The sequence below is a fragment of the Vitiosangium sp. GDMCC 1.1324 genome (genome assembly GCF_003044305.1).
In the GTDB taxonomy this organism is placed as follows: domain Bacteria; phylum Myxococcota; class Myxococcia; order Myxococcales; family Myxococcaceae; genus Archangium.
The window spans coordinates 173,015-230,367 of record NZ_PZOX01000018.1 but is presented as its reverse complement, the minus strand read 5'-3'; the positions used below and the strand labels follow the sequence as shown (position 1 = coordinate 230,367).

The 57,353-nt window shown below is 68.8% G+C and carries 45 protein-coding genes and 1 other RNA gene (2 of these 46 running past the window's edge); 21 read left to right on the top strand and 25 right to left on the bottom strand.

Annotated features, from left to right (window positions below; all coding sequences use genetic code 11):
- A protein-coding gene (locus DAT35_RS40325) for a multiheme c-type cytochrome (RefSeq protein ID WP_108074615.1) crosses the window boundary here: on the bottom strand, positions 1-317 show its 5' portion. It extends 184 nt beyond the left edge of the window; 317 of the gene's 501 nt are visible here — the first part of the coding sequence; it begins with the start codon at positions 315-317; its stop codon lies beyond the left edge, outside the window.
- 131 nt (positions 318-448) lie between these two features.
- Here DAT35_RS40325 and DAT35_RS40320 point away from each other — a divergent pair, with 131 nt between their 5' ends.
- The 4 genes from DAT35_RS40320 to DAT35_RS40305 are packed head-to-tail and all read left to right on the top strand — an operon-like array spanning position 449 to position 3,678.
- Positions 449-919, top strand: a complete 471-nt coding sequence (locus DAT35_RS40320) for a hypothetical protein (protein ID WP_108074614.1) — start codon at positions 449-451, stop codon at positions 917-919.
- Positions 920-926: 7 nt separating this feature from the next.
- Positions 927-1,526 (top strand): dephospho-CoA kinase, encoded by a 600-nt coding sequence (gene coaE / locus DAT35_RS40315; RefSeq protein WP_108074613.1) that lies wholly within the window; start codon positions 927-929, stop codon positions 1,524-1,526.
- Positions 1,527-1,549: 23 nt separating this feature from the next.
- Positions 1,550-2,731: an SDR family oxidoreductase gene (locus DAT35_RS40310; protein WP_199243136.1), complete on the top strand. Its 1,182-nt coding sequence runs from the start codon at positions 1,550-1,552 to the stop codon at positions 2,729-2,731.
- Positions 2,732-2,733: 2 nt separating this feature from the next.
- The gene (locus DAT35_RS40305; protein WP_108074611.1) at positions 2,734-3,678 is read left to right on the top strand and encodes a hypothetical protein; all 945 of its coding nucleotides are present in this window, start codon (positions 2,734-2,736) and stop codon (positions 3,676-3,678) included.
- On the opposite strand, the gene DAT35_RS40300 is transcribed toward DAT35_RS40305, so the two are convergent.
- The 4 genes from DAT35_RS40300 to hslV form a co-directional block, all read right to left on the bottom strand.
- Positions 3,679-4,911, bottom strand: coding sequence for a hypothetical protein (locus tag DAT35_RS40300; RefSeq protein ID WP_108074610.1), 1,233 nt, complete (start codon positions 4,909-4,911; stop codon positions 3,679-3,681).
- Positions 4,912-5,118: 207 nt separating this feature from the next.
- Positions 5,119-6,354 carry an acetylornithine transaminase gene (locus DAT35_RS40295; RefSeq protein WP_108074609.1) on the bottom strand — a complete coding sequence of 412 codons (1,236 nt, stop codon included), beginning with the start codon at positions 6,352-6,354 and terminating at the stop codon, positions 5,119-5,121.
- Positions 6,355-6,391: 37 nt separating this feature from the next.
- A complete protein-coding gene (gene hslU / locus DAT35_RS40290) occupies positions 6,392-7,792 on the bottom strand; it encodes an ATP-dependent protease ATPase subunit HslU (protein ID WP_108074608.1) in 1,401 nt (466 codons plus the stop codon).
- A gap of 12 nt (positions 7,793-7,804) precedes the next feature.
- The gene (gene hslV, locus DAT35_RS40285; protein WP_108074607.1) at positions 7,805-8,332 is read right to left on the bottom strand and encodes an ATP-dependent protease subunit HslV; all 528 of its coding nucleotides are present in this window, start codon (positions 8,330-8,332) and stop codon (positions 7,805-7,807) included.
- 398 nt (positions 8,333-8,730) lie between these two features.
- Between hslV and DAT35_RS58460 the strand changes: the two genes are divergently transcribed.
- Positions 8,731-8,982, top strand: coding sequence for a hypothetical protein (locus tag DAT35_RS58460; RefSeq protein ID WP_146210088.1), 252 nt, complete (start codon positions 8,731-8,733; stop codon positions 8,980-8,982).
- An 844-nt stretch (positions 8,983-9,826) separates the two neighbouring features.
- On the opposite strand, the gene DAT35_RS58455 is transcribed toward DAT35_RS58460, so the two are convergent.
- From DAT35_RS58455 to trmFO, 4 genes are all read right to left on the bottom strand, one after another.
- The gene (locus tag DAT35_RS58455; RefSeq protein WP_146210087.1) at positions 9,827-10,072 is read right to left on the bottom strand and encodes a hypothetical protein; all 246 of its coding nucleotides are present in this window, start codon (positions 10,070-10,072) and stop codon (positions 9,827-9,829) included.
- 501 nt (positions 10,073-10,573) lie between these two features.
- Positions 10,574-11,482 carry a tyrosine recombinase XerC gene (locus tag DAT35_RS40270; RefSeq protein WP_108074604.1) on the bottom strand — a complete coding sequence of 303 codons (909 nt, stop codon included), beginning with the start codon at positions 11,480-11,482 and terminating at the stop codon, positions 10,574-10,576.
- A gap of 43 nt (positions 11,483-11,525) precedes the next feature.
- Positions 11,526-13,127, bottom strand: a complete 1,602-nt coding sequence (locus tag DAT35_RS40265; protein WP_108074603.1) for a gliding motility protein — start codon at positions 13,125-13,127, stop codon at positions 11,526-11,528.
- Positions 13,124-14,479: a methylenetetrahydrofolate--tRNA-(uracil(54)-C(5))-methyltransferase (FADH(2)-oxidizing) TrmFO gene (gene trmFO / locus DAT35_RS40260; protein WP_108074602.1), complete on the bottom strand. Its 1,356-nt coding sequence runs from the start codon at positions 14,477-14,479 to the stop codon at positions 13,124-13,126. Before trmFO ends, DAT35_RS40265 begins: the two co-directional genes overlap by 4 nt.
- A 256-nt stretch (positions 14,480-14,735) precedes the next feature.
- Between trmFO and DAT35_RS40255 the strand changes: the two genes are divergently transcribed.
- Complete coding sequence (locus tag DAT35_RS40255; protein WP_108074601.1) at positions 14,736-15,122, top strand: TraR/DksA C4-type zinc finger protein; 387 nt, start codon at positions 14,736-14,738, stop codon at positions 15,120-15,122.
- 39 nt (positions 15,123-15,161) lie between these two features.
- Here DAT35_RS40255 and DAT35_RS40250 read toward each other — a convergent pair whose 3' ends face one another.
- From DAT35_RS40250 to pgeF, 8 genes are all read right to left on the bottom strand, one after another.
- Positions 15,162-15,752 carry a biopolymer transporter ExbD gene (locus DAT35_RS40250; RefSeq protein ID WP_108074600.1) on the bottom strand — a complete coding sequence of 197 codons (591 nt, stop codon included), beginning with the start codon at positions 15,750-15,752 and terminating at the stop codon, positions 15,162-15,164.
- Positions 15,753-16,274, bottom strand: a complete 522-nt coding sequence (locus DAT35_RS40245; RefSeq protein ID WP_108074599.1) for a biopolymer transporter ExbD — start codon at positions 16,272-16,274, stop codon at positions 15,753-15,755.
- Between the two features lie 19 nt (positions 16,275-16,293).
- Positions 16,294-17,049, bottom strand: a complete 756-nt coding sequence (locus DAT35_RS40240; protein WP_108074598.1) for a MotA/TolQ/ExbB proton channel family protein — start codon at positions 17,047-17,049, stop codon at positions 16,294-16,296.
- A 127-nt stretch (positions 17,050-17,176) separates the two neighbouring features.
- Positions 17,177-19,768, bottom strand: a complete 2,592-nt coding sequence (gene topA / locus DAT35_RS40235) for a type I DNA topoisomerase (protein ID WP_108074597.1) — start codon at positions 19,766-19,768, stop codon at positions 17,177-17,179.
- Between the two features lie 8 nt (positions 19,769-19,776).
- Positions 19,777-20,901, bottom strand: coding sequence for a DNA-processing protein DprA (locus tag DAT35_RS40230; RefSeq protein WP_108074596.1), 1,125 nt, complete (start codon positions 20,899-20,901; stop codon positions 19,777-19,779).
- Between the two features lie 184 nt (positions 20,902-21,085).
- A complete protein-coding gene (locus tag DAT35_RS40225) occupies positions 21,086-22,336 on the bottom strand; it encodes a LysM peptidoglycan-binding domain-containing protein (RefSeq protein ID WP_108074595.1) in 1,251 nt (416 codons plus the stop codon).
- 22 nt (positions 22,337-22,358) lie between these two features.
- Positions 22,359-23,183, bottom strand: coding sequence for a tol-pal system YbgF family protein (locus DAT35_RS40220; RefSeq protein WP_108074594.1), 825 nt, complete (start codon positions 23,181-23,183; stop codon positions 22,359-22,361).
- Between the two features lie 71 nt (positions 23,184-23,254).
- Positions 23,255-24,025: a peptidoglycan editing factor PgeF gene (gene pgeF / locus DAT35_RS40215; RefSeq protein WP_108074593.1), complete on the bottom strand. Its 771-nt coding sequence runs from the start codon at positions 24,023-24,025 to the stop codon at positions 23,255-23,257.
- 181 nt (positions 24,026-24,206) lie between these two features.
- Between pgeF and DAT35_RS40210 the strand changes: the two genes are divergently transcribed.
- Positions 24,207-26,114: a diguanylate cyclase gene (locus DAT35_RS40210; RefSeq protein ID WP_108074592.1), complete on the top strand. Its 1,908-nt coding sequence runs from the start codon at positions 24,207-24,209 to the stop codon at positions 26,112-26,114.
- Positions 26,115-26,205: 91 nt separating this feature from the next.
- Here the strand turns inward: DAT35_RS40210 and DAT35_RS40205 are convergent, their stop codons facing one another.
- From DAT35_RS40205 to DAT35_RS40195, 3 genes are all read right to left on the bottom strand, one after another.
- On the bottom strand, positions 26,206-27,660 hold the full coding sequence (locus DAT35_RS40205) for a trypsin-like peptidase domain-containing protein (RefSeq protein WP_108074591.1): 1,455 nt from the start codon (positions 27,658-27,660) through the stop codon (positions 26,206-26,208).
- A gap of 138 nt (positions 27,661-27,798) precedes the next feature.
- Positions 27,799-29,388, bottom strand: a complete 1,590-nt coding sequence (locus DAT35_RS40200; RefSeq protein WP_108074590.1) for a glycoside hydrolase family 57 protein — start codon at positions 29,386-29,388, stop codon at positions 27,799-27,801.
- A gap of 9 nt (positions 29,389-29,397) precedes the next feature.
- Positions 29,398-30,885, bottom strand: a complete 1,488-nt coding sequence (locus DAT35_RS40195; RefSeq protein ID WP_108074589.1) for a DUF4912 domain-containing protein — start codon at positions 30,883-30,885, stop codon at positions 29,398-29,400.
- 132 nt (positions 30,886-31,017) lie between these two features.
- Between DAT35_RS40195 and DAT35_RS40190 the strand changes: the two genes are divergently transcribed.
- Together DAT35_RS40190 and DAT35_RS40185 are read left to right on the top strand one after the other, a co-directional pair.
- Entirely contained in the window at positions 31,018-33,276 is a 2,259-nt protein-coding gene (locus tag DAT35_RS40190; protein WP_108074588.1) for a glycosyltransferase family 4 protein, read from the top strand.
- 123 nt (positions 33,277-33,399) lie between these two features.
- Positions 33,400-37,536, top strand: coding sequence for a response regulator (locus DAT35_RS40185; protein ID WP_108074587.1), 4,137 nt, complete (start codon positions 33,400-33,402; stop codon positions 37,534-37,536).
- 96 nt (positions 37,537-37,632) lie between these two features.
- On the opposite strand, the gene DAT35_RS40180 is transcribed toward DAT35_RS40185, so the two are convergent.
- Positions 37,633-37,851 (bottom strand): hypothetical protein, encoded by a 219-nt coding sequence (locus DAT35_RS40180; protein WP_108074586.1) that lies wholly within the window; start codon positions 37,849-37,851, stop codon positions 37,633-37,635.
- 186 nt (positions 37,852-38,037) lie between these two features.
- On the opposite strand from DAT35_RS40180, the gene DAT35_RS40175 reads away from it, so the two are divergent.
- The 8 genes from DAT35_RS40175 to DAT35_RS40135 all read left to right on the top strand — a co-directional run bounded on the left by DAT35_RS40175 (position 38,038) and on the right by DAT35_RS40135 (position 49,661).
- Positions 38,038-38,979: a MoxR family ATPase gene (locus tag DAT35_RS40175; protein ID WP_108074585.1), complete on the top strand. Its 942-nt coding sequence runs from the start codon at positions 38,038-38,040 to the stop codon at positions 38,977-38,979.
- Between the two features lie 21 nt (positions 38,980-39,000).
- A complete protein-coding gene (glnE, locus tag DAT35_RS40170; RefSeq protein WP_108074584.1) occupies positions 39,001-42,033 on the top strand; it encodes a bifunctional [glutamate--ammonia ligase]-adenylyl-L-tyrosine phosphorylase/[glutamate--ammonia-ligase] adenylyltransferase in 3,033 nt (1,010 codons plus the stop codon).
- Positions 42,034-42,045: 12 nt separating this feature from the next.
- On the top strand, positions 42,046-43,470 hold the full coding sequence (locus tag DAT35_RS40165; protein ID WP_233262002.1) for a patatin-like phospholipase family protein: 1,425 nt from the start codon (positions 42,046-42,048) through the stop codon (positions 43,468-43,470).
- An 81-nt stretch (positions 43,471-43,551) separates the two neighbouring features.
- Positions 43,552-44,499, top strand: coding sequence for a branched-chain amino acid transaminase (locus tag DAT35_RS40160; RefSeq protein ID WP_108074583.1), 948 nt, complete (start codon positions 43,552-43,554; stop codon positions 44,497-44,499).
- A gap of 68 nt (positions 44,500-44,567) precedes the next feature.
- Entirely contained in the window at positions 44,568-45,905 is a 1,338-nt protein-coding gene (locus DAT35_RS40155; protein ID WP_108074582.1) for an AAA family ATPase, read from the top strand.
- Positions 45,906-46,037: 132 nt separating this feature from the next.
- Positions 46,038-46,874, top strand: coding sequence for a Fic family protein (locus tag DAT35_RS40150; protein ID WP_108074581.1), 837 nt, complete (start codon positions 46,038-46,040; stop codon positions 46,872-46,874).
- A 517-nt stretch (positions 46,875-47,391) separates the two neighbouring features.
- Entirely contained in the window at positions 47,392-48,516 is a 1,125-nt protein-coding gene (locus tag DAT35_RS40140; RefSeq protein ID WP_108074580.1) for a bifunctional oligoribonuclease/PAP phosphatase NrnA, read from the top strand.
- Positions 48,513-49,661, top strand: a complete 1,149-nt coding sequence (locus DAT35_RS40135; protein ID WP_108074579.1) for a cysteine desulfurase family protein — start codon at positions 48,513-48,515, stop codon at positions 49,659-49,661. The genes DAT35_RS40140 and DAT35_RS40135 overlap by 4 nt, the downstream gene beginning before the upstream one ends.
- Before the next feature lie 60 nt (positions 49,662-49,721).
- On the opposite strand, the gene DAT35_RS60180 is transcribed toward DAT35_RS40135, so the two are convergent.
- The 3 genes from DAT35_RS60180 to DAT35_RS40125 form a co-directional block, all read right to left on the bottom strand.
- Positions 49,722-49,889 carry a hypothetical protein gene (locus DAT35_RS60180; RefSeq protein WP_199243135.1) on the bottom strand — a complete coding sequence of 56 codons (168 nt, stop codon included), beginning with the start codon at positions 49,887-49,889 and terminating at the stop codon, positions 49,722-49,724.
- A gap of 134 nt (positions 49,890-50,023) precedes the next feature.
- The gene (locus DAT35_RS40130; protein ID WP_108074578.1) at positions 50,024-50,965 is read right to left on the bottom strand and encodes a serine/threonine-protein kinase; all 942 of its coding nucleotides are present in this window, start codon (positions 50,963-50,965) and stop codon (positions 50,024-50,026) included.
- A gap of 4 nt (positions 50,966-50,969) precedes the next feature.
- Positions 50,970-51,905, bottom strand: a complete 936-nt coding sequence (locus DAT35_RS40125; RefSeq protein ID WP_146210086.1) for a tetratricopeptide repeat protein — start codon at positions 51,903-51,905, stop codon at positions 50,970-50,972.
- A gap of 160 nt (positions 51,906-52,065) precedes the next feature.
- Between DAT35_RS40125 and ssrS the strand changes: the two genes are divergently transcribed.
- The 4 genes from ssrS to tyrS all read left to right on the top strand — a co-directional run bounded on the left by ssrS (position 52,066) and on the right by tyrS (position 55,013).
- Positions 52,066-52,257, top strand: a non-coding RNA gene (gene ssrS, locus DAT35_RS40120) — 6S RNA.
- Between the two features lie 28 nt (positions 52,258-52,285).
- Positions 52,286-52,912, top strand: coding sequence for a 5-formyltetrahydrofolate cyclo-ligase (locus DAT35_RS40115; protein ID WP_108074576.1), 627 nt, complete (start codon positions 52,286-52,288; stop codon positions 52,910-52,912).
- A complete protein-coding gene (locus tag DAT35_RS40110) occupies positions 52,909-53,700 on the top strand; it encodes a TIGR00282 family metallophosphoesterase (RefSeq protein ID WP_199243134.1) in 792 nt (263 codons plus the stop codon). The genes DAT35_RS40115 and DAT35_RS40110 overlap by 4 nt, the downstream gene beginning before the upstream one ends.
- Before the next feature lie 50 nt (positions 53,701-53,750).
- Entirely contained in the window at positions 53,751-55,013 is a 1,263-nt protein-coding gene (gene tyrS / locus DAT35_RS40105; RefSeq protein WP_108074574.1) for a tyrosine--tRNA ligase, read from the top strand.
- Here tyrS and DAT35_RS40100 read toward each other — a convergent pair.
- Positions 55,000-57,353: the final stretch of an AAA family ATPase gene (locus DAT35_RS40100; protein WP_158502099.1), read on the bottom strand. 3,343 nt of this gene lie beyond the right edge of the window; 2,354 of the gene's 5,697 nt are visible here — the last part of the coding sequence; its start codon lies beyond the right edge, outside the window; it ends in the stop codon at positions 55,000-55,002. The genes tyrS and DAT35_RS40100 overlap by 14 nt on opposite strands.

The window sequence follows — 57,353 nt, the reverse complement described above, 5'->3', positions numbered from 1 at the left end:
CGGGCCAGCTCGGCGTCCTTCATCACATAGGCGGGCGAGTAGTACTGGCCGCCGCCATGGCAGGTCTCGCACGTGACGTGGGAGACGCCCTGCGAGCCCTGGTCGGGCGAGTGGCAGGAGAGACACCGCGCGTCCTTCTGCTGCGCCTCGGAGAGCGAGTCCCCCGCCCGGGCATGCTTGGACTGCATCCAGGCCTCGTAGGCCGCCGGGTGGCAGCCCTTGCAGCTCTCCGGGCCGAGGAAGTCGGCGGCACCGGCTGCGCCGGAGAGGGCGAGGACGAGCACGAAGGAGGGGAGCCAGGAGCCGCGAGCGCGCATCGGGTGGGGTGACTAGCAGACGACCCCGGGGTGGGCAAGGCGGAGGTGCGCAACCTGGCGCGGTTGTGGCCTCCCGGACGAAGAGAGGGGGAGCTTGAGAGGGCGCGGGGGGATCCGTTACATCAGAGGGGATGAAGATCATCGCCATCGTCGCCGTGCTCCTCGCCGCCGCGCCCGCGGTGGCCAAACCGTGGCAGGGAATCGAGCCCGGGCAGTCCAAGCGTGAGCAGATCATCCAGAAGTTCGGAGAGCCCTCGCGCGTGGTCACCTCCGAGGGCAAGGAAGTCATCGCCTACTTCGGCCCGAAGGCCATCCAGGGGACCAAGCAGGTGCAGTTCACCGTGGACCCGGGCTCGCAGCATGTCGAGCGGATCGCCGTCTTCCCCGGGCCGGTCATCGACAAGGAGTCGGTGGAGAGCACCTACGGCCCCGCCTGCCCGTCCTCCGGCAAGGTGCCCGCCGCCCCCTGCTACCAGAAGAAGATCACCGACGACTTCCGCACCTACCTGCACTACTCCAAGCTGGGCCTGGCCATCTTCCTGAACGAGGACGGCAAGACGGTGCACTCGTTCATCTTCACCCCGCAGCCGGCCGGAAAGTAGGCCCCGGGTGAAGATCTACGGGCTGACCGGAGGAATCGCGTCCGGCAAGAGTACCGTGAGCCGGATGCTGCGCGAGCTGGGCGCCCAGGTGCTGGACGCGGACGTCATCGCTCGCGAGGTGGTGGAGCCGGGCACCCCGGGACTGCAGGCCGTGGCCGAGCGCTTCCCGGGTGTGGTGGGCCCGGACGGACGGCTGGATCGGGCCAAGCTGGGGGCGCGCGTCTTCGCGGACCCGGCGGAGCGGGCCGCCCTCAACGCACTGCTCCACCCACTCATCGGCCAGCAGTTCCTGCTGCGCACCCAGGCGCTCGCCGAGCAGGGGGTGGAGCGAATCATCTACGACGCCCCCCTCCTCATCGAGAACCGGCTGCACGAGGCGATGAACGACGGGGTGGTGCTGGTGTGGGTGCCCCGGGAGGTCCAGAAGGCCCGGCTGATGACGCGGGACGGCCTGGACGAGGCGGCGGCGGAGGCCCGGCTGGCCGCCCAGCTCCCGCTCGACGAGAAGCGCCCACATGCGACCTGGCTGGTGGACAACTCGGGGGATGTGGGGGCAACCCGGGCGCGGGTGGAAGAGGTGTGGCGCGCCATGCTCGCGCGCGGCTGAGGGCCGGGTATGCTCCGCCGCCCATGAGCGAGAAGCGCAAGGAAGCCCGAGGCAAGGCCGGGACATACTTCGTCACCGGCTTCCCGGGCTTCATCGGCAAACGGCTGGTCGAGCACATCCTCCGCGAGGAGCCCAAGGCCCACGTCTACGTCCTGGTGCAGCCCAAGCACCTGAAGGAGGCCCAGCAGGTGGCCTCCCGGATGCAGGGCCACGGTGCCCGGCTGGAGCTGCTCACCGGCGACATCGTGGACATGCACCTGGGCCTGTCCGGCGAGGAGTACCAGCGGCTGTGCGAGCGGGTGACGCACATCTACCACCTGGCGGCGGTCTTCTACCTGAGCGTGCCCAAGGAGACGGCCTGGCGCATCAACGTGGACGGCACGCGCAACGTGCTGGAGCTGGCGCGCGACTGCGAGCACCTGCAGCGCTTCAACCACTTCTCCTCCTGCCACGTCTCCGGGGACCGGGTGGGCGTCATCGCCGAGGACGAGCTGGACTGCGGCCAGGGCTTCCGCAACGTCTACGAGGAGACCAAGTTCCAGGCGGAGAAGCTCGTCCAGCGCGCCGGCGGCAGCCTCCCCGTCACCATCTTCCGCCCGTGCAGCGTGGTGGGCGACTCGCGCACGGGGGAGATCGACCGTTTCGAGGGCCCCTACTACCTGGGCATCCTCCTGGTGACGAGCCCGCTGGTGGTGCCGCTGCCGCTGCCCGGCAACGGGGTGGCCCCGCTCAACGTGGTGCCGGTGGACTACGTGGTGCAGGCGGTGTGGGCGCTGTCGCACGATCCGCGCGCCATAGGCCAGACCTTCCACCTGGTGGACCCCAACCCGATGAGCGCCCGCCGCGTCTACGAGCTCATCGCGGAGAAGGCCAACAAGAAGCTACCCCGCTTCAACCTCTCGGCCCGGGCCGCGGACGTGATGCTGCGCCTGCCCGTGCTGGAGAAGCTGGCCCGGCCCCAGCGCGCCGCGCTCAACTACGTGAACCACCTGGCCATCTACAACTGCCACAACACCCTGGAGCTCCTGGACGGCACCGGCATCCGCTGCCCTCCCCTCTCCTCCTATCTGGACCAGCTGGTGGCCTACGTGCGCGATCAGTACCGCCAGCGCCGCGAGCAGGCCTCCGAGGTGGAGGATCCCCTGGACCGCACCCCCTCCGTCCCGAATGAAGAAGCGGACGCGGACCTTCGTCGGAGCCGCTGACCATGAGACCCCTTCTCTCCCGCCTCTCCCTCCTGCCCCTCGCGGCGGTGCTCGGCACCGGCTGCCTGGTGAGCACGGGTCCCGACACCCCGAAGGATCCGTGCAGCCCCAATCCCTGCACCCAGGGCGACAAGACCCTGTGCGTCAACGAGGACGGCAACGCGCGCTGTCTCTGCAAGCAGGGCACCGTGCTGCGGCCCAGCGGTGTGTGCGAGCCCATCACCACCGCGAACTGTCCCGAGCACTCCGGCGACAGCTCCGAGCCGGATGACTGCCTGTCGCGCGCCAAAGTGTTGGCCACGGAAAACGCGTCGCGGCAGCAGAGCATCGAGCCCGTCGGTGACTACGACTTCTTCCGCATCGACGGCACCCTGAACACCGTCTACAGCGTCACCGTGGAGCCCGGGCAGGGCTCGCTCATGCCGCGCGTGGACATCTTCGACAAGGAGGGCCTCTGGATCACCTCCCAGGACGGCCGCCCCAAGGCCCAGGTGGGATTCAAGGCCCGCGCCACCGGCGCCTACTACGTGCGCGTGAGCCACTCGCCGATGGACGCCTCCGCCGCCACCGGCCTCTACTCGCTCGCCTACAGCTCGCTGGGCCAGGATGACCACGGAGACGCCTCCGACAAGGCCACCACCGTCGTCCCGGACGTGGGCGGCGCCACCTCGCCCGTCGACCACTATGGGCGCCTCGAGTACGGCCAGGACGTGGACTGGTTCTCCATCGCCGTCACCCAGGGCAGCACGTACCGCATCGAGTTCAGGACCGACCGCGCCGTGCCCTCGCTCGCGGCCTACACCGCGCAGGACGTGAAGACCCCGTTCCTCACCACGCGCAACTCGTACGTGGAGATCACGGCGGCCTCGACCACCACGCTCTATCTCGCGCTCTACTCGGCGCAGAGCGAGCCGGGCAGCTACGTCTTCCAGGCGTTCCGCTACTAGTCAGCGGACGGAGATGATGTCCTGGTCCAGCAACTGGACCAGGACGCGCATCGTGTCCAGCCGGGACATGCCGGACACGGCGAAGAGGGCCTCGAAGCTGAGCCGCCCGTCGATACGCGACAGCAGGAAACCCGCGCGAGAATCCAGGCTGAGCTTCATCAGGTCCGCCATGCGCAGCTTCAGCGCGGGCACCCGCTTCAGGTCCCCCAACCTCGCCTCCAGAGAGGCCTGCTGCTGACGCATGCAGCGCTCACGGGCCGCCGCCAGCCGCGCATCGCCCGGGGCGAGCTGCTCGGCCTTCTTCAGCAACTCGATCGCGCTCGACGCGTCTCCCAGCGAGAGCAGATCCGCCACGCCCTGCAGCAGCGTGGCCACCTCCTGGAGCGGCTCCACCCGGGGAACGAGCACGGGCAGCGGCGTGGCCGGCCGGGGCGCCTCGGGCACGGGCGCGACGGGCCTCCGGGCCTCGGGTACAGGCGTAACAGGCCGGGGAGCCTCTGGTGCGGGAGTGACCGGCCTCCGGGCCTCGGGCACAGGCGTGACCGGCCGGGGAGTCTCCGGTGCGGGCGAGACCGGCCTTCGAGCCTCGGGCGCAGGCGTGACTGGCCGAGGAGTCTCCATTGCGGGTGCGATGGGCCGCCGAGCCTCGGGGACAGGCGTGACTGGCCGCCGGGCCTCGGCGGGGGGCACTGGCCGAGACGCCTCGGGCGCAGGCGTGACCGGCCGCCGAGCCTCCGGCGCGGGGGGCACTGGCCGAGGCGCCTCGAACACGGGAGCGACTGGCCTCCGGGCCTCCGGCGCGGACTCGGCCGACTGGAGGGCCCCGGGGGCGAACTGGGGCTCGGAGAGGAAGCTCAACACGTCGGCGGTGATGAGCCGGCGCTCCTCGTCGGGAACCACCGCCTCCTCATCCAACAGGACGACGCTCACCTCCAGCGCGGGCTGGGGAGCCACGGACGCCAGGGGAGGCACGGTCATGGGCCGCACGGCGGGGGGTGGAACACCCTGGAGGGGAGCGGGCGCCACGGAGACAGAGGCCTCGCTCTTGGCGAGCCACTCCCGGGCCCGGCGGTTGGAGGGATCATGCACCAGGGCCTTCATGAAGAGGCTCCGCGCCCCCGCCCTGTCCCCCCCGAGGTGCAACCAGAGCCCCGCCTCGATGAGCTGATTGGCCCGGATGGCGTCGCGCTCCGAACCCGGATCGATATCAATGGCAGCTTGAGGCGCGATCATCGGGAACCTCCGGAACGGAGCCCTTTCGAGGGAACTCGGGAAACCGTCACAACCAACGGAAATCCTAAGCCCGGCCCTCTGTCGCGTCAAACACCATCGGCGGATTATTTCAGGCGGAGAAGACTGCTCCGTCGACCAAGAGACTTCCTGGTTTTCCGGAAATGCACTCCAGGTAACAGGGAGTGCACTCCCGGGAGCGGCGAGCGCTCAGGACTTCAGGGCGCGCTCGAGGATGCGGACGCCCTGATCCAGGTCGTCATTGGTGACGGTATAGGCCGGGGCGAAGCGGATGGTCTTGTCGCCGGCGGCGTTGACGAGCATGCCGAGCTCGCGGCACTTGGCGATGAAGGGCGCGGCGTCCTGGACGAGCTCCACGCCGATCAGCAGGCCCAGGCCGCGAGCCTCCTTGATGACGGTGGGCATGCGGCTCTGGAGCTCGCGCAGGCGGGTGAGGAAGTACTCGCCCTTCTGGGCCACGTCGCGCAGGAGCTGCGGCTCGGTCACCTTGCGGATGACGACATTGGCGGCGACCGCGGCGATGAGGTTGCCGCCGAAGGTGGAGCCGTGGGTGCCCGGAGCCAGGCTCTTGCCGGCCTCCTCGGTGCACAACATGGCGCCGATGGGCAGACCATTGCCGAGCGCCTTGGCCAGGCTGATGGCGTCCGGGAGGATGCCCTCGTGCTGGTAGGCGAAGACCTTGCCGGTGCGGCCCATGCCGGTCTGGATCTCATCCACGAGCAGCAGCAGGCCCTTCTCGTCGCACAGGGAGCGCAGGGCCTTGAGGAAGCCCGGGGGCGCCACCTTCACACCGCCCTCGCCCTGGATGGGCTCCACGAGGATGGCGGCGGTGTGAGGACCCACGGCCTTGCGCACGGCCTCCAGGTCCCCGTAGGGCACGTGGGTGAAGCCCGCCGGCAGGGGCTCGAAGCCCTTCTGGTACTTCGTCTGCCCGGTGGCGGTGACGGTGGCCAGCGTGCGCCCGTGGAACGAGTTGTCGAAGGTGATGACCTCGTAGCGCTCGGAGTTGCCGCGGTCCTTCTGGACCTTGCGGGCCAGCTTGAGCAGGGCCTCGTTGGCCTCCGCGCCCGAGTTGCAGAAGAAGGCGCGCTGCAGGCCCGAGGCGGCGGTGAGCCGGGCGGCCAGGTCGATCTGCGGCTCCGAGTAGAAGACGTTGGAGGTGTGCCAGAGCTTGTCCAGCTGGGCCCGCACCGCGGCCACGACCTCGGGGTGGCAGTGGCCGAGCCCACACGTGGCGATGCCTCCGAGCAGATCCAGATACTCCCGACCATCCGCGTCCCAGACGCGCGAGCCCAACCCGCGCTCGAGCACGATGGGCTGCTGCTTGTAGTTCTGCAGCAGGTGGGCCTTGGCCTTGTCGATCCACTGCTGGTTGTTGCCGGTGGTGGGAGTGGCCTGCGCGGCGTCGTTCTTGGCGGTTCTCATAGGGGTGGGTTGGGACACGATGGGCTCCCTCATTGGACTAGAGGATGTAGCGCGAGAGATCCTCGTCCTGGACCACGGAGGCGAGGCGCTCACGCACGTAGGTGGCGTCGATCTGCAGGTCCTTGGGGCCCTGCTCGCTGGCGGTGAAGGATACCTCGTCGAGCAGACGTTCCAGTACCGTGTGCAACCTCCGCGCCCCGATGTTCTCTGTCCGTTCGTTGACGGACTGCGCAATGCGGGCGATCTCCGCAATGGCATCATCGGAAAAGTTCAGGCGCACCCCTTCCGTGGCGAGCAGCGCGGTGTACTGGCGGATGAGCGAGTTGCGAGGCTCGCGGAGGATGCGGACCAGGTCCTCGCCGCTGAGGGGATCCAGCTCCACGCGGATGGGGAAGCGGCCCTGGAGCTCGGGGATGAGGTCGCTGGGCTTGGAGACGTGGAAGGCGCCGGCGGCGATGAAGAGCATGTGGTCCGTCTTCACCTGACCGTACTTGGTGTTGACAGTAGAGCCCTCAACGATGGGGAGGATGTCGCGCTGGACGCCCTCGCGGGACACGTCCGGGCCCGAGCCCTTCCCTGCCCCCTCGCGGCTGGCGATCTTGTCGATCTCATCGATGAAGACGATGCCGCTGGTCTCCGCGCGCACGAGCGCCTCGCGGGTGACGCGCTCATTGTCCACCAGCTTGGCGGCCTCCTCCTGCTCGAGCAGCCGCAGGGCCTCGGGGGCGCGCACCTTGCGCCGCCGCGAGCGGCTCATTCCGGGCATGTTCTTGAAGAGGTCCTGCAGGTTGACGCCGATCTCCTCCATGCCCTGGCCGGAGAAGTTGCGCAGGAAGGTGGGGCCACCGGTCTCGGCGGTTTCGATCTCCACCTCGTGGTCATCGAGCGTGCCAGCGCGCAGCTGCGCCCGGAGCTTCTCGCGCTCGGAGTCCCCGAGCCGGGGTGCGGAGGGAGGAGGCGGAGGAGGCATGAAGCCGATGCCGCCGGACGGACGCGAGGAGGGCCCATTGCCGGCGAGCAGCTGCGACAGCCGGTCCTCGGCGAGCTCGATGGCGCGCTCGCGCACCTTCTCCATCTCCTCGTCGCGCACGAGCGAGATGGCGGCCTCGACCAGGTCGCGCACCATGGACTCGACGTCGCGACCCACGTAGCCGACCTCGGTGAACTTGGAGGCCTCGACCTTGACGAAGGGGGCCTGAGCGAGCTTCGCCAAGCGGCGGGCGATCTCCGTCTTCCCCACGCCGGTGGGGCCGATCATGATGATGTTCTTGGGGTGGATCTCATCGCGCAGATCCTCGGGGACCTGCTGACGGCGCCAGCGGTTGCGCAGGGCGATGGCCACGGCGCGCTTGGCGGCGTTCTGCCCGACGATGTAGCGGTCGAGCTCGCCGACCACCTCGCGGGGAGTGAAAGCGGGGTTCTTGCGTCCGTTGCTCACGGTGGTGTCCCCTCAGAGCTCTTCGATGGTGACGTTGGAGTTGGTGTAGATGCAGATGTCCGCGGCGATCTGCATGGCGTGGGTGGCCACTTCGCGGGCAGACAGTTGGGTGTGCGTCATGAGGGCGCGGGCGGCGGAGAGGGCGTAGGGACCGCCGCTGCCGACGGAGGCGATGCCGAAGTCGGGCTCGATGACGTCGCCGGCGCCGGAGAGGATGAAGGTCTTCTCGCGGTCGGCGACGATGAGGAGGGCCTCCAGGCGGCGGAGGAAGCGGTCGGTGCGCCAGTCCTTGCCGAGCTCGACACAGGCGCGGGCGAGGTTCTTCTGGTGCTCCTTGAGACGGGCCTCGAAGCGCTCGAAGAGGGTGAAGGCGTCGGCGGTGCTGCCCGCGAAGCCGGCGAGGACGGAGCCGTCACCGATGCGGCGGACCTTCTTCGCGGTGTTCTTCATGATGGTCTTGTCGAGACTGACCTGACCGTCGCCCGCGATGACGACCTTGCCCTCTCGGCGGACGCACAGGATGGTGGTGCCATGGAACATGGAGGGGGGTTTAACAAGGGGAAGCGGGGGTTTCCATGATTCACCGACCGGCTGTTCGCCCCCTCACCCTCCTCGGCGGGAGCGCTGCGCGGTGCGTCGTCGAGAGCGTCTTGGACGGGGCGATGCGCGCCCCCCCAGAGGGAGAACGGCGGCTGCTTGACAGAGACCATGGCCCGAGGCATTCGCGGCCGACTGATGTCAGTACCTGAGGTGGACGATCTTCTCGGTGACTTCCTGCTCCAGCTGGTCGAGGCCACGGGCGAGACCACGCTGGCTCAGCTGCCCTCCCCTGCTCCAGCTCAGCGCTGCGGGTATCCGCGCCTCGGATCCGCCACCGCCTCCGGCGGGTGTTGGCCCAGACCTCTGCCGGGTCCCAGCTTCGGAAGCAACTCCGTGCCATGGCCAAGGCCGTGCTGAACCTGGGCCTGCCGCCACCGCCCCCATCCTTGCCGACGAGCCTGTACCGGGGCGACCGCCTCAGCGCCACGTTGGTGCGCGATGCCGTCACCTGGATCCTCGCCCACGAGGATGGACTGCCGCGTACCGTCCCGGCCATCTCGTCCAGACTCCAGTATCTGTACTTCGGCGATGATCAACATCGCGTGAGCACGCCCAGGCGTCATTCAAGGATGACCTCCTGCACGGTCTGAACGGCCCTCGGCCCGCTCTCGACCTCCACCGTAACCTGGCCGCCCTGCGGGCCCACGGCGCCGACCTGAAGGCCATCGCCGAGGACCAGCAGGTGGCGATCTCCACGGCTCACCAGCGAGTCGGCACGACCGTGCGGTGCATCCGTCATCAGGCCCGGAGGCACTGCATCGAGCTGGACTCACTCCGACCCATGCTCACTCGCCCTTGGCGAGTAGCCCTCGCCTACGACCGGGTCCGCATCGACCTGGCCCGCGTGAAAGCAACGGGCCACACCCGCTCGGACCAAGCTGCAGGCTGACCCAAGCGAGCTGTGGACGTTCAGGCTTTGCTCCGGCTGCGGACAGACTCAATCCGGCAAAATGGGAGGACCTTCGTACGCTCCCGAGCTTTCGAATTCCGCCACCAACTTCCGGAATTCCTCAAAGCGAGACCAATCGCAGAAGTGCCGCCGGTGGAAATGAAGATAGTTGAATTCGTAAAGCGGAGACTGCCTGTCATCCGTCAAGAATTCAGTGTTGTACCTATCCTCTTTGATCTCATCCCCGCAAACGACGCAGAGTGGGGAGGCGACCTTCACCCGATTAATCCGCTCTTCACTTCTACGCAGCGCAAGCTCACGTAACGGGTGCGCCGAGAAACACTCGCCATGGAACGAACGACCAGACAAGGGGTAGAGCGGGTCTCGACGATTCCGCACAAAATGCGGCAGCGCGGCACCAGGCGCCCCATCGATTGGCTTGCCACAAATACCACATGGTGTCCCACGAACAAAAACCATCGTTTCCACCTACTGAGCGAAGAACTTCGTTACATTTCCAGGTTCAGATCTCGGCGGCACACCAGCTATCGGGTATCGTCCGAAGAATCTCCATTTCCCCTGGCATGATCGAAAGCCAGAACTGCCGCACTAACCTCACGAGGCGGAACTGCGCCTGACATGAAGATGTCGGGAACCGGCTGAACTGCCCTAATACCAGCGCGCTCAACAACCGTGAATTGCACGGTTGTTTCCTCACCATCACGCATGAAGATGACTTCGTACACGTGCGGCTGAACGTAGGTGATCGAGTAGATCTTGAAGTCGCTCATTTCCAGACGCCTCCGGCTACGTACTTGTCGAGCCAGCTTCCAGTCACGTTGTAGGTGCTACCTGGGAGTGGATCTCTGACGAGGAATCCTTGTCCCGCTGGCTCAATGACAACCATGTGCCCAGAACGAGCCCCGGGGGACCAGAGAACTGCGCCCATGGGCCCTCGCTGCGCAGCTGCAATCGCGTCAGCCCCGCTTCCGAAGTAGCCGCCCTGCCAAGAAGCACCAAGGCTCTGCGATAGAGCCTCCGGGCTCGACCATTCCCCAAGCTCAGCGAGAAACTGCGCCTCGGTCTGCGCAGAGGGGCGGGGTGGAGACGCGGATTGAGCAGTTGCTGGGAGTAAGAGACCTGAAGGGGCGTGGCAGCCACATCGAGACCTGCGATGTGGAGAGGGAGATGAAGGCCGCCCCGGCGCAAAGCCCGCGCTGTGGCGTCCGTAGCCGCCCGCCGCCCCTGCCCGCTCTCCTGGGAAGGTCCCAAGTCGCCCCGGAAAAGGGGAATCACGCCCTCGGGTGCGCGGCGTCGTAGACGGCCTGAAGCTGCTCCCAGCTCACGTGCGTATACCGCTGCGTGGTGGAGAGGCTCGCGTGACCCAGCAGTTCCTGGATGCTGCGGATGTCCGCACCTCCCCCGAGCAGGTGCGTCGCGAACGAGTGGCGCATCGCGTGCGGGCTCACCTTGCGCTGCAGCGCGCACTGCACCACGTAGGTGTCCAGGTGCCTCGCGATGCTTCGCGGCGTCAGCCGGCCCCCCCGGTAGTTGAGGAACACCGCCTCCGCGTCCTGCCCCTCGCGCGGCACCGCGAGCAGCTCGCCCCGCCGCGCCAGGTACGCCTCCAGCGCTCGGATGGCCTGCGCGTTCACCGGGCACAGGCGCTCCTTGCTGCCCTTGCCCATCACCCGGATGATCCGCCCGCTCCGGTCCACGTCCAGCAGGTTCAGCCCGCACAGCTCGCTGATACGCAGGCCTCCGCCGTAGAGAATCTCGAGAATCGCCTTGTCCCGCAGGCCCAGCACCGTCTTCTGCGACGGCATGTCGAGGATGGCGAACACCTCGTCCACGGGCAGCACCTTGGGCAGGCTCTTGGGCAGCTTGGGGCTCTTCACCAGCTTCGCCGGGCTGCCCGGCAGCAGCTTCTGCCGCACCAGGTACTTGTAGAAGCTCTTGATGCTCGCGAGCCGCCTCGAGCGGCTGGACGCAGCATGGTCCACCGCCAGCGTCCCCATGTAGCCACGGATCGCCGCGTGCGAGGCCGACAACAGCGTCAACTTCATCCGCTCGACCAGGTAGCGCTCGAAGTCCACCAGGTCGATCAGGTAGTTGCGCACGGTGTGCGGGCTGGCGCCCTTCTCGTCCTCGAGGTGGGCGCGGAACTTCTCCAGCAGCGGCGACAGCTCGGCGGTGCTCATGGGCGGCTCCAGCGTAGACGCAACCGGGCCGCCCGCAAGCTTCTCACGGCTGAGCGGGTGCCACGTACACGCCGGGGTTCGTTCCCTTCAGCACGTACACCGCCAGCGAGTCGTTCGGGCCCGCGAAGTACGCCGGCAGTTGCGCGCCCTGGTCGAGCGTCTTCCGCGCCTGCGTCTTCACGTCATAGACGGCCACGTCATACGTGTCCGAGTCCATCCGCGCCGAGGTGGCGAGAATCCGGTTGCCGTCCTCGGACAGCTTGTAGCTGTAGATGCCCTGCAGCCACGTCGCGGGCTGGGCGTCGGCGGTGGGAGGCAGCGGCAGCGCCTTGAAGTCACAGGCTCGGCCCTCGCGGATGCACCCGGCGCGGAAGACGAGCGCCGAGTTCTCCTTGGTGAAGCCATAGCCGAAGACGCCCGGCTGGGCCTTCTGCGCCTTCTCCGCGCCCACCTGGTACAGCATCAGGTCCACCGAGTAGATGGGCTTGAGGAAGCGCGAGAGGAAGGCCACGTACTTGCCGTCCGAGCCCCACGTGAAATTGGGCACGCGGCTGCCCACCAGCTTCGGCTCGCCGTCCGGCAGCGCCACCACGCCCATCAGCCCCGCGCCCGCTGGCTGGTCGTACTTCGCCAGGAAGGCCAGCGCCTGTGAGTCCGGTGAGAAGGCCAGGTCCTTCACGCGCTCGCCCACCTTGCGCCCCGGCTCGCCCGAGGCCGGGCCCACGTACAGGTCGCCCATCACCTCCGGCTTGCCCCCGTCGTTGCGCGCCAGCCACTTCGAGTCCGGCGAGAAGCCGAACACCGTCGTGCCCGAGGCCACCTTGCGCCCCTTCAGCTCGGGCAGTTCCGCCAGGTACAGGTCATACGTGCCCGGCACCGAGGGGTTGCGCACCTGGTACGCCACGCGCTTGGAGTCCGGAGACAGCACGTAGTCGCCCACCTGGTCCGCCAGCTTGAGCGGCTCGCCCGCCTTGCCCTGGGGCGCCTCCACCGGCACCGCCAGCAGCCCGCCGGCCGCCGCCAGCTTCCGTTTGAAGAAGAGCGTCACGCCGTCCGGGGAGAAGCCCGCCGTGGACACCTCGCCCGCCACCTGGCGGAAGGGCCCCGCCGGCAGCGGCCCGAGCTTCAGCACCCCACCGTCCACGAAGGCCAGCTTCGAGCCGTCCGGGCTCGGCAGGAAGTATGTCACCGACTCCCCGAGCTTCTGGGGCTCGGCGGTGGGCTCGTGCAGCGCCAGCACGTGCAGCGCGCCGGACTGGTTCGCCACGTTGTAGCCCGTGAGGAACAGCACGTGCTTGGAGTCCGGGGTGGTGAGCAGCCCCCCGGGATAGTTGGTCACCCCGTCGCCCAGCTTGCGCGGCACGCCGCCCGTCACCGGCACCACGTACAGCTCACCCAGCCGCATCTGGGGCGGAATCCCCTCGACGATCGGCTTGTGCGTCTTGCGCAGGAACGTGGCGAACTGCCCATCCTCGGTGACGCGCAGGTCTTCCGCCGGGCCCTCGGCCAGCATCGTCCCCACTCCGCCCACGACCGCACCGGCCCGGGCGCTCCCCTTCCCGCCACTCCCCTTCTCGTCACCGCGCTTGCACCCCACCAGCGCGAGCGCCATCAGCGCGCCGGCCACCACGGTTCTTCGGCTCATGCAGTCCCCTGGAGCTCCTGTGCGGGAGGAACGCTCGGCAGCCACGCGGCCAGGTCCGCCCGCGCCCGCTCCGCGTACTTCGTCCGCTTGTCCGCCTTCTTCACCCGCCCCGGCAGCGGCGGGAACAACCCGAAGATGACGTTCGAGGGCTGGTAGTCATGGTCCGGCGGATGCGCCTCGCCCGTCACGTGACGGTAGAGCGAGCCCAGCGCCGTGGTCGCCGGAGGCGGGACGAACTCGCGCCCCGTCAGCCGCGCGTGCACCGCCAGCGCCGTCAGGTAGCCGCACGCCGCCGACTCCACGTACCCCTCCACGCCCGTAATCTGTCCCGCGAAGAACAGGCGCGGCTCCGCCTTCAGCGACAAGTCCCTGCCCAGCAGCCGCGGCGAGTCGATGAAGGTGTTGCGGTGGATCTGCCCCATCCGCAGGAACTCGGCGTTGGCCAGGCCCGGGACGCACGTGGAGAAGATGCGCTTCTGCTCGCCCCAGGTGAGGCGCGTCTGGAAGCCCACCATGTTCCACGCCGTGCCCGCCCGGTCCTCCATGCGCAGTTGCACCACCGCATAGGGCTCCTCGCCCGTGCGCGGATCCTTCAACCCCACCGGCTTCATCGGCCCGAAGGCCAGCGTCTCCACGCCTCGATCGACCATCACTTCGATGGGCAGACACCCTTCGAAGTATCTGGGTTCCTCGAAGCTGTGCGGCTGCAGCTTCTGGCCCGCCTTCACCTCGGCGATGAACCGGTAGTACTCCTCCTGGTTCATCGGCAGGTTGATGTAGTCGTCTCCCCCGCCCTTGCCGTAGCGGCTCGCGCGGAAGGCAATCCCCATGTCGATGGAGTCCCCCGCCACGATGGGGGCAATCGAGTCATAGAAATAGAGCTTCTCTCCCACGTAGCGCTCGAGCTCCTTCGTCAGCGCGTCCGAGGTGAGCGGCCCGGTGGCCACCACCACCGTACCCTGGGGGAGCGTCTCCACCTCGCCCGCCACCACCTCCACGCCCGGCGCCCCGTGCACCGAGCGCGTCACCGCCGCCGAGAACGCCTCCCGGTCCACCGCCAGGGCATCCCCCGCCGGCACCCGGTGCGTGTCCGCGCACCCCAGAATCACCGACGACAGCGCCCGCAGCTCCGCGTGCAGCAGTCCGATGGCGCTCTCCGGGTTGTCCGAGCGCAACGAGTTGGAGCACACCAGCTCCGCGAATTGGTCCGTCTTGTGCGCGGGCGAGCGCCGGTGCGGCTTCATCTCCCGCAGCGTCACGGGCACCCCGCGCCGCGCCAGTTGCCAGGCGCACTCGCTGCCCGCCAGTCCACCGCCAATCACCGTCACCCGCTGAAGCTTCACGTCCTGCATCACTCTCTCCACGGCCCGTCCCTGGCCCGTCTGGCAACTGTTAGCAGGACCCCTTCGCCCTGTCCCACCCTTCCGCTCCTGGATGTCCACCCCTCGGACGCCGAGCCCCTGCTCGCTCGTCCCCTCCTCGGCCCTGCGACAAGTAGGGCCGGCAGAAACAGTTTCCCTACCTGACCGAGGCTCCTAGCTTTTGCCCGTTCCTCGCGCGGTAAGTGGGTCCGGGCGACGCAGTGCACCATAGATGGAGCGACAGGCCATGAGCCGAGCCGATGACCTTCTGAAGATTCGCAATCTCCTGCAGCGGCGCCGCCGGGACATCCTCAGCGCCAGTCAGGGGGCCCAACGGGAGCTGTCCTCGCTGAAGGATCAGGATCGGGATCCCGAGTACGAGGAGAACGCCCAGGCGGAACTGGCGGACTACACCCTCTCCAGTCTGATGGAGGCACAGCGGCGCGAGGTGATGCTCATCGATGCCGCGCTGCGTCGGATGGACACGGGCGTGTTCGGCACGTGCGTGGACTGCGGCTATGACATCCCCATCGAGCGGCTGGAGGCGCTGCCCTTCGCCATCCGGTGCGAGGAAGACGCGACCCGTCACGAGCTGGACGTGCGCGGCGGCCCGCAGGCCACGCCGACCATCTAGCGCGAGGGACCCGAGGGGCGCCCGGCAAGCCGGTGGCCCTTACTGCGCCTTCTCCTCGCCGGCCTGGAGGACCACGAACCGGTAGTTCTCCAGCTCGTTCTGGCCCGCGGTGTAGAGCACCGTGAGGAGCATGTCGTACGGGATACTCTTGTCCGCGATGACGGAGAGCTCCCCGTTGAAGGGGGCCGCCGGGTTGCGCTCGGCGATGTACTTCAACTTCTCCACTTCCTTCTTGAGCTGCGCGTCCAGGGGGAGCACCAGCCGGCCCTGGAGCGCCTCGGGAGGCAGCTGCCCGTTCTTCAGCCGCAGCACTTCCTTCTCCCCCACGAGGATGTTCTTGGGGGTGACGGTGACGGCCACGGTGTCCTTGGGCGTGGCGCGCGTGGAGGACACGGGCGGCCGCACGTCCTCGCTGGCCGTCAGCGCCGCCGAGGACGAGGCGAAGGACTTGAGCAGGAACACCAGGAGGATGGTCATCATGTCCATCATCGCGGTGATGTTCAGCTCCTTGATCTCCCCGGCCGCCTCGCGCTCCTTGCGCTTCTTGCGCGCCATCGCCTTGCGATAGCGCATGCGCTGCAGCCGCTCGTTGTCCGCTGGCAGTGGCGGAGTGCTCTCGCCCGTCGACATCTAGATGGCTCCGAGGGTGACGTCGGGGAAGAGCAGGCGGTGGGAGCGGTCCTGCGTCTCGCGGATGGAATCCATGGTCTGGATGAGGGCGTCGTAGGGGATCTCCGGATCCGCGGCGACGATGACCTTGGTCTCGGTGGGGAAGGCGGCCTTGATCTTCACCATCTGCGCGTTGAGGGCGGCGTAGTCATACGAGCCGTCCGCCTTGAGCGGGATGGTGGGAGCGCCGTCCTTGCCGAGGATGGCGTTCTCGCTGTTGACGAAGTGCCCCTTCTTGCTGATGAGCACGCTGAGCGTCAGCTGCGGCTTGTCCGGGTTCTCCTGGGGGGCCACCGTGGTGCTGGGGCCGCCGTAGCTGGGCGCGCTGACGTTGAGGATGCCGAAGGCCGCCAGCCCGTTGATGGACAGCAGCATGAAGAGGATGAGGTTCATGAGGATGTCGAGGTACGGGACGATGTTGAGCTCGCCCGTCTCCTCCTCCTCACGAGGCTTCAGCTTGCGCCGGGAGTAATAGAACGCCATGGCCCCTCCGGGCGCGGCCTCAGGCGGCCCGGGCCTCGTCGATCGTGGTCTCGCCCGCGGCCTTGCGCGCCAGCAGGTTCTCCAGCTTGAGCGCGTTGAGCTCCATGGTCTCCACCATGTTCTTGGCGTACGAGGTGAGGATCAGGTGGAAGACGATGCACAACACCGCGATGGAGAGCGCGAACGCGGTGTTGTTCATGGCCTTGGAGATACCATCCGACAGCAGGGCCTGCTTCTGCTCGGCGGGCACGTTGCCGAGCGCCTGGAACGTGCCGATCAGACCGAAGATGGTGCCGACGAGTCCCACCAGGGTGGCGATGTTGGCCAGCGACCACAGCCACGGGATGCGCGCACCCACGTGAGGGCTGTTCTCGACGAGCGCCTCTTCCACCGCCTTGGCCACTTCGATCTCCCCGCGGTTGGCGCGGGTGAGGCCGGCGCGGATGATCTTCGCGAGCGGCGAGTTGGGAGCGGCGGCGCACAGCTTCACGGCGCGGTCCACGTTGCCGGTCATCACCAGCTTCGTCACCTGCTCCATGAAGGGCGGGGCGTTGAGGTTGTAGCGGAACATGAGCGTGACGATCCGCTCCAGGGCCACCGCGAGCGCGGAGGCCAGCCAGAACAGATTGACGAACATGAACGGGCCGCCGTCCTTGAAGAACTTGATGACGGAGTCCACGACGCCGAGCTTGGCTGGCGCCGCCTTCACGGCCTCCGCTGCCGCCGGAGCCTGGGTCAGCACCACATCCAGCAGCTCGCTCACCATGGGAATCATCGCGAAGAGGGTCCTTTCGACGCCCGGGCCCGCCGCACAGGCAGGCACGGAACTTCTAGAGGACCCTCCTCGGAGGTGTCAAGCCAGGGGCAGGCCATGCCCCTGAAATCCTTGAACTTTCAGTCTCTCAAGCAGCCGAGGAGGCATTGGTGCCGTTGGCGGCGGCGGCGGCCTCCGGCTCGACGATCTGCCGGCGGTAGTCGCACTCCTTGTTGGGGCAGGCCACGAAGGGGCCGTCCCGCTTGGAGTACTTCTGCAGCAGGTAGGGCGACTGGCACTGCGGGCACGCCTCGGGCAGGGGCCGGTCCCACGCGGCGAACTTGCAGTCCGGGTAGCGGTTGCAGCCGAAGAAGATCTTCCCGCGTCCGCTGCGACGCTCGGTGAGGTAGCCCTGTTTGCAGTCCGGGCAGGACACGCCGATGGAGATGGGCTTGGACGTCTTGCACTCGGGGTAGCCGGAACACGCCAGGAAGCGGCCGAAGCGGCCCCGCTTCACCACCATGGGCTTGCCGCAGTTCTCACACTTCTCGTCGGTCGTCTCCTCCTCGATGATGACGATCTTCCCCTCGGCGTCGCGCTTGAAGTCCTTGGTGTTCTTGCACTCGGGGTAGTTCGAGCACGCGAGGAAGTGGCCCATCTTCCCCCACTTGATCACCATGACGTTGCCGCACTTCTCGCACGCCACGTCGGTCTTGATCTCCTCGCGCTTGACGTCGCGCATCTCCGCTTCGGCCTTCTCGAGCGTCTCCTTGAAGGGCCCGTAGAAGTCCTTGAGGACGGCCTTCCAGTTGGCCTCGCCCTCGGAGATCTGATCCAGCTTCTCCTCCATGGTGGCGGTGAAGGCGGCGTCCAGCTCGTGGGGGAAGTGTTTGACGAGCAGCTCGTTGCAGATGACGCCGAGGTCCGTGGGCCGGAAGCGGCCCTCCAGCTTCTCCACGTACTTCTTCTCCTGGATGGTGGAGAGGATGGCGGCGTAGGTGGAGGGACGGCCGATGCCCCGCTCCTCGAGCTCCTTGACGAGGGTGGCTTCCGAGAAGCGCGGCGGGGGCTGGGTGAAGTGCTGCTCGTCGAGCAGCTTCTGCAGCTTCAACACGTCCCCGTCGTTGAGCACGGGCAGCTCGCCCACGCCGTCCTCGTCGGTCTCCTCGCCGGCGGCGCGCGCCTTCTCCTGAGCGGCCTCCTCCTCGGGGGTGAGGCCGGCGCCGTAGACGGCCAGGTAGCCGGGGAACTTCAGCGTGGAGCCCGAGGCCCGGAAGGTGGCCCGGCCCGCGGTGATGTCCGCGCTCGTCTGGTCATACACGGCCGGCTTCGTCTGGCACGCCACGAAGCGGTTCCAGATGAGCTCGTAGAGGCGGAACATGTCCGCGGCCATGTCGTCGTTCATCGCGTCGAAGTGGTGCTTCACCTTCGAGGGCGGGTACTCGAGCGAGGTGGGACGGATGGCCTCGTGCGCGTCCTGGGCGCCCTTCTTGGTGCGGTACACCACCGGGGCCTCCGGCAGGTAGTCCGCGCCGTACGTCTGGCCGATGAAGTCGCGCACCGCCGCCACCGCCTGGTCCGACAGACGGGTGGAGTCCGTACGCATGTACGTGATGAGCGCCGTCTGGCCCTCCTCACCGAGCGGCACGCCCTCGTAGAGCCGCTGGGCGAGCGCCATGGTCTTCTTGGCGGTGAAGTGGAGCCGGTTGGCGGCCTCCTGCTGCAGCTTGGAGGTGATGAACGGAGCGGGGGCGTTGCGGCGCCGCTCGCGCTTGTCCACCTTGGACACCGCGAAGGACGCGCTCTTCAGCTCCTCCACCAGCGCCTGGGTGGTGTCCTTGTCCTTCAGGTCCACCTTCTTGCCGTCCACCCGGGCCAGCTTGGCCTTGAAGGGTGGAGGCCCGGAGGGGCCCTCGAGGATCGAGTCCAGCGTCCAGTACTCCTGGGGGACGAAGGCCTTGATCTCATCCTCGCGCTCGCAGACGAGGCGCACGGCCACGGACTGCACGCGGCCCGCGGACAGGCCCCGGCGTACCTTCTTCCAGAGCAGCGGAGAGATCTGATAGCCCACCAACCGGTCCAGGATGCGCCGCGTCTGCTGGGAGTCGTAGTTCTCCTGGCTGAGCTGGCGCGGGTGCGCGATGGCCTCCTGGATGGCCGGCTTGGTGATCTCGTTGAACATCACCCGGAAGGCGTTCTGGTGGCCCAGCTGCTGGTTGATGTGCCAGGCAATGGCCTCTCCCTCGCGGTCGGGGTCCGTCGCCAGGAAGACCTTGTCCACGCCCTGGGCGGCCTTCTTCAGCTCGCTGAGCACCTTCTCCTTGCCCTTGATGACCTCGTACTGGGGCTCGAAGTCGTGCTCGAGGTCCACGCCCATCTTGCTCTTGGGCAGGTCCAGGATGTGGCCCACCGAGGCCTTCACCGTGTAGCCGGTGCCCAGGTACTTCTTGATGGTCTTCGCCTTGGCGGGCGACTCGACCACCACGAGGTAGTGCGGCCCCTTGCCCCGCCTGGGGGACTCGGTGACCTCGCCGTCCTCGGCGGAGGCCTCCACGGTGGCCAGGGCCCCGTCCCCACCCTTGCGGCGCGAGGAGGCCTTCTTGGCGGCCGTCTTCTTGGCGGTCTTCTTCGCGGCGGTCTTCTTGCGCGCCGCCGGCTTCTTGGCTGCCTTCTTGGGGGTCGCCGTCTCCTCGACCTCCATCTCGCCCGCCGTTGCCGTCTTCTTCGTGCGCGTCGCCATGATTCTCCTCAAACCCTCTCGTACAACCTTCCAGGATGCTGGATGACGAGCCCCGACAGTTCGAGCTCCACCAGGGCGCTCGAGAGCGCCGCGGGCGAGAGCCGGCTTCCGGCCAGCACCTCGTCGAATGACCTGGGAACCCTATCCAACACCTGGTAGGCCCCCCTCGCTTCCGCCGAGAGCTCATCCCACGACGAGCCCTCTCCTGGCGGAACCATCCGTTCGGGGTGGTGCCCCACGGCCCGCCAGACTTCATGAACGGAGAGGCAGGCCCGGGCGAGTCCGTCCCGGATGAGCGCGTTGCACCCGGCCGCCCCCTCGTTCATCACATCACCGGGCAGGGCCAGCACTGGCCGCCCCTGCGCACGTCCTGCTTCCGCCGTGTAGAGGCTGCCCGAAGCGGCCCCTGCCCGGAGGATCAACACCGCATCCGACGCGCCGGAGATGAGCCGGTTGCGCCGGGGAAAAGTCGTCGTGCTCGCCCGGACCCCGGGCGGCAGCTCACTGAAGAACACGCCTCCCCGGGTGAGGAAGTGCGGCAGCAGCTTCGCCTGGGCCGGGTCCAGTTCGTCCAGCGCCGAGCCGAGGAAGGCCCACGTCTCCCCCTCCGCGTCCAACGCCCCCCAGTGGCAGGCCCTGTCCACCCCGGCGGCGGCTCCGGACACCACGCCCACCCCACCCTCCGCCACCTGCCGGGCGAAGGCCCGCGCGAAGGGAAGGAAACCCTGGTCCGGGTGCCGGCTGCCCACCATGGCCACCCGGCGGCGCGGAGGTCCCACGTGCCCCCGGTAGAAGAGGAGCGGGGGCGCGTCATCCGCCTCGGCCAGGCGCGCGGGATAGGCCGGCTCGCCCTGGAAGGCGATCCCCATGGCCACCGCCGCACAGCGCTCCAGGACATGGTCGGCCAGAGGACCCAGCTCGGACACCTCCGCGAGCCGCCGGCGCACGGGCGTGGGCAGGGGGGCTTCCATCAGCCACTCCCGCACCGGGCAGGCAACCAGGCGAGCGAGGTCTCCCCTGGCGAAGGCGCGCAGGCTCCCCAGGGTCCTCGGGCCCAACCCGGGGACTGCCCAGAGCGCCAGCAGCGCCCGCTGCTCCGCCGTGTACCTGTTGTCCGTCGTGACGTCCACCATACCCGACCCCCTCCTGGGCCCACCTATATAGAAGATGGGTCCGACGGGATGGGGGGCGGGACACATAAACACCCGACCGGCAGTGGTCAAGCGGCACGTCCCCTGCAGTAGGGAGCAGGCGAGCCGATCCAGGGGGTTACGTACCCTCTCCAGGGGGGCAGCCGGCGGTGTGTGCCCGGGCTGCTCAGCGCTGCGCGGTGGGCGACTGGCTGACTCGCATCACCGCGGCGTCCCCGGGCGACACCTCCTCGATGGAGGTCGTGAGGACGCAGTTGGAGGTACGCTCCTTCACCTCGGTGACGAGGCACAGGGCGATGTTCTCCGCGGGCAGCGGCTCCTCCTTCTTCTTCTTGCCGAACGATGGCGGCTCCAGCTTGAGCACCTGCGCGCGGGCGGGGTCGCCCTGGCGGGTGATGGTGAAGGTGTTGCCCACCTGGACGCCATCGGCGCTGCCCTTGTCGACCACCAGGAAGTGGTGCTCGGCGGTCAGGGTCAGGTAGGGCACGAGCGCGGTGATGACGTAGCCCTTGAGCTCCTTCTCGTTGCGCCGGGGCACCACCTGCTCCACGAGCCGCTCGCCGTACGGGCCCACCAGGTCTCCGCGCTGCACGGCATCCCACGTCTCGGTGACCTGCGCCTTGACGAAGTTGTCACCCAGCGCGACCACGCGCAGGGTGCCAACGAACTCGGTGAGGTGGCCCACGGGCTTGTGCGAGACGGGATGCTTCACCTCCTGCGCGGTGTGGAACACCACGTACTTGTCCCCGACCTTCGCGTCCGCCTTGCGCTTGAAGCGCACGTAGGCCACATCCGGGAAGGACAGCATCTCCGCCCCGGTGGCGGCGCCCTCGATGCGGCCCGCCTCGTCCAGTTCGCGCGAGGTGACGAAGCCCTGCGTCATCACCGTGCGCGACGCCTTGGGCTCGTAGGTGAGCTTGCCACTCACCGTCACCAGATCCCCACCGTTGATGGGGATCTCGGTGGACTCAGCGATCTCCCCGGGCTCGGCCACCATCTCCGCGGGCGCCGGACCGATGCCCGCCTCCACTCGCGAGGGAACCTCCTCACCCGCGGGGAAGAAGCGCACGTTGTTGCCGGGGTAGATCCAGTGCGGGTTGGCGATCTCCGGGTTGTAGGACCAGACCTTGGGCCAGTACCAGGGGCTGCCCAGGTAGCGCTGCGACAAGTCCCACAGCGTGTCGCCCTTCTCCACGGTGTGGACCTCGCCGGGAGCGGACTCACGGCCGCTCTGGCCCGGAGGGAGGGTGAACTTGCCGGTCTGACCGGGCGGCTGCTGCTGCTCGTCGACGACCTCGGAGCCCTCGGTCTCGTTGCCCGACTCGGGCTCCTGCTGGTCGTCCGCGTTCTGCGCCCACACCGCGGGCGGCGCGAGCACGGTGGCGAGAAGGAGCGAGGAGAGGATCCGCGAGCGCATCGGAGGACTTCCTTTCGGACTGCTAGTGCGAGAGGGACGCGAGCCGCTGTTCCGCCTGGCTGGCGGCGGCCGTCCCCGGGAACTGGGTGAGGATGCGGGTGTAGAGCGCCCGCGCGTCGTCTTTCTGGTCGAGCCGCAGCCGGCACTCGGCCAGCCGCAGCATTCCATCCAGCACGGCGTCACCGGCCGGATAGTTGTCGATGAGGCGCTCGAAGGTCTTCGCCGCGGAGGTGAAGTCCTTGAGCCCCATCTGCCCGAGCCCGCTGAAGTAGAGCGCGTTGTCGGCCCGGGGGTGGCGGGGATTGTCCTCGGCGAAGCGCAGCAGGCGCGTCACCCCGCCCTCCACGTTGCCGGTGCGCAGCGCGGCCACCGCCTGCTCGAACATCGCGTCCAGCACCGTGGTGTCCATCTGCTCCTTCGGCTCACTGTCGGCCGAGGCGGGGGCGCTGTCGCTCTCCGAGGCAGAGCTGATGAACATCTCCATGTCGTCGGGCGAGGGCTCGACGACGGCCACCCGGGTGGGCAGCGAAGGGGCGGGCTCGTTGCGCGGCTTGAGCTTCACCACCGTCAGGTCGGGCGTGGTGAATGCGGGCGCGGGCGCGGCGGCGGGCGCGGCGGAGGCGTCCCGGGCCGGTGCGGAAGCGCCACGGGCCTGGCTCACGCTGGCGTGCAGCTCCAAGCGCTCGAGGCGCTTCTCCAGGCGGGACTGGGTCTCGCGCATGGCGCGCACCTCGGCCTTCAGCTCCGCCAGCTCCGACGTGTTGGCGGAGCCGGTGGTGGCACAGGCGGACAGCGCGCACGAGGACGCGATGGCAAGCAGTCGGCGAATGATGCGGCGCTCCGGCACGAGCTTCGGGGATTCTTCAAGAGGATAGGAAGCACTGTCGGAGACCGTCAAGAAATCGGCCCGGAGGGCGATCAGAACCGGTTCACCACGAAATTGAGGTGACGGCCCGTGCGACCCGCGTCACGCCGGTGCGAGAAGAATCGGCTCGCATCACACGCGGTGCAGTGGGGAAGTACCTCCACGTGGGCCGCCTTCAGCCCCGCGCCCCGCAGCGTGTCACGCACCGCCCGTGAGAGATCCAACCGCACGTCCCCTCGCTCGCGGACCACCACCTCCGGCCCGAAGCGCGTGGTGAAGCGCTCGCCCAGGTCCTCGGAGACGACGTAGCAGCAGCGCTGGATGCAGGGGCCCACCGCCGCCAGCAACCGCTCGGGCTGCGAGCCCTTCGCCACCAGCGCCTCCACCGCCCGCGCCACGATGTGCGCGTCCGTTCCCCGCCACCCCGAGTGAACCGCCGCCACCCGCCGGCCCTCGGGGTCCACCAGCAGCACCGGCACGCAGTCCGCGGTCCCCACCGCCACCCAGTGCTCCGGCCGCTCCGTCCACAGCGCGTCCGCCTCCCCCTCGGGCAAGCGCAGAGCGCCCGTCCCCTCGCCTGCCCCCGCCTCCACCACCCGGTCCCCATGCACCTGCTTCACCGTGTGCAGCGCGTCCAGCGCCGCGCCCGCCGCCGCCGCCAGGCGCCGATGGTTCTCCTCCACCCGCTCTCGCAGGTCACCCACCGAAAAGCCCAGGTTGAGCGAGGCATAGGCCCCCTCGGACACGCCGCCAGCACGCGTGGCGAAGCCGTGGGGCACGGGGAGCAGGGAGGAGAGCACGAAGGACGGGATCGGGTCGGACATGAGCGGGCTCGACATCGAAACACACCACGCGGCGCGTCACGCCACAGGAACCTCGCGGGTATCAAATAATTTCTCGCGAAGTCCGTTTGACAGTGTGCGTTAGCCGATCCGACAATCCAAAAACCGTACATCTACAGGGGAATGACGGCACCGGGCCGGGGGCCCCTGCCTCCACGCACATATGGCATTGGGTCTCGACACCGTAGGCAGGAAGCTCCTGTGGAGCATCGCACTGCCCGGGCTGTTCGCGGCCCTGCTGGGCGTGGGCTACTTCTGGCGTGAGGCGCAGCAAGCGGCCCGGGACGCCACGCACGATGAGGCGATGGTGCTCGCGGAGTTCGTCGGCACCACCTTCCGGCTCCCTACTCCCGAGGGCATGCCTCCCCACACTCCCGTCGCCGAGCTCCTGCGCTCGGACGTGCGGATGTTGCGCGCCACGGCGGAGCTCAATGTGCTGTCGCCGGACGGCCGCATCCGCTGGTCCCCGCGCCCGGAGGACGTGGGCCGGCGTCACCCCGAGGCGGACCGCCTGACGGCCTCCAGCACCCAGTGGGCCCGCTCGGATACGCACTCCACGGAGGTGCTCCGTCCACTCGGGGAGAAGGCCTGCGAGGGCTGTCATGCGGGCGCCCAGGAGCGGCCCGTGGGCCTGCTGCACCTGCGCGTGGCCGAGCCGGAGGTGCACCGGGAGCTCGCCGATGCCCTCGGCGGTGCGCTGGTGGCGGTGCTGGTGCTGGGCAGCATGCTGATCGTCGCCACAGGGACCTCGCTGCACTTCTTCCTCACCCGTCCGCTGCGCCGGTTGACGGCCGCCATGCGCGGCGCCGAGGAGGGCGACTTCCTGGTGCGCGCCGAGGTGCACGGCACGGATGAGATCTCCCGGCTCGCCGCGGCCTTCAACGCCATGCTGGCGCGCATCACCTCCATGAAGGCCGAGGAGATCGACACCCACCGCGATCTCCAGGTGACGAAGTGGAAGCTGTCCCTCAAGGAGGAGTTGGAGGAGCGCATCGCCGAGCTGGCCCTGCTCTTCGACGTGGCACGCTCGGTCAACTCCACCATCGAGCTGTCCGAGCTGCTCTCGCGCGTCACCCAGCTGGTGCCCGAGCGGCTCCACATCCCGGACTTCTCCATCATGCTCCTCAACTCGGACGGGCTTCTGGAGGTCAAGAGCTCCTTCCCGGCGGATCCTCAGCACGAGGGGATGACGTTCCAGCTCGGCGAGGGCGCGGCCGGACGCGCGGCGGAGATGCAGCGCGTGGTGTACGTGCCGGACATCAAGGATCCCTCGAGCAGCTTCGCCCGGCACGGGCTGCCGCCGGGCAACGACAGCGGGGCGCTGCTGAGCATCCCCATGGTGCACACGGACTCGGTGCTGGGAGTGCTCAACTTCCGGCGCCCCGAGGTGGCCAGCTTCGCGCCCGAGGAACTCGAGCTGCTCACCGCGGTGGCCGATCAGGCCGCCACGGCGGTGAAGAACGCCATGCTCCACGCCGAGGCCGTGAAGCTCACCATGACGGACCCGCTCACCGGGGTGCCCAACCGCCGCCACCTCTTCGCGCGGCTGGAGCTGGAGGTGGCGCGCTCGCAGCGCTTCGGCACGCCGCTGTCCATCCTCATGGTGGACATCGACCACTTCAAGCGGCTCAACGACACCGCGGGCCACCGCGCCGGTGACGAGTCCCTGCGCCGGGTGTGCGACGTGCTCCGGGCCCGCGTGCGCAAGGTGGACACGCTCGCGCGCTACGGCGGCGAGGAGTTCATGCTGGTGCTGTCCAACGTGTCCAAGGAGGACGCCTACGAGGTGGCCGAGAAGCTGCGGCGCGCCGTGGTGGACGCACCCCAGCTCGCCGCTCCCACCCAGCCCTTCGGCCACATCACCGTCTCCATCGGAGTGGCCACCTACCCCCTCGACGCCAACACCCAGGACACCCTGGTGGACTGCGCCGACTCCGCCCTCTACGCCAGCAAGCGTGCCGGGCGGAACCGCGTCACCTCCTACGAGCCCGGCATGGAGCAGCACCCGGGCCGCGAGCGCGGACTCTCCCGCCCCAACGATCCCGCCTCGCCCAGCGTGGCCAAGGCCTGAAGCGCCCACGGGCTCCGGGCCGGAGACACGAAGGCCCGTGCCCGCTGCATGGGAGCGCGGACACGGGCCGGGAAACTCGCTCAGCCGAGGGCTACGGGATTTGCAGGGCGCGCAGGAAGCGTCCGCCGCCCGGCACCTCCACGCGCAGCAGCAGCGTGCTGCCCGAGCGCGCCTGGCGGATGATCTTCGCCAGCTCATCCGCGGTGTTCACCGGCTTGCGATCCACCTCCACCACCACCATGCCCGCCTCCAACTGGGCGCGCTCCGCCGGCGAGCCCGGCAGCACGTCCGTCACCAGCGCCCCTTGAGACGACCGCAGCCCCGTGCGCTCGACGAGCCGCTGATCCAGGTTGCTCAGCGAAACGCCCACGCGCGCCTTGGAGGACTGCTCGGCCTCGTCGCCGTCACGGCGAGGACGCACGCTCCGGCCCTCCAGGTCCGGCCGCGTCCCGAGCTGCACCTTCAGCGTCTGCCGCTTGCCGTCGCGGAAGACCTCCAGCGCGGAGGTGCTGCCCGGCTTCTTCAGCGCCACCGTCCGGGTGAGCTCTCCGCCCGAGCCCACCTTCTGCCCGTCGATGGCCACGATGACGTCATCCGCCTTCACGCCGCCCTTGCCCGCCGGGGAGTTGTCGTTCACCTGGGACACGATGGCGCCCTCGGTGACGGGCAGTTGCATCGCCTTGGCCAGCTCCCTCGTCAGGTCCTGGATGCCGATGCCCAGCCACGCACGCGTCACCGCGCCGTCCTTCTCCAGCTGCGGCAGGAGCGCCTTCACCAGGTTGCTCGGCACCGCGAAGCCGATGCCCGTGCCTCCACCCACGATGGCGGTATTGATGCCCACCACCTCGCCCTTCAGGTTGAAGAGCGGACCACCCGAGTTGCCCGGGTTGATGGCCGCATCCGTCTGGAGGAAGTCGTCGTAGGGGCCGGAGTGGATGTTGCGGGCACGCGCGGAGATGATGCCGCTGCTCACGCTGGAGGCCAGCCCGAACGGGTTTCCAATTGCCACCGCCCAGTCGCCCACGCGCAGCGCGTCCGAGTCTCCCAGCTTCACCGTGGGCAGGTTGTCCACCTTGCCCTTGATCCGGATGAGGGCCACGTCGGTGAGCGGATCCCTCCCGACGATCTCCGCGTCGAAGCTGCGCCCGTCATCCATCCGCACGAGGATGGACACCGCCCCCTCGACGACGTGGTTGTTGGTCAGCACCATGCCCTTGGGATCGATGATGAAGCCCGAGCCCGTGCCCTGACGGATGGGCTCGCGCCGTTGGCCTCGAGAGCCCATTCCGCCTCCGAAGAAGCGCTCCATGAGGGGGTTCTCCCCGTCCTCGGACATGGAGGACCGGGACTGCACGTCCACGTTGACGACGGCCCCCTTCACCGACTCCACCAGTGGGGCGAGCGAAGGCAACGCCTGCACTTCCCGGATGGCGGGCTGGAGGGGGGTCGCGGCTGGAGCCGCCGTCTGGGCGCGAGCCAGCATCGGCAGCGCGGCGAGAAGGGCACCAGCGAGGGCACTCCGCGGAGGGGTCAGTCGCTTGATCATGGTGTTTCCCAAATAAGACGGAAAGTCATCGAGGCAAGGCACACCCGCCCTGCCCGCTCGACTGGGAAACACTGTGCCAACCCTTCTCTTCCCGGGAACCGGAGCAAAGCAGAGGGTGTGGGAGCTACACCCTCAGGCTCAAGCCGGGCGGTAGACCCGGTAGTCGATCTCCGGGAAGAGGTTGTCCTTGCCCTCGACGTGGGTCAGCCAGCCCTCGTCGATGCTCCCGTCGCGGATCTGATCATGCAGACGCAGGAAGCGAAGGATGTGCTCCTTCGTGCGGCGCACGGCGTAATCCACCATGGTCCCCGTCTTCATGATGAAGGCCCAGTCCGAGGACTGTGCCAACAGGAGCTCCCGCGCGGCCTGATTGAGCGCCCGCCGCTGAAGCGTGGAGGCATCCGGGAAGTCCTTCACCAGGGCCACCATCTGGCGGGAGCAGTGGTGGAGGTGCCGGTAGATCCAATCATTGGAGCCGTCCAGCCACATGTTGGCGTAGCCGCCCGCGCCCCAGGAGCTCAGTGGCGGCGTGGCCACCTGGTTCTCCGGGTACTCGGCCAGGTCGTCCGAGGGTGCCACCAGCTGGAAGGTCTTCTGCTCGAAGGCCACCTTGCGGATGAGGGCGTCGAGGAACCACGGGCCCTCGAACCACCAGTGGCCATAGAGCTCGGCGTCGTAGGGCGCCACCACCACCGGCTTGCGGCCCCCCATCTTCCCCGAGAGCCACTCGAACTGCTTCTCGCGGTTGAAGAGGAAGTTGCCCGCGTGCGTCACCGCCCGCTCGCGCGCGACGTCCGGATCATAGGGCTGCTTCTCCTGTGTCTTGCCGGTGATCCGGTAGTACTTGAAGCCGGTGTTCTTGCGATCCCCCGTGGGCTGGATGAAGGGCCGGATGTAGTCCAGGTCCAGGTCCCAGCCGATGTCCCGGTAGAACTCGCGGTAGACGGGATCGCCCGGGTAGCCGTGCTCGGAGCTCCACACCTGCTGACTGCTCTCGGGATCTCTCGCGTACGCGGCCACGCCCGACTCCGTGAAGATGGGAGCGAACGGGCCGTGCAGCGGCCGGGGCGTGGCGTCCGTGAGGCCGTGGGTGTCCACGAAGAAGTAACGGATGCGCTCGGCCGCGAGGTACTTCTCCACCCCGGGGTAGTAGCCGCACTCGGCCAGCCAGATGCCCGGCGCGTCCCGGCCGAACGTGAGCCGATAGTGGTTGGCGGCCACGGTGATTTGAGCGCGCACCGCCTCGGGCGTCTGCTGCATCAGCGGCAGGAAGCCGTGCGTGGCGTTGCACGTGAGGATCTCCAGGTGCCCCGCGTCCTGGAGCCGACGGAAGGCGCCCACCAGGTCGCGCTTGTAGCGCTCGCGGAAGGCACCGCGCAGGGACTCGAAATGGTCCCGGTAGAAGTGCGCCAGCCGGTTGAAGACCGGATCGTTCCGGGTGCGGTGCACCTCGCGCGCTCCCAGCTCACAGAGCTGGTCCAGCTTGCGCGCGTAGCGGCCCATGAGCAGCTCGTCGCGCAGCATGCTGACGAGCGTGGGCGTGAGCGTCATCGTCACCCGGTAGGGCACGCCCTCCTCCGCCAGCCGATCGAAGACGAGCAGCAGCGGGAGGTACGTCTCGGAGATGGCCTCGTAGAGCCAGTCCTCCTCGAGGAAGTCCTCGTATTCGGGGTGACGGACGAACGGCAGGTGTGCGTGCAGGACGAGCGCGAGCGAGCCGATGCTCATGTCATCCCCCTAGCGGCCCTGCCCCGAGGACGAAGGACGCATCCACCAGGACTCCTGTTCGGAAGCCCCCGCCGGGCCATACGTCCAGACCCACTGCTCGGAGGACCCCGCGGGCCCTTGCGACCACGCCCACTGTTCCGAGGAGCCGGACGGACCCGCCGACCATGCCCACTGTTCCGAGGAGCCGGCTGGCCCCGCCGACCACGCCCACTGTTCCGAGGAGCCGCCGCCGCCAGGACCCCTCGCTCCCGCCCACTGCTCCGAGGATCCCTCGGCGCGACGGACATGCAGGTACTCCCGCGCGGGAGCACCCTCGCCTGGAGCCTCTCCGGGAACACCGGGCTCGATGCGCTCGCGCCGGCGCTCGGGGATGTCCTCGAAACCACCGCTGCCCGGCAGGGGCACGCGGCGCCAGGTGATGTACTCGCGCTCCTCGACGGGAGCGGTGCGGGTGGGCGCGGTGGACGCCACATTCTCCATGCTGGCGCCCTCGGTGGTGGCGACCGGCATGCGCAGGAAGCGCACCGAGGTGTCCGAGGACGGGCCCGTCGGCGGCAGGAAGACACGGTTGGAGGAGTGCCCGATACGGCGCGTGCGGCCGCTGGAGCCCACGAAGTGTGCCTCCACGCGGTACGGACGGCCGGGCGGCAGCCCGTGGATGTAGAAGCTGCGTGACTCGAGCGCCACGTCGATCACCCGTACCAGGACGTCGCTGTCGTCGTAGACGCGGAGCACGGCGCGCGGCGACTCCAGCCCATCCAGGGCGCGCTGCCGGACCTCGGCACCAAAGTCCCAGAGGAGGAAGAGCGTGTGCGGGTCGCGCGGCAGCAGCAGGACCGTGTCGTCCCCGTAGTCCTGCGGCAGATGGCCGAGCTGCTCGTCATAGTCCGGCGAGCCGAGCGTCTCGCGGGGCCGGCGGCGCTGCGACTCGGTGAGGTGGTGGCGCCAGGCCTCCTCCTCGCCCGCCATGCGCGCCACGAAGAACCCCTCCACCAGGGGCTCCGCGGCGTGCTGTGCCGTATGGGAGAGCTCCGCGGACTCGGGGGGCTCGGGCGGGTCCTTCCTCGGGCTCACGATGGGATTGCCCACGGTGGGCTCGTCGTCGCTCGACGGCCGGCCAGACTTGGGCTTGGGCGGAAAGTTGACCACCTCCGCGGGCTTCGGCGGGTGGTAGACCGGAGTCTTCTCGTCGTCCTCGTCTTCCTCGGGCTGGGAACTCTCGGGAACGAGGGGCTTCCTCGGACGCTCCTCGGGCTTCTCGGTGCGCGAGGCCGCGGAGACGGCGGCGGGGGCCTTGCGCGACCCCCTCCGGGCTGTCTCGTCGCCCTCCGCCTCCCGCGGCTGCTGGAGGCCCGCGAGCTTCGCGAGTCCCGGCACCCGCTTCACGAGAGCGGCGAGCAGGTCCTTCTTGGTCTTGAGCTTGCTATGCCCGCGCCCCAGATGCTTGCGCGCGAGCTCCCGTAGGTACTCCACCGTAACGCTCTTGAGGTCGGCCATAGGCGGGTATCGGCTTAGGTCCTCGGGGCCTTGGGGGTCAACGAGCGATTTCACTTCTGTTCGTGGCCATACCTCGCCAGCCGCCAGGGGCGGTGACAAGGCGGGAGCTGACTTTGTATCCTTCGGGCCGCCTTGAGCGACCTGCCCAGACTCCTGCTGTGCAGCTTCGATGTCATCCCCGGCCCGTCTGGCTCGTCGCGGCGGGTGACGGAGTATTTGAAGGCATTGCCCGATCGGTTCTCCGTGGTGGTGCTCTCCGTCAAGACGCCGGACCACTCGCACATCGAGAAGTACGAGGGGGCACGGCTGCTCCGGGTGCCGGTGGGCTCGGGCGACCTGGCCTCGCGCATCCAGGCCTTCGAGCGCGCCGTGCGCCGGCAGATGGAGAGCGAGGAGTACGCGCTCGTCCACTTCACCGACCCCTTCGGCGGCTACGCCCTGTGCGAGCTCAAGGGCGACTACGGCTACCGCCTCGTCTACGAGGCCCAGGGCTTCCCCTCCCAGGAGCTGCGCTACACGCACCCGCAGCTCGAGGGGGACAAGAAGTTCCTCTCCAAGGTCCGGCGCCAGGAGCTGTTCTGCCTGATGAACGCGGACCTGGTCGTCACCGGCTCGGACACGACGAAGACCTTCATCCAGTCGCTGGGCGTGGCCCAGGAGTCGGTGCGCGTGGTGCGCGCGCCGGTGGACCTGGGGCCCTACGTGCCCGATGCGCTCGGCGTCCCGGATGGCTCGCCCATGCGGCTGATGTACCTGGGCAGCCAGGTGGCGTGGCAGGGACTGACCGGGCTGCTGCGGGGACTCGCACTGGCCGTGAAGCAGGTGGATGTGCGGCTCACACTCGTGGGCGCACGCCACCCGGACTGGCAGCCCCACCTGGAGGACCTCGTCTCGGAGCTGGGCCTCAAGCAGCACGTCGAGTTCCAGCCCCCCGTGAGCCATGACGACCTGGTCAAGGTGCTCACGCTCGCGGACGTGGGCGTGCTGCCGCTCGATGACGTGGACCGCAACCGCGTCCAGGGCGGCGCGCTCGCCAAGGTGTCCGAGTACCTCGCCGCGGGCCGTCCGGTGCTCGCCTCCGACCTGCCCGTGGCCCGCGAGCTCGTCCCCGCCTCGGCCGGCGTCTTCTATCCGCCGGGTGACGCGCAGGCGCTCGCGGAGCGCATCATCGAGCTGGCGCGCGACGTGCCGCGGCGTGTCGCGCTGGGGAAGCAGGCCCGGGCGCTCGCGGAGCAATGGCTCGATGCCGGCCTCATCCGCGGGCAGTTGCTGGACATCTATGATGGCCTGCTCGGGAAGCGTTCGGTCCCGGCGTCCGGGAGCTCCTCCGAGAGCGAGCTCAACCCGACGATGATGACGGGCACGCCCACCAACCGCGTCCTCGCGTTCGAGGGCACGGTGAGCGCGGGCGAGCCGGAGTCCAACTCCCCGCCGCCCGGCGAGAAACCGCCCAAGGCCGCCGAAGCCGAGGCCGTCCCGGACACGGATCCAGGACAGGGCGGCCCCGTGAGCGAGGAGCCACCGCTCGTCGTCGGCCGCGCGCTGCGTGAGGAGGGCTTCGACAACCGGCTCATCAAGACCGAGCCGGACGTCGCTCGGCCCGACGGGCCCCCCGTGGTGATGGGGCTCCCCCTGCGTGATCCTCCGTCCTCGAGCTCGGACCACGCGCTGACCGAGCAGGAAGCGCGGCCCGGCGGGCCTCCCGTGGTGATGGGGCTCCCCCTGCGCTCCCCTCCCGCCGCGCCTCCTCCTATTCCGCCCCGCCCGAGCATGACCACCCGGGCGGTGTCCACCGAGAGCCGCCAGGCCCCGGCGCCCGAGCCCGCACCGGCACGGCCTCCCGCGCTTCCTTCCCGGCCCGTTTCCCGCCCGGCGGAGCCTCCCGTGCTCCAGCCCGTGGACGATCCGCCCCGTCCGTCGCGCCCATCCCTCTCCATTCCCCCGCTACCCCCGCGAGCCCGGCCCTCCAGCGGCACGCGTCCCGCCGCCCCACCGGTGCTCATGCCGGTGGAAGCCCCCGCCTCCCCTCCCCCGCCGGCGCGCGCTCCCGCCAAAACCGACGAGCCCGAGGAGATCTCCGAAGCCGAGGCCGAGGAGGTTCATGAGGTAGACTCTTCTCCGACACCTACCGATGCACACCCACTGGAGGAGCCGGAGGAGATCAGCAGCGAGGAGATCCACGAGGCCGAGACGCCGGAGACGCCGCCCCGGGAGCCGCCCGAGTCCCGGCTGAACCCGTGGTTCGCCCAGCTGGCCCACGGCTACTGCCCTCCCGAGGGGACACAGTTCGCCCGGCACACACCTCCCACCACCATGCCCGGCCGCGACGACGACCCGGTTCCGCCACCTGCCTCCAAGGCCCAGGACGCCTCCCGCGGCAAACCCTCATAACCCGAGAGTGTCCGGAACTCGTGGGGCTGGCGGCCGAGCTCGGCATGGAAACTTTCCAAGCCGCGTCACGCATGCCTAGGATGTGCCGGTTTTCATTGCACTTTTCCTGGGTCAAAGGACTGCATGGAGCGCCGGGTCCTCATCGTCGAAAGCCAGAACGACTTCGCCCTCAGCATGGCCACCGTGCTCAAGGGCGCGGGTTATCACACGGCCATGGCGGCCAACGCCGCTGACGCACAGCGTGAGATGGAGAAGCGTCGGCCGGATCTCATCGTGGTCCGGGCCGAGCTGCCGGATCAGTCCGGCTTCACCCTCTGCGGGCAGATCAAGAAGGGCAAGTGGGGGCAGAACCTCAAGGTTCTGCTGCTCTCCTCGGACACGGGTGTGGAGGGGCTCAACCAGCACCGCCAGACACCGGGTGCCGCGGACGGCTACCTCATCATCCCCTTCGAAATGGGCGAGCTCGCCTCCATGAGCGTCGGCATCCTGCCGCCCGGCGACGAGCCGGCGCAGGACACGGCGCCTCGTGACGGTGCGCCGGCCATGCCGCCTCCGTTGAAGGGCGCACCGGGCCCCGCGGGTGCACCTCCCCGACTGCCCAAGCGCGAGCGCCGCAGCGCCATCACCGAGGAGGATCGCTCCTTCCTCGAGCGCGCCTTCCAGTCCATCGCGGACCGCAAGGCCGAGCTGCTCGCCGAGTCCCGTCAGCTCAAGCGCCCGCCCCCGCGGCGCGACATGATGGGCACGCCGGAGGGCAAGGTCCAACTGCTTCGCGACGAGCTCAAGACGCGCGAGTCGCAGATCGCCCGCCTGTCGGAGATCTGGAACGTCCGCGAGCGCGAGCTGGTCTCCGTCGAGGACCGGCTCCACGAGAAGGACGTGGAGCTGCAGGGCCTGAAGATGCAGGTGGACGACCTGCTGCGGCGCTTCAACGAGGCCCAGCAGGCGACGCTGCAGAAGGAGCGCGAGCACGGCGCGACCGTGGACGACCTGCTCCTGCAGAAGTTCTCCGCCGAGAAGGATCTCATCGAGGTGGTGGCCTCCAAGGAGAAGGACATCAACGTCCTTCGCCGCGAGGTGTCCAACCGCGATGACGAGCTGTCACGCCGCGCCGGCGAGCTGGAGCACGCCCGCGACGAGTACGACAAGCTCGAGAAGCAGCTGAACATCCTGACGCTCGAGTTCGAGGTCAAGGAGCAGAAGCTCACCGAGACGGTGCAGGCCCACGAGGCCGAGCTGGGCCGCCGCGCGCAGCGCATCGAAGGCCTGGAGGGCGAGCTCGCCCGCACCATCAGCGAGCGCGACCAGCGCTACTCCGAGCTGACCGGGGAGATCCAGGCGCTCCAGGAGCGGCTGGCCCAGACCGAGCAGGAGCGCGACACCACCGTGCGCGCCCTGGAAGAGCGTGCCCTCGCGGCCGAGGACCATGGCGCCCGCGCGGACGCGGAGATCCTCCGCATCACCGAGGAGCGCAACGCGCTCGAGGCGCGGCTCAACGAGCAGATCGCCGGTCTGGAGTCGGACCTGGCCCGCATGACGGGCGAGCGCGACCAGCTCCAGCAGGACAAGGACGCGCTGGAGAGCGATCTCACCCAGCGGCTCGAGGAGCGCGACGCGAAGGTCGCCACGCTCGAGCGCGAGCTGCAAGAGACCATCGCCCGCAACGAGCACCACGAGGCGGAGCTCAACGCCAACATCCAGCAGCAGATGGAGCGCATCGGCGAGCTGGAGGGCGAGGTCGAGGCCGTCAAGGCTCACCTGGCCGAGCGCGAGACCGAGCTGACCGGCGAGGTCGAAGCGCTCACCCAGTCCCGCGACGAGCTGCAGGCGGCCAAGGACGCCATGGAGGCCGATCTCAACGGCCAGATCCAGGCGCTCCAGGAGGCCGTCGCCGACCGCGACACGAACATCGCGAACCTGCGCGGCGAGCTCGAGGCCACCTCCCAGACGCTCACCGAGACGCAGAGCACCCTCTCCCAGACCGAGGAGACGCTCGCCACCACCCGCGGCGAGCTGGACGCCACCTCCCAGACGCTCGCCGAGACGCAGAACGTCCTCTCCGAGACGCAGGCCGTCCTCGCCGACACCCAGGGCCGCCTCTCCGCCACCGAGGAGACGCTCGCCACCACCCGCGGCGAGCTCGAGGCCACCACCCAGACGCTCTCCGAGACGCAGGCCACCCTCGCCGACACCCAGGGCCGCCTCTCCGCCACCGAGGAGACGCTCGCCACCACCCGCGGCGAGCTGGACGCCACCTCCCAGACGCTGGCCCAGACCCAGAACCAGCTGGCCCAGACCGAGGAGACGCTCGCCACCACCCGTGGCGAGCTCGAGGCCACCACCCAGACGCTCGGCGAGACGCAGAACACCCTCGCCGACACCCAGGCCGTCCTCGCCGACACCCAAGGCCGCCTCTCGGCCACCGAGGAGTCCCTCTCCAGCACCCGCGGCGAGCTGGACGCCACCTCGCAGACGCTCTCCGAGACCCAGGCCGTCCTCGCCGACACCCAGGGCCGCCTCTCCGCCACCGAGGAGTCCCTCGCCAGCACCCGCGGCGAGCTGGATGCCACCTCGCAAACGCTCGCGGAGACCCAGGCCACCCTCGCCGACACCCAGGGCCGTCTGGCCGCGACCGAGGAGACCCTCGCCGCCACCGTCCAGGAGCGCACCGACCGCGAGAACGACCTGGCCGCCGCCAACGCGGAGATCACCCGCGTCAGCGGTGTCCTCCAGGAGACCGAGGCCCTCAAGACCGCCATGGAGGAGGAGCTCTCCGAGCAACTCGGCCAGGTGCGCAACGAGCTGGCCGAGACGCAGGGGAACCTCGCCGCCACGCGCGAGGCGCTCGCCGGCGAGCAGGCCTCCCACGCGCAGACGCAGCAGCAGTACGCCGCCATCCAGGCGGACCTGGAGGCCCAACTCTCCCAGGCGCGCGACCAGAGCCAGGAGCTCGAGGAGCAGCTCTTCCTCACCAAGCAGGAGCTGGGCAGCCGCGTCGCCGAGGTCACCCAGCTCGGCTCGCAGCTCGCGCACTCCGAGGAGGAGCACCACACCCTCGAGGAGCGCTTCAACACGCTCACCGCGGAGTCGCAGCGCCGCATCGAGTTCCTGGAGAAGGACGCCGCCAACAAGCAGCAGGAGCTGGCGGACACCCTCGGCAAGCTCACCGGCGTGACGCAGGAGAAGGAGCGTCAGCGCGAGACCCTCTCCCGCGAGGTGGCCGCCAGGAACGAGCAGCTCAAGCAGCTCGATGCCCGCCGCCAGCAGGAGGCGGAGCAGGCCAAGCGCAACATCGACGAGCTCAACCGGCAGGCCGCCGCCCTCAACGGCGAGCTGGACAACGCGCGCAAGCACATCGCCGCGCGTGACGAACAGCTCCGCGCCGCGGGCAACAGCCAGGCGAAGCTCCAGTCCGATCGCGACGGGCTCACCGCCCAGCTCGCCGAGTTCCAGGCCCAGATGCAGGCCTTCCAGCAGGCCCAGGCCCAGGAGCGCGCCGAGGCGAAGCGTGCCGCGGACGAGCTCGCCGCGAAGCTGTCCCGCGCCGAGGCCCGTGCCGCCCAGCTCACCCAGGAGGGTCAGACCCGCGCCGCCGAGGCCGATGCCAAGGTCAAGGAGGCCCAGACCCAGCTCACCGCCCGGGCGAAGAAGATCCAGGAACTGGAGCTCGCGGTGGAGAACGCCGCCGGCGCCAAGGCCCGCGTGGAGAAGGACTTCACCGCGAAGCTGACGGCCGCCGACGCCAAGGCCAACGAGGCCGCGACGAAGCTGGCCGCCGCCCTCAAGGAGCGCAAGGAGCTGGAGGCCCGTCAGCAGAAGGAGCTCGAGGAGCTGGCCTCCCGTCAGAAGGCGGAGCTGGAGCGCCGCGATGCCCTGAAGGCCCAGGAGATCACCCGCCTGCAGCAGTCGGTGCAGGAGAAGAGCAAGGCGCTCAAGGTCGCCGAGCTGGAGCTGGCCCGCTTCAAGACGAAGTCGCCCGCCTCCGGCTCGACTCCGGCCGCGAAGGCCGCCGCGAAGGCTCCGGTGGAGGAAGACGACAGCGTGCTCACCACGCAGGTCAACACCATCGCGCCCGCCGCTCCGACCCGCACCGCCCGTCCCGCCGCCAAGGGCAGCAGCGCGGCGAAGCGGCCCGCCGCTCCTCCTCCCGCCGAGGAGGTCTCCGATCGCACCGTGGTCATGCAGATCCCCGCCGCGGCGCCGGCCCCCGCCTCGGATGAGGCCGACTGGACCTCGCTCGTGGACGAGCTGGACAAGTAGTGTGGTTTCCCGGCCGCGCGTGGCCTCGATGCCGCGCGCGGCCGTGCCTCAAATTGGGCTCACGAACGCTTCGCTGGGGGCCAGGTGTCTCGCGGCCTACAGCGCGGCGCGTGCCTGACGGACCAGATCCTTGAGCTCGACGGAGGCGAGGACGTCCCAGAAGGACACCGGGGTGCCGCTCGTCCGGGCCTGCACCTGGGCCAGGCGCCAGCGCTCCCACATGGTCCGGGTGGAGATGTAGGCCAGCAGCAGCACGAAGGCCCCTGGAATCAGGGCCACCGCCACCACCAACATCATCCGCACCCACCAAGACATGACTGCCGCCTCCGAGAACCGAACGCGCGGCTTCATTGCATGTTGTGTGCCTACGAAGAGGAAAATATTTCCCAAGTCGTTCCGGCTACTTGGAGAGTAAGCAACCGGCGGTGCGTGTGGAAAAGGGCAGCAGGTCTGGCATTTTTGCCGCAGTGGCCTGAAAACCCTTCGGTTAAGTTGAGGAGCGTGAACACCCCCTCCCCTTCGACCCAAGCGCACATCCTGACCAGCGTGGAGGACGCGGAGACGCGCCTCGAGCAGGTGGGCTACCTGGTCTCGCCGGAGATCGCGACCGCGAGCTTCCTGGCGGACCGGTTGGAGAAACCCATCCTGGTGGAGGGCCCGGCGGGCGTGGGCAAGACGGAGCTGGCCAAGGCCCTGGCGCAGGCGCTGGGCCGGGAGTTCATCCGCCTGCAGTGCTACGAGGGCCTGGACGAGGCGAAGGCCCTCTACGAGTGGGAGTACGCCAAGCAGCTGCTCTACACCCAGCTGTTGAAGGACAAGATTGGCGAGACGGTGCAGGGAGCGGGGACGCTGAGCGAGGCGGCGGACCGGCTGGCGGCCAGCGACGCGGTGTTCTTCTCGGAGCGCTTCCTGCTGCCCAGGCCGGTGCTCAAGGCGCTGCTGTCGCCCCGGCCGGCGCTGCTGCTGGTGGATGAGATCGACAAGGCGGATCCGGAGTTCGAGGCCTTCCTGCTGGAGGTGCTGTCGGACAACGCGGTGACGATTCCGGAGCTGGGGACGTTCAAGGCGAAGCACGTGCCGCGGGTGGTGCTGACGTCGAACAACGCGCGGGAGCTGTCGGACGCGCTCAAGCGGCGGTGCCTGCACCTGCACATCGACTTCCCGGACCGCGAGCGGGAGCTGCGGATCATCCGCAAGCGGCTGCCGGACGTGTCGAGGACGTTGGCGGAGCAGGTGGTGGAGGCGGTGGCGGCGATCCGGAAGCTGGACCTGAAGAAGGCGCCCTCCATCAGCGAGACGCTGGACTGGGTGCAGAGCCTGGCGCTGCTGAACGCGGAGACGCTGTCGGCGGACCTGGTGGCCGCGACGTTGAACCTGGTGCTGAAGCACGAGGGAGACATCGAGAAGGCGAAGAGCAACCTCGCGCAGATCGCACAGGCATGACCTGAACCGGGGAGGCCAGGCATGACCTGGACCGAGGAGACGCTGAGAGCGCAGGGCTTCGAGAACCCGAAACGGGCGGCTCAGGAGCTCTCGGGGCTGTCGGCGGCACTCGGCGCCCCCGCCGCCGAGCGGATTCACGAGGCCGCCAGGCGGACCCCGGAGCCGGATGAGCTCATCGCGGCCTTCGATCGGAGCCGGGAAGGGCTCCAGGGACTGCCCGAGCCCACCCTCTCCCGGCTGCTGGACTGGCTCCCGGCGGTCTTCCTCGCGAGCACCTTCGCGCCGCGCCTGCTGGCCACTCGTCCCGGCCTGCCACGGTGGCTGGCGGGCTCGAGAACCCTGACCCGGGAGAAGTCCCGGGAGCACTACCGCCGCGAGGCCCTGGCGGCCACCCGCCACCTGGCTCCAACGGACACAGAGGGCCTGCAACGCCGTCTGCGCCGCTACAAGTACCGCGAGTTCCTGCGCCTCATGGTCCGCGACGCGACCCTGCGAGCGCCCATGGCGGAGCTGGGCCGCGAGCAGACCGCGCTGGCGGAAGCCCTCATCGGAGCCGCGCTCGCCTGGGCGGAGCGCTCGCTCCAGACGAAGTACGGCACGCCGGAGACGCCGGGCTTCTGCATCCTCGGCATGGGGAAGCTGGGCGGAGAGGACCTCAACTTCAGCTCGGACGTGGACCTCATCTACCTGTACCGGGCGGACGGGCACACCACGGGAGGCACGGCGGGAAGCCTCCCCACCGTGCAGTACTACACGCGGCTGGGCGAGGCGGTGACGCAGGCGCTCACGAAGGTGACGGCGGAGGGCTTCTGCTACCGGGTGGACCTGAACCTGCGCCCGCAGGGGCGCTCGGGGGCGATGGTCCTCTCACTGCCGGCGTCGCTGGCGTACTACGAGTCCTTCGGGCGCATGTGGGAGCGGGCGGCGCTCATCAAGGCGCGGGCGGTGGCGGGAGACGCGACGCTCGCGGACGAGCTGCTGAGCGAGCTGGGACCCTTCATCTGGCGGCGGAGCCTGGACCTGTCGGCGGTGGACGGTCTGCGCGACCTGAAGGCGCAGATCGACATGCGCGGCAAGGCGAGCACGGATGACGTGAAGCTGGGCCCCGGGGGAATCCGCGAGGTGGAGTTCTTCGTCAACGCGCTCCAGCTCCTGCAGGGAGGCAAGGATCCCACGCTGCGCGAGCCGAGGACGATGCGGGCGCTGCGCAAGCTGGAGCGGGCGGGCTTCGTCTCGGGGCCGGACGCGGACGCGCTGGAGGAGGCGTACGTCTTCCTGCGGCGGGTGGAGAACCGGCTGCAGATGCTGGAGGAGCGGCAGACCCAGGCGCTGCCCACGGGCGAGCGCGAGCGCCGCCGGCTGGCCTCGTCCCTGGGCTACCCCGGCTGGGACACCTTCCGCGCCGAGCTGGAGCGGCACCGGCGCTTCGTGCTGGAAGCCTTCAGCACGCTGCTGGGCCAGACGGCGCGGGGCGAAATCCCCGACGAGCCCCTGCTGGCGCTCGCGCTGGACCCGGACCTGCCGCTGGAGGCGCGCCGGGAGGCACTGGGCCAGAGAGGCTTCGAGGACTCGGAGCGGGCGCTGGCCGAGCTGGAGCGGCTGGCCCGGGTGCCCCACTCCCCGTTCATGGATGGGGGCTCGGGGGTGAAGGCGGTGCGGCTGCTCTCGGAGCTGGCGCAGACGCCGGATCCAACCCAGGCGCTGCTGCACTTCTCGGACTTCCTCGCGCGGCTGCACCAACCCGAGGGGTACCTGGGGCTGCTGACGAGCATGCCTCGGGCGAGCCGCCGCCTCTTCAACCTCTTCGGGCAGAGCGACTACCTGTCGCGCATCTTCCTGCGGCACCCGGAGCTGCTGGACGCACTGGTGCAGGCGCAGCTCGACGAGGCGATGAAGTCCCCCGAGCGCATCCGGCAGGAGCTGGGAGCGCGGTTGGGCCGGCACGCGGACGCGGAGGACAAGCACTCGGCGATGCCGCGCTTCAAGAACGAGGAGGTGCTGCGCATCGGGCTCAACGACATTGGAGGCGACCTCTCGGTGCAGGAGGTGGCGCGGCAGCTCACGGCGGTGGCGGACGCCGTCCTCGACGAGTGCCTCTTCCTGTCGCTGGAGGAGCAGCGCGAGCGCTACGGCCTGCCTCTGGGCTCGAGCGGACAGCGCGAGGGGCTCGTGGTCATCGCCATGGGCAAGCTGGGCGGGTACGAGCTGGGCTACCACTCGGACCTGGACCTCATCTTCGTCTACAGCGGCAACGGCCAGGCGGAGACGAGCGGAGGCAGCCGGGGCGTCATCACCCACCACGAGTACTTCGCCAAGACGGTGCAACGGTTGATGACGCTGCTCCAGGTGCAGCTGCGCGAGGGCCACCTCTACAAGATCGACGCGAGGCTGAGGCCCTCGGGGAACCAGGGAGCACTGGTGGTGAGCCAGGACGCCTTCCGCGAGCACCACCAGAAGCGCGCGCAGCTCTGGGAGCGCCAGGCGCTCATCAAGGCCCGGCCCGCGGCGGGGGACGCCTCGCGCTTCCGAGCCCTGCGAGACGAGGTGCTCACCCCGCTCGTCTACGAGCGCCCCCTTCCCCTGGACGCGGCGGCGGAGATCGACCGGTTGCGCACGCGCATGGAGCGCGAGCTGGCCCAGGAGAACGCACAACAGCTCAACCCGAAGCTGGGCCAGGGCGGGCTGGTGGACGTGGAGTTCACCGTGCAGTACCTGCAACTGCTGCACGGCCGGGACGCCCCCCGGGTGCGGAGCACCAACACGCTGATGGCGCTGGAGGGGCTCCAGACCGAGGGCCGCCTCTCCCCCGAGGACGCCGAGGTACTGCGCGAGGGCTACCTCTTCCTGCGGCGGGTGGAGAACCGGCTGCGGCTCATCCACGCCAGCTCCCTGGCGCACATGCCCACCAGTGGCCGGCCCCTGGCGCAGCTCGCGCGCCGCCTGGGAGTCCTGGGCCAAGACCCGGGAGAAACGTTCCTCGCCCGCTATCGAGCCTGCGCCGCGGGCGTACGGGACGTGTATGCTCGAATCCTTCGTGCCCCGCGCAGCGCCTGAGTCCTTCCGCCCGTGCTCCTGAAGCAACGCTTTCAAATCCTCCGGCCGCTCGAAGAGATGGAGATGGCCCTGGTGCGCGCGGCGCTCGACTCGCCCTCGCTGCTGGACACCCGCGAGGAGGCCGTGCTGCGCACCGCCCTGTCGCTGGCTCGCCTCTACAAGGTCCGCCACGAAGGCCATGACTACGCGGTGGATGCCTGGACCACCCCCTTCCGCGAGGACGTGTCGCGCAGGCTCGGCCCGGTGCTGCTCGGCAAGCGCCGCATCACCCGGGATCAGCTCGTGCCGCACGTGCGAGACCTGCGCGCTCCGGTGCTCAAGCTGCGCGACGAGCTCGTCCACCGCCTGCACGGGCTCGTCCCCGAGGAGGTGCTCCACCGCGAGCTGCAACACAAATCGCTGGTGGTGGTGGCCGGCGGAGGCGGCGGCACGGCCTACGTGTACATGGGCGTGATGAGCCTGCTGGACGAGCATGGCCTGAAGCCGTCCCTGCTCGCGGGCACGTCCATGGGCGCCATCCTGATGCTGATGCGCTCGAGGATGGCGCGCTTCGACGAGGGCGAGGTGGTGAACATCATCCGCACCCTCTCCTGGCGGAAGCTCTTCCGGTTCATCTCCACGGAGAACCGCTATGGGCTGCCCGCGGCGATGCGGCTCTTCCTGCGCTCGGGCCTGGGCCGCTACTTCAACGCGGGGCCGGGCTCGCAGCCGGAGGCGGGCCTCCAGCTCAAGGACCTGCCGGTGCCGATGATCATCGCGGTGGGCGGCATCCGCCGGGGCATGCTGCCCAGGCCGCTCGAGTATTACGAGCGCCTGCTGGGCACCAGCCCCGTGAGCCTGCTGAGCCCCACGGGCGTGGCGCGCCGCATCCAGGCGGTGATGGGCACGCTGGCCGAGTTCTTCACCCGTCCGGAAATCATGGTGAAGCTCCACCTGGGCCTGGACGACACGACGGCCCGCTTCGACGCGATCGACGCGGCGGGCTTCTCCTCGGCGCTGCCCGGCGTCATCCACTACGACGTGCTGCGCGACGACGCGCACATGCGCGGCCTGCTCGACGGGCTGATGGAGGAGAAGGGCATCTTCCGGCTGATGGACGGAGGGCTGGTGGACAACCTCCCCGTGAAGGCGGCCTGGAAGGCCGTGCACCACGGCAACATCGGCACGCGCAACGCCTTCGTCCTCGCGCTCGACGGCTTCGCGCCCCGGCTCAGCACCCCCTTCTGGCTGCCCCTGCAGCGGCTCGCGGCCATGACGGTGGCGCCCAACCTCACCTACGCCCATCTGGTGAAGCGCTTCGGCCCCACCCTCTCGCCCCTCGAGCTCGTCCCCTCCGTGCAACTGGCCACCAAGGCCATGCACTTCGGCCGCAAGCAACTCACCCCCGAAATGCCCTTCCTCACGCGGATGCTCTCCCCACTTCCGCACCTCGGGTGAACGGAACGCTTTGAATTCAAAAAACCTCCTGGGAGAATAGGGCTCGCGGTTTCACCCCTTCCTGACAGAGAGGCCCCATCCATGAGCTCGACCTCCTCCAACGTCGTGCGTTCCGACCAGATCTGGCTCGATGGCAGGTTGGTGAAATGGGAGGACGGCCACGTGCCCGTCATGACCCACGCCCTGCACTACGGGCTGGGGGTCTTCGAGGGCATCCGCGCCTACCGCACCCATGACGGCCGGCTGGCGGTTTTCCGCCTGCGTGAGCACATCGAACGACTGTTCGATTCGGCCCACATCTGCATGATGAAGCTCCCCTTCACGCCCGAGCAGCTCATCGACGCGTGCCTGGAGCTGCTCCGGGCGCAGCGGGAGCAGTTCGCCAACGGGGCCTACCTGCGCCCCATCGCCTTCATGGGAGACGGCGCCATGGGCCTGGGCGCCATCAACCCCACGCGCGTGGCCATCACCGCCTGGGACTGGGGCGCCTACCTCGGGGACAAGGGCATCCGCGAGGGCATCCGCGCCAAGGTGAGCTCCTTCACCCGCATGCACGTCAACGTGAACATGGTGCGCGGGAAGATCTCCGGCCAGTACGTCAACTCCATCCTCGCCAAGCGCGAGGCGGTGCTCGCCGGCTACGACGAGGCCATCCTCCTGGACATCAGCGGCTTCGTCGCCGAGGCCTCCGGCGAGAACATCTTCCTCGTCAACAAGAAGGGCGTCATCAAGACCCCGCCCCTGTCCTCGCCCATCCTCGACGGCATCACCCGCGACACGGTGCTCCGGCTCCTGCGCGACTCCGGCCGCACGGTGGATGAGGTCACCGTCACCCGCGACGCCCTCTACATCGCCAACGAGGTCTTCTTCACCGGCACCGCCGCGGAGATCACCCCCGTGCGCGAGGTGGACAACCGCACCGTGGGCTCCGGCAAGCCCGGCCTCATCACCCAGTACGTGCAAGAGACATACTTCCGCACCGTCCGGGGCCAGGAGCCGCGTTACGCCGAGTGGCTCACCTACGTCTGACCCCCGGGCGGCCAGGGGCTCGGAGGACGTACCCGAAGTGGGGGCGGATCGGCTAGAAGTAGAGTCCGATGCGCCCCGAGTACGACGCCGTCCCGCCCAATCCCTTCAATCTCGAGAACCCCGCCATCCTGGACATCGCTCCGCCGGAGCCGAAGTCGCTGGAGGAGACGGGGCTCAAGATTGGCCTGCTGTCGGACATCGCCCTGCGCTACCTGTACTACCAGGGCACGGGCACGGGCATGGACATCGCCCAGGAGCTGCGGCTGCCCTGGCCCGGCGTCATGGAGCAGGTGGTGGACTTCCTCGCCGCCGAAAAGCTCGTGGACCTGCGGGGCGGCAAGGGCTTCGGACGCGCCTCGGTGGACTTCATCCTCACGGAGAAGGGCCGCGAGTACACGCGCGGCGCCATCGAGCGCAGCACCTATGTGGGCCCCGCCCCCGTGCCCATCGAGCAGTACAACGCCCTCATCACCGCGCAGACCGAGGAGAGCCCCGTCATCAGCCGCGAGGACCTGGTGATGGGCCTGGCGCACCTCACCGTCAACGCGGACCTGATGGACAAGCTGGGGCCGGCGGTGAACTCGGGCCGCTCGCTCTTCCTCTACGGGCCTCCCGGCAACGGCAAGACGAGCCTCGCCGAGGCCATCAGCCGCATGTTCGGCGGCGAGGTCTTCATCCCCCACTGTCTGGAGATCGACAACCAGATCATCAAGGTCTTCGACGCGCTCAACCACATCCCGGTCAAGCTCGAGTCCGAGCGCGACGCCGCGGGCCGGCGGGCCACCCTCGAGATGGACAACCGCTGGCAGCTGTGCCGGCGCCCGGCCGTGGTGGTGGGTGGCGAGCTGACGCTCGAGACGTTGGATCTCATCTACTCGCCCACCGCGCGCTTCTACGAGGCCCCGTTCCAGGTGAAGGCCAACGGCGGGATGCTCCTCATCGACGACTTCGGCCGCCAGAAGGTCCACCCGACGGATCTGCTCAACCGGTGGATCGTCCCCCTGGAGAAGCGCGTCGACTTCCTCACCCTGCACACGGGCAAGAAGTTCGAGATTCCCTTCGATCAGCTGCTCGTCTTCTCCACCAACCTGGACCCCAAGGAGCTGGTGGACGAGGCCTTCCTGCGGCGCATCAAGTACAAGATCGAGGTGAACAACCCCGACGAGGAGACCTACCGGGAGATCTTCTCCCGCGTGTGCGAGGCGGCGGGCATCCCCTACGTGGACCAGGCCGTCACCTACCTCATCGAGCACTACTACAAGCCGCGGAGCATGCAGATGCGTGCCTGCCACCCGCGTGACCTGGTGCAGCTCATCAAGGACGCGGCGCGCTACCGGCAGATTCCCCCGGCGCTCTCCAAGGATCTGCTCGACCAGGCGTGCGAGGTCTTCCTGGTCAGCCTATGACACAAGTAGCGTTTTAATTGTCCTAAACCCCTGGAATTTCTACAATCCAGTCCCTGTTGTCCCCGCTGGTCGGGCTCTTTCGGTCCGATCCACCGGTGCATGCCGGAGCCGGTGTGAAGGAGCGTCACGTCCGTGAAGGAACGCTACCAAGAGATTGACGAGAAGAACGAAGCGCTGCGCGACTACCTTGGCATCTACAAGGAGAAGGCCCGCGAGTTCCTCGAGCGGTTCGAGATGTCGTGGATCTACCACGACGCGGCGCTCGAGGGGACGGTGTACACCCAGCAGGAGCTGGTGGCGGCACTGTTCCCCGAACGGGCCAGCATGGACCCGGCGATGATCCCCGTGGTGCTGGAGATCCGCAACCACAAGGCGGCGTGCGACTACCTGCGCGAGGAGGCGTCAGCCACCGGCAAGAAGCAGACGCAGATCACGCTGACCACCATCAAGCGGATTCACGATCTGCTGTGCGGCAACACGCCGGAGGCACAGGCGACGCGGGCCAACATCGAGCGGCGCGAGCGCACGGAGAAGGAGCTGGCCAAGGAGCGTGAACGCAGCGGCTACCGCAAGGACATGCCCCTGCACCGCACGTACTTCCACGAGATCGCCCAGCCGGCGAAGATCCAGCCCTTGCTGGAGAAGCTGGTGGACTACACCGGCAGCGCCGAGTTCCGCGAGTTCCACCCCATCAAGCAGGCGGCGGTGGCCCAGCACAAGTTCATGCAGATCTTCCCCTTCACGGAGAACAGCGGGAAGGTCGGCCGGATGCTCACCAACCTCGTGTTGCTGCGCAACGGCTACATGCCGGCGATCATCCACTCCATCGATCGGCAGCGCTACTACGAGTCCCTGCGCGGCGCCGAGGGCGTGTTCCGCACGCTGCTGATGGACGCCATCGAGAACTCGCTGGACAACGGCGTGAAGTACTTCAAGGACATGGGCCGGCGCTACAAGGCCATCAACTAGGCCATGTGCGCCGGGGCTCACGAGTCCTCGCGGGAGGCGTGAGCCGGGCCCTCGGGTGATCCGGGGAGCATGGCGCGCGCAGCCTGCACAGGTCCTCACGAAGAGCGCGCGGGGCTGGAAGGCCCCGCCCCTCCTTCCTCCTCACATCCCAGCGGATACCCGGACGAGCGGCGTAGCCTGGAGCTGATTGCCCGGGCCCTGGCTGAGCTCCCAGACGGAGACCCGGAGCGGCTGGGCATCTGTCTGGATACCTGCCATCTGTTCGCTGCCGGATACGATTTATCGCCCGAGGCCGGTTACCATGAGGTGATGGCCGAGTGTGACCGGGTGGTAGAGCAGGTGCACGGCACCAGGAGGTGGGCAAGGGAGCGATCGGGCTCACGCCCTTCCGCTGCCTCATGAAGGATCCTCGCTTCGTCAACACCATAGGAATCCTGGAGACGCCCCTTGCGGAGCGTTACCCAGAAGCGATCCGGCATCTCGAATCGCTGAGCCGGAGGAAGTAAACACAGCACCCATGCCTGCTACACCGACAGCCAACAGCCGCAGGACGCTCGGAGGCGGAGAGGGCACCGAGCCCCCGCCACGCATCGCGAACCTGCCGGCGCGCGCCAAGCTGGAGCGGCTGCTCCGGGTGGCCAAGGGCCACAAGAAGGCCCTCGTGCTCACCCACGACAATCCGGATCCGGACTCCATCGCGTCGGCGGTGGCGCTGGCCCACCTGCTCGAGGAGCGGGCCGGCGTGGAGGTTGCGCGGGTCGGCTACGGAGGCATCATCGGCCGCGCGGAGAACATCGCCTTCGTGAAGGTGCTCCGCCTGCCCGTGGTGCCTATCGCGCAGCTCGACCTGGACGAGTATGGCTTGCTGGGGCTGGTGGACACCCAGCCGCCCACGGGCAACCACGCACTGCCGCCCCGCCTGCGCGGAGAGGTGGACATCGTCATCGACCACCACCCGCTGCGCAACGAGAGCCTCGAGTCACCCTTCGCGGACGTGGGAGGTGACTACGGCTCCACGTCGACGATGCTGGCGGAGTACCTGCGCGCCGCGCGGTTGGAGCCCTCGACGGAGGTGGCCACCGCGCTCTTCTACGGCCTGAAGGCGGACACGCGGGACCTGGGACGCGAGACGACGCAGACGGACATCGACACGTACCTGTGGCTGTTCCCGCGGATGGACAAGCAGCTGCTGGGGCAGATCGAGCACCCGGAGCTGCCCGCGCGCTACTTCCAGCTGTACCACACGGCCTTCGAGCGGGCGAAGGTGTACGGGGACACGGCGATCGTCACGGACCTGGAGGAGGTCTACTCGCCGGACATGGTGGCCGAGGTGGCCGAGCGGCTGATGTTCCTCGAGGGGATGAAGTGGTCGCTGGCGTACGCGACGTACCGCAACCAGCTCTTCATGTCGCTGAGGGTGAAGGACCGGAGGATGAACGCGGGCCGGCTGATCCGGGAGATCTGCGAGGACTACGGCGGTTCGTCGGGAGGCCACGGCAGCATGGCGGGCGCGCGGATTCCGCTGTCGGGGCGAGCCACCCAGCGCAAGGCGCTCAAGCGCGAGCTGGTGCGCCGCTTTCTCGAGGCCTTCGGAGTGGCGGACGAGCGGCCCACGGGACTGCTGTCCGCGCCATCGCCGTGATCTACTGGGACCACAACGCGGCCTCGCCGGTGCGGCCGGAGGTGGCGGCGCAGCTGGCTCGGGCCTTCTCCGAAGGCGGCTGGGGCAATGCCTCGAGCGTGCACCGGAGCGGGCGCGAGGCCCGAGGCCGGCTGGACGCGGCACGGGCCCGGGTGGCGCGCGTGCTGGGCTGCGAGCCGAAGGAGGTGTGCTTCACCGGCTCGGGCTCGGAGTCGGATGCACTGGCGCTGAAGGGCGCCTGGCTCGCGCGCAAGGAGACACGGCGGCGGCGCGTGGTGGCATCGGCCATCGAGCATCCGGCGATCCTGGCGGCACTGAAGCAACTGGAGGCGCAGGGCGCGGAGGTGGTGCGGGTGCGCCCGGAGAGGAACGGCCGGGTGGCGCTGGAGACGATGCTGGAGGCGCTGACGCCGGAGACGGTGCTCTGCTCGTTGATGTGGGCGAACAACGAGACGGGCGTGGTGCAGCCGGTGGCGGATCTGGCGAGGGCGTGCCGGCAGCGAGGCATCCTGTTCCACACGGACGCGGTGCAGGCGGCGGGAAAGCTGCCAACGCACCTGCGAGAGGTGGACGCGGACCTGCTGTCGCTGGCGGCGCACAAGTTCGGAGGGCCCGCGGGTGTGGGCGTGCTGGTGGTGCGCAGGGGCGTAGAGGTGCAGGCGCTGACACCCGGGCACCAGGAGGCCGGCGTGCGAGGCGGGACCCAGAACGTGCCCTACGCGGAGGCCCTGGCCCTGGCCCTGGAGCTGGCCCACGAGGAGCAGCCAACGCACGCGGCGCGGGTGCAGGCGCTGAGGGACACCTTCGAGCGGGAAGTGCGCTCGCGAATCGCGGACGTGACGGTGAATGGAGAAGGTGCGCCGCGGGTGCCGAACACGAGCAACCTGTGCTTCCACGGCACGGACGGTGAAGCGCTGCTGATCGCCCTGGACCTGGAGGGCATCTGCGTGTCCTCGGGAGCGGCGTGCGCCTCGGGAACTCTAACCCCCTCGCATGTGCTGCTGGCGATGGGCCTCACCCCGGCGCAGGCGAGCGCCTCGCTGCGCTTCTCCCTGGGACCCACGACGACGGAAGAGGACGTGGCGCGGGTCGTGGAAGCGCTGAGCAAGCACGTCCCGAGCGCCCGTGCGCTGAGCCTGGAGTAACGGCGAGCCACAACCCCCTCCCCTGCCCCGCAGCCCTCCAGCGCGAGCCGTGCCCCGGGCTCACCATTTCTGGTCGGGGAGCTGCTTCTCGCGAACGTCCTCGGGAGGCTGGCCATAGCCCGGGATGCCCTCACGGGCCTCGTTGGGACTCGGCGGCTTGCGCTCGAACTTGCGCTCCGTGTTGGCCTCGCGGGTCTCCTGCGGTTTCTTCTCCTTCTCGGTCGTCATGGCGAATCCTCCCGTATGCGCGAGCGCACACCTCCTGCAGAAGAGGGTCGGCATGAAGTGAACCCCCGGCATCCCGGGAGGAGCGGACGGAAGAGCGCAGCCCCGCCCCCTCACCCAGGAGCAGGAGGGCGGGACTACTTCGCGTCGGAGATGCCGAACAGCCCGCGCACGACGGCGGCGATGGCCAGCGGCGTGCCCACGCGCTCGTCGTAGTGGGGCGCCAGGGCCTCGGCGAAGGCCTCGGCGGTGGGGAACCGGTCCTCGGGATTGACCGCGAAACCGCGATGGATGACCTCATCCAGGGTCTCGGGGATCTCCGGGCGGATGAGGCTCGGCGGCAGGTAGTCCCGGTAGACGATCTTCGTGAAGACCTCTTCCGGGGTGGAGCCGGTGAAGGGGCGCTGCAGCGTCAGCAGCTCGTAGAGCACGACGGTGGCGGCCCACAGGTCCACCTGCGGGGAGATGGCGCCCTGCAGGGCCTCCGGCGAGAGGTAGTAGGGCTTGCCGAGCACCTCGCCGCCCTGGAGCACCCCATCCACGCGCAGGCGGGCCACGCCGAAGTCACCCAGCTTGATGTCCCCCAGCCGCGAGATGAACAGGTTGGAAGGCGAGATGTCGCAGTGGACGATGCCCAGCGACTCGCCCTGGGGGCCGGCGATGGAGTGCGCGTAGCTCAAGGCCTCGAGCAGCACCCGGCCCAGATAGATGGAGAAGTCCAGCGGCAGGTAGATGCCGCGCAGCTTGCAGCGGCGCAGGATGTGACCCAGGTCCCTGCCGTCCACCAGGTCCATGACGATGAAGTACTGGCCGTCGACCAGCCCCACGTCGAGCACCTGGACGATGTTGGGATGATCCAACTGCTTGGTGAGGCGGGCCTCGGCGGCGAACAGGGCGACGGAGGCCGGATCCTTGGTGAGCGCGGGCAGCAGCCGCTTGAGGGCCACAATCCACCCCTGGCGCGGGCCGGAGCGGATGCGAGCGCGGAAGACCTCGGCCATTCCCCCCTTGCCGAGCTGTGACAGGATTTCGTAGTTGCCGAGGATCCGGGGAATCCGCGGCGTGGGAGAGGTGCTCACGCGCTCACGGTCCCATCTGTTGCCGCCTTCCGGCAGAGGGCTTGGAGTAGTTGTTGAATGCCTGTTGGGCCAGCTGCACGTACTTCCCGAAGGACGCGGGATCCGACAGCAGCAGCTTCTCCAGCTCGGTGTCCTGGGCACCCTCGGCGATGGCGAAGCCCAGCCTCACCGCCTGCCCCAGGTTGCCCAGCGCCTGCGTCCTGTCGCCGAGCCGGCTATAGGCACAGGCCAGGTTGTAGTGGATGCTCGGCTCGCGCGGGTTGAGCGCCCGCGCCCGATTCAGCGCCTCGATGGCCTCGGGGGCCTGGCCACGCATCAACCACGCCGTGCCCAGGCCGAAAAAGGCCACCCAGTTGCGGTCGTCGTGGGTGATGCTCCGCTCGAATTCGGCGGCCGAGCCGCTCCAGTCCTTCAGCCCCAGCATCCGGTTGCCGCGCTCCAGCGCCTCCTTGGCGGCCTCGGGGCTGCGCTTCTCCGTGCGCAGGCGCGCCACGGACGAGGACCCACCGAGCACCGGCTCCGCCGGGGAGGCCCCCTCCGGCGCCAGCACCATCACGCCGCCTGACCCCACCACCGGCGCCTGGCAGCCCGCCGCCCGTGGCTTCACGTAGGCCGTCAGCGTGCGCTCCTCCGGGCTGTAGAGGGCGAGGATGGGCAGGGTCTCCACCGGCGGGCAGGACGCCCCCAGCAGGCACACGGTGAGCTGGCCCACCAGCACATTGCCCTGGAACTCGCCCTCCAGCACCGGGCGCCGGGACTCGAAACCGCAGGGGCCACCTCCCGAGGCGTACGCCACGAGCCGCTCCTTCTCGGTGCTCAACTCCACCCGGCCCAGCACGCCCGCCTGGTAGCTTCCCTGGAGGACGGTCTCCGCCCTGGCGGCTCCGGGGGCTGCGGCGACGAGGGCCGCGAGGCCGATTGTTCTGGATACGGACGCCATGGGTGGGAGCGCCCCCATCATAGGAGGGGGCCGGTTGCCTTGTAAACGCGCGCCAATGGCTTGACCCATCCCTCCTGCGTTCTTATCATTCCTCCAGGCATTCCTGGGTTTCCCCAGGAGTTTCAAGGATTTGCAGTCAGCGAAAGGGTTGTTGAAGGGCTGTCCCCTGCGGGGCGCGTGATGCCCAGCAGAAATTCGAACCGATACGTCCATCACGGGGTCCGTTTCGAGCTCCATGTGCAAGCCCTCCCCTCGCGGGATGAGGGAAGCCTACGGAACCACGATTTCGAACCCCACCTGGCTTTTTAGGGTTCAATGGACGCTAGGCACACGGCCATGCGGCGGGGGACTTTTTCTTACTCTTGTCGGGAGCGGGGCAGGTGGCGAGCGAGACGGTGGCACAAGAGGGGGCGGCTCGGAAGGTATCGCTGCGCGAGGAGCTGACAGCGCGGCGCAAGGCGATGACGCCGGACATCATCGACGAGCGCGGGCTGAAGGTGCAGGCCCGATTCCTGGCAGCGCCCTATTACCAAAAGGCGAGGACGGTGGCGCTCTACGCCCCCATTCGGGGTGAGGTGCCCACGCGGGACATCCTGATCGCGGCGCTGCAGGACGAGAAGATCGTCTGCTACCCGCTGTCCCACGTCCATGGACGTATCCTGTCCTTCCGGGCCATCAAGTCCGAGGCCGAGCTGGAGCCAGGGAGACTCGGAGTACGCGAGCCGACCAACTCCGCGGAGCTCATCCCGGTGGACCAGATCGATCTGTTCGTGGTGCCCGGGTTGGGCTTCACACGCGACGGCAAGCGGCTGGGCCGGGGTGGCGGGTACTATGACGCCACGCTGAAAGCGGCCTCGCCACGCAGCCGCAGGGTGGGGCTGGCCTTCAGCGATCAGATCGTCGACACCATGCCGACCACCAGTGAGGACGTGGACATGGACCTCGTCGTCACTGAGGCGGAGACACTACGCGGGCTCTACCGCGATTGGGATTTCCTCGACACGTGAAAGTCCTCTTCATGGGCGATGTGGTGGGCAAGCCAGGCGTCATGGCTGTGCGCACACTGCTGCCCAAGCTCATTGCACGCCACTCGGTGGACCTGGTCGTCGCCAACGCGGAGAACAGCGAAGGTGGCGCGGGCATCTCCCCCGAGTCGGCCGAGGCGTTGCTCGACTGTGAGGTCAACCTCCTCACGAGCGGCAACCATTTCTGGACCAAGAAGCAGATCCTCCCCTGGGTGGAGGAGCACCCCCACCTGCTGTTGCGCCCGGCCAACTATCCGAAGGGCGCGCCGGGCCGGGGGCACACGGTCATCCAGACACCGGACGGGCGCAAGCTCGGGGTGCTCAACCTCGAGGGGCGCGTGTTCATGAAGCCCCTGGACAACCCCTTCACGGTGGCGCTGGACCTGATTGCGGAGCTGCGCAAGCAGACGCCCTGCATCCTGGTGGACATGCACTGCGAGGCCACCAGCGAGAAGAACGCCATGGGCGCGCACCTGGACGGCAAGGTGTCCGCCGTGGTGGGTACGCACACGCACGTGCAGACAGCCGACGAGCGGATTCTTCCCGGCGGCACCGCCTTCATCACCGACGTGGGCATGTGCGGCCCGCTGGACTCCGTCATCGGGGTGAGGAAAGAGCTCTCCATCGAGCGCTTCATCACCTTGCGGCACACCCCCTACGAGGTGGCCAAGAACCTCGTCTACCTCCAGGGCGTGGTCATCGACCTGGATGACAAGACGGGCAAGGCGCGCGGCATCGAGCGCGTCCGCGAGCACCTGCCGGGCACCTGAGCCGGATTCCGCGCGTCCCTTCCGGGTTTTTCGGTTAGGTTTCGCGCGCCATGTCCGAAAACCCGCTGCGCAAGGCAACCCCCCAGGAGCAGTTCGAGGAAGTGACCCGAGGCACCGTGGACATCCAGGTGCCCGAGGAGCTGAAGAAGAAGCTCGAGCGCTCGTATGAGACGGGCAAGCCGCTCGTCATCAAGGCGGGCTTCGACCCGAGCCGGCCGGACCTGCACCTGGGACACTCGCTGCTGCTCACGCGCATGCGGCGCTTCCAGGAGTTCGGCCACCAGGTGGTGTTCCTCATCGGTGACTTCACCGCGCTCATCGGCGATCCCTCGGGAAAGAACGTCACGCGCCCCGCCCTCACCCGCGAGGAGGTGAAGGTCAACGCGAAGACGTACCAGGACCAGGTCTTCAAGGTGCTGGACGGGGCGAAGACCCAGGTGCGCTTCAACTCCGAGTGGTTGGACAAGCTAGGCACGGAGGGGATGATCCGCCTGGCGGCGCGCTACTCGGTGCAGCGCATGCTGGAGCGCGACGACTTCAAGACGCGCTTCCGGGAGAACCGCTCCATCTCCATCCACGAGTTCCTCTACCCGCTGCTGCAGGGCTACGACTCGGTCGCGCTGAAGGCGGATGTGGAGCTGGGCGCAACGGATCAGCTCTTCAACCTGCTGGTGGGCCGACAGCTCATGAAGGAAGAGGGCATGGAGCCGCAGGTCATCATGACCGGCCCCATCCTCGAGGGCCTGGACGCGAAGATGGTCGACGGGAAGATCGTCGGCGACAAGATGTCCAAGAGCCTGGACAACTACGTGGGCATCAGTGATCCGCCGGAGCAGATCTACGGCAAGCTGATGAGCATCACGGACGACCTGATGTGGCGCTACTACGAGCTGCTGTCGTCCCGCTCGCTCAAGGAACTGGCCGAGCTGAAGGACAAGGTGGCGCGCGGGGAGCTCCACCCGAAGGCGGCGAAGTCGGGGTTCGCGCAGGAGATCGCCGCGCGCTTCCACGACGAGGAGTCGGCGCGCAAGGCGATGCAGGCCTGGGAGGAGCGCTACTCGCAGAAGAAGATCGTCGCCGAGGATCAGCCGCTGGTGGAGGTGTCACTGGCGGGGGCGCCCAAGCTGCCACTGGCCAAGGCGCTGGCGGAGGCAAAGCTCGTGACGTCGGTGACCGAGGCCCGCAAGCTGATGGGCCAGGGCGGCGTGCGCGTCGCCGGAGAGAAGGTGTCGGACCCCAAGCACGAGCTGGAGGCGGGCGAGTACCTGGTGCAGGTGGGCAAGCACAAGTCCGCGCGCATCAAGCTGGCCTGACGCTCCCGGCAAGCCCCTCCCCTTCCCCAGGCGAGGGAGGGGCTTCCGCGCCCGAGGCCGACGCGCGTGTGGCCTCGCCGCAGGGAAGCACCACCGTGAACGTCGAGCCCTGGCCGGGTGTGCTCTCCACGTGCACCGAGCCTCCGAGCGCCTCCGTGATGCTCCGCACGATGTAGAGGCCCAGCCCGAATCCTCCGTAGTGCCGGGTCGGTACCGCGCGCTCGAAGCGCTCGAAGATGTGGGGGAGGCGCTCGGGCGAGATGCCAATCCCGTGGTCCACCACCGCGAGCTCGGCCGAACCACCCCTCCGCGCGATGGAGAGCTCAATGGGCTTGCCCTCTCCAAACTTGAGGGCGTTGCCGAGCAGGTTCGCGACCACCTGATCCAACCTGCTCCGGTCCCACAGCCCCACCACGGCCGCGTCCGCGCGGACGTCCACCTGGGAGCCGGACTGGACGATGCTCTCGTCGAAACGCTCCATGACATCGGCCACGACCGCCACGAGGTCGACCCGCTCGAGATACAGCTCGAGCCGCCCGGCGTGGAGCCGCGACACGTCCAGCACATCATCGACCAGGCGCATGAGCCTGCGCACCTGCTTGTCCGTCGCCTGGAGCACCCTCATGACCCGTTCCTCGGAGGGGCGCTCGCGTCTGCGGATCACCGCCTGGAGTCCGATGTTCATGGAGGTGATGGGCGTCTTCAGCTCGTGCGCCGCGACCCCCAGGAACTCCTCGCGGATGCGGATACCCTCCTGGGCCTCCTGATAGAGATGGGCGTTGTCGATGGCGATGGCGGCCCGGCGGGCCAGCTCCTCGGCGAGCGCCTGGTCCGCGGGTCCGAAGGGGCGCCTCGGGTCCGCGGTGCCGACGGAGATCGCCCCCAGCCTCCTGCCACGCGCCACGAGCGGCACCGTCATGACGCTCTGGGACCCGAGGCCCTGGATGAGCCGCAGGTGTTCCGCATCGCGACAGAAGGGTTGCAGCACGGCCTCCGTGAGCTCCGACAGCACGAGCGGCTTCCCGTTGGCCACGACCCGGGCCGAGGGATGCGGCGAGCCCCAGTCGGGCGGATACCGCTCCTCGAGCTCGCGGAGGATCCGCTCCTTCCTGGGATCCGCGTGCACCCCGGCCAAGCGGCGGAGCTTCCCTCCCGTCTCGACCACGTCGACGACGCACCAGTCCGCGAATGCCGGGGCCACGAAGCGCGCCAGACGCCTCAGGGTGGTCGCGTAATCCAGCGACTCGGCGAGCAGCGCGCTCACGTCAGACAGGAAGCGCACGGCCCTCTCCGCTCGCGTCCGCTCCTCCACCTCCACCTTGAGCTTCTCGAACAGGAGGCTGTTCTCCAGGGCGATGGCGATCTGCGAGGACAAGAGCTCCAGCACCCGGACGCGCTCCCGCGTGAAGGCACGCGGGGTCAGATCGTTCTCGAAGAAGAAGGTGCCGAGCAGCGTCTCCTGACGCTGGATGGGGAGCACCAGGACGGACCGCACATGGCCGCGGGCGAGATACGGGTCGGAAGCAAAGGCCTGGTCCCGGGAGGCATCGTCGAGCACGAGGACCCGCCGCGTCTCGCGCACGTGCTGGATGACCTCCCGCGGAAGCTCGCGCGACATGCCCAGCGGCGTCCGATCCGTGGAGACCGGAAGGGTGGCGCCTCCGACCGCCCGGACGAACGGTCCGTCCTCTTCCTCGACGACGAGCACCCCCCGCTCGGCACCCGCCGCCTGGATGCACACCTCCATCAGCTTTCCCAGCAGACGCTCGAGCACGATTTCACTCGAGATGGTCTCCGCCGTCTTGAGCAGGCTGAGTGCGTCGAGTGCCGTCCCGGGGGTGCGCTCCTCGACGGCTCCGAGCCCTTCGTCCCCTTCACTGAGGCCGAACTCGTCATCCAGCGCACGCGCCTTGTCCAGGGCTCCCCACCGGGCCCAGCCCCGCTGCGCCGCGCCCAGATACACGTGGGCCACACGGGTCCGGCCGAGCGCGGAGTAGAGCCGCCCGCAGAGCTCGTCGGCCAGCGCCCTGTCCTGGGGAAACCGGGCCTTCGTCGCCCCTTCGATGGCCTGGTCGTACAGCCCGGTGGCCTCGAGCACCCGACCCTCCACCCGGGCGAGCTCCGCGTCCACGAGCAGGCGCTTGTGGCGGAAGTTCTCCGCACAGCCTTCCTCCCACCGCCGCAGCTTCTCGCGGAGGGCGGCCACACGCGCGAGCCGCTCGCCACGCTCCTCGGGTGTGGCCCCGTCACAGAGCGCCAGAAGGGCCAGCGCCGCGAAGAACGTGTACTCGGCCGAGGGAATGTAGCCCCCCAGGAAGTCCAGGCCCCGAGCCGCCGCCT

What these genes read in the sequence shown, in the direction of transcription:
- DAT35_RS40300 (WP_108074610.1), bottom strand. Translation starts at nt 4,911, where the DNA reads ATGATCGCGCCTCAAGCTGCCATTGATATCGATCCGGGTTCGGAGCGC.
- DAT35_RS40185 (WP_108074587.1), top strand. Translation starts at nt 33,400, where the DNA reads ATGGAGCGCCGGGTCCTCATCGTCGAAAGCCAGAACGACTTCGCCCTC.
- DAT35_RS40225 (WP_108074595.1), bottom strand. Translation starts at nt 22,336, where the DNA reads ATGCGCTCGCGGATCCTCTCCTCGCTCCTTCTCGCCACCGTGCTCGCG.
- DAT35_RS40200 (WP_108074590.1), bottom strand. Translation starts at nt 29,388, where the DNA reads ATGAGCATCGGCTCGCTCGCGCTCGTCCTGCACGCACACCTGCCGTTC.
- DAT35_RS40210 (WP_108074592.1), top strand. Translation starts at nt 24,207, where the DNA reads ATGGCATTGGGTCTCGACACCGTAGGCAGGAAGCTCCTGTGGAGCATC.
- DAT35_RS40295 (WP_108074609.1), bottom strand. Translation starts at nt 6,354, where the DNA reads ATGAGAACCGCCAAGAACGACGCCGCGCAGGCCACTCCCACCACCGGC.
- DAT35_RS40310 (WP_199243136.1), top strand. Translation starts at nt 1,550, where the DNA reads ATGAGCGAGAAGCGCAAGGAAGCCCGAGGCAAGGCCGGGACATACTTC.
- DAT35_RS40250 (WP_108074600.1), bottom strand. Translation starts at nt 15,752, where the DNA reads ATGTCGACGGGCGAGAGCACTCCGCCACTGCCAGCGGACAACGAGCGG.
- DAT35_RS40155 (WP_108074582.1), top strand. Translation starts at nt 44,568, where the DNA reads ATGCGCCCCGAGTACGACGCCGTCCCGCCCAATCCCTTCAATCTCGAG.
- topA (WP_108074597.1), bottom strand. Translation starts at nt 19,768, where the DNA reads ATGGCGACGCGCACGAAGAAGACGGCAACGGCGGGCGAGATGGAGGTC.
- DAT35_RS40305 (WP_108074611.1), top strand. Translation starts at nt 2,734, where the DNA reads ATGAGACCCCTTCTCTCCCGCCTCTCCCTCCTGCCCCTCGCGGCGGTG.
- DAT35_RS40140 (WP_108074580.1), top strand. Translation starts at nt 47,392, where the DNA reads ATGCCTGCTACACCGACAGCCAACAGCCGCAGGACGCTCGGAGGCGGA.
- DAT35_RS40160 (WP_108074583.1), top strand. Translation starts at nt 43,552, where the DNA reads ATGAGCTCGACCTCCTCCAACGTCGTGCGTTCCGACCAGATCTGGCTC.
- DAT35_RS40195 (WP_108074589.1), bottom strand. Translation starts at nt 30,885, where the DNA reads ATGGCCGACCTCAAGAGCGTTACGGTGGAGTACCTACGGGAGCTCGCG.
- DAT35_RS40270 (WP_108074604.1), bottom strand. Translation starts at nt 11,482, where the DNA reads ATGAGCACCGCCGAGCTGTCGCCGCTGCTGGAGAAGTTCCGCGCCCAC.
- DAT35_RS58460 (WP_146210088.1), top strand. Translation starts at nt 8,731, where the DNA reads ATGGCCAAGGCCGTGCTGAACCTGGGCCTGCCGCCACCGCCCCCATCC.
- DAT35_RS40245 (WP_108074599.1), bottom strand. Translation starts at nt 16,274, where the DNA reads ATGGCGTTCTATTACTCCCGGCGCAAGCTGAAGCCTCGTGAGGAGGAG.
- pgeF (WP_108074593.1), bottom strand. Translation starts at nt 24,025, where the DNA reads ATGTCCGACCCGATCCCGTCCTTCGTGCTCTCCTCCCTGCTCCCCGTG.
- hslV (WP_108074607.1), bottom strand. Translation starts at nt 8,332, where the DNA reads ATGTTCCATGGCACCACCATCCTGTGCGTCCGCCGAGAGGGCAAGGTC.
- DAT35_RS40240 (WP_108074598.1), bottom strand. Translation starts at nt 17,049, where the DNA reads ATGATTCCCATGGTGAGCGAGCTGCTGGATGTGGTGCTGACCCAGGCT.
- DAT35_RS40265 (WP_108074603.1), bottom strand. Translation starts at nt 13,127, where the DNA reads ATGAGCCGAAGAACCGTGGTGGCCGGCGCGCTGATGGCGCTCGCGCTG.
- glnE (WP_108074584.1), top strand. Translation starts at nt 39,001, where the DNA reads ATGACCTGGACCGAGGAGACGCTGAGAGCGCAGGGCTTCGAGAACCCG.
- tyrS (WP_108074574.1), top strand. Translation starts at nt 53,751, where the DNA reads ATGTCCGAAAACCCGCTGCGCAAGGCAACCCCCCAGGAGCAGTTCGAG.
- DAT35_RS58455 (WP_146210087.1), bottom strand. Translation starts at nt 10,072, where the DNA reads ATGAGCGACTTCAAGATCTACTCGATCACCTACGTTCAGCCGCACGTG.
- DAT35_RS40125 (WP_146210086.1), bottom strand. Translation starts at nt 51,905, where the DNA reads ATGGCGTCCGTATCCAGAACAATCGGCCTCGCGGCCCTCGTCGCCGCA.
- DAT35_RS40255 (WP_108074601.1), top strand. Translation starts at nt 14,736, where the DNA reads ATGAGCCGAGCCGATGACCTTCTGAAGATTCGCAATCTCCTGCAGCGG.
- trmFO (WP_108074602.1), bottom strand. Translation starts at nt 14,479, where the DNA reads ATGCAGGACGTGAAGCTTCAGCGGGTGACGGTGATTGGCGGTGGACTG.
- DAT35_RS40320 (WP_108074614.1), top strand. Translation starts at nt 449, where the DNA reads ATGAAGATCATCGCCATCGTCGCCGTGCTCCTCGCCGCCGCGCCCGCG.
- DAT35_RS60180 (WP_199243135.1), bottom strand. Translation starts at nt 49,889, where the DNA reads ATGACGACCGAGAAGGAGAAGAAACCGCAGGAGACCCGCGAGGCCAAC.
- DAT35_RS40230 (WP_108074596.1), bottom strand. Translation starts at nt 20,901, where the DNA reads ATGGTGGACGTCACGACGGACAACAGGTACACGGCGGAGCAGCGGGCG.
- DAT35_RS40205 (WP_108074591.1), bottom strand. Translation starts at nt 27,660, where the DNA reads ATGATCAAGCGACTGACCCCTCCGCGGAGTGCCCTCGCTGGTGCCCTT.
- DAT35_RS40180 (WP_108074586.1), bottom strand. Translation starts at nt 37,851, where the DNA reads ATGTCTTGGTGGGTGCGGATGATGTTGGTGGTGGCGGTGGCCCTGATT.